This is a genomic window from Cupriavidus sp. C3SS-1, from assembly GCF_057073755.1.
The window spans coordinates 1643871-1700787 of the sequence record NZ_CP172699.1 but is presented as its reverse complement, the minus strand read 5'-3'; the positions used below and the strand labels follow the sequence as shown (position 1 = coordinate 1700787).

Sequence of the window (56917 nt, the reverse complement as noted above, 5' to 3'; positions counted from 1 at the left end):
TGCCCGATGCCTCCCACTGGCCGCGCGGGATGGCTTCCACACAGCCGCGCCAGATTTCAGCCAGGAAGGCCGATGTCCACAGCGTTAACGCCAGCCCCGCGGCCAGCCACGCGGGCACCTCGATGCCGAACAGCGCAAGACCAAAGAACGCGAGGAACAGCTGCATCAGCAGCGGCGTGCCCTGGAACAGCTCGATATAGCCCCGTGTCAGCCGCCTTGCCCATGGACGCTTGCCGGTACGCAGCAACAGCACGAGCAGGCCAACGACGCCACCGCCTACGAACGCGACCAACGACAGCAACACAGTCCAGCGCGCCGCCAGCAGCAGGTTGCGGACGATATCCCACAACGAAAACTCGATCATCCCGCCCTCCGGGCAAATAACTGCCGGCCAATGCCGCGCAGCAACTGCCGCAGGGCAATCGCCAGCAGCAGATAGATCCCGGTGCTGACCAGATACACCTCGAACGCGCGGAAGTTGCGTCCCTGGATGAAATTGGCCGCGTATGTCAGGTCTTGCGCCGCAATCTGCGAGCAGACCGCGGATCCCAGCATCACAATCACCACCTGGCTCGACAGCGCGGGCCAGATCTTCTGCAATGCCGGGCGCAGCACCACGTGCCGGAACACCTGGAACGGTGACATCGCGAGGCTTGCGCCCGCCTCGAACTGTCCACGCGGTGTGGCAGCCAGACCGGCGCGCACGATCTCGGTACCATAGGCGCCCAGGTTGATGACCATGGCCAGCGATGCCGCCACCATTTCTGGCAGATGCACGCCAAGGCTAGGCAGCCCAAAGAAGATAAAGAACAACTGGATCAGGAACGGTGTGTTCCGGATCAGCTCCACATAGGTGCCGACCACGGCGCGCAGCCAGGCAGGGCCCTGGGTTTTGGCCCAGGCGCCCGCCACGGCGACTGCCACGCCGAGCACACCGCCCGTCAGCGTCAGCTGCGCCGTGACGGCAATGCCTTTTAGCAGCACGTCGGTGTAATCCAGCACCGATACGAAATCGAACGCGTATGCCATGCTTTTTCCTGGGCGGCGCGTGTCAGAGCTGGGCCGGCAGCGGACGCAGCAGCCACTTGATCGACAGCGTATTCAGCGAGCCGTCCTTCTTGGCTTCGGCCAGAATGGCATTGACCTTGTCCTGCAGCGGTTTTTCGCCCTTGTTCAGGCCGATGAAGCACGGCGAATTCTTGATCAGGAACTTGGTCTCCGGCGCCTTGGGCGGGTGCTTGGCAATCAGCGTGGAGGCCACCACGTTGCCGGTGGCAATCAACTGCACCTGTCCCGAAAGGAAGGCCGAGATCGTGGCGTTGTTGTCTTCGTAGCGCTTGATGTTCGCGCTGGCCGGGGCAATCTTGCTCAACTCCAGGTCTTCGACTGCGCCACGCGTGACACCTACGGTCTTGCCCGCCAGATCGACCGCGCTTTTCACGGCAATGTCCGCCGGCCCGAACACACCATTGAAGAAGGGAGCGTAGGCGTCCGAGAAATCAAGCACCTTCTCGCGCTCGGGGTTCTTGCCCATGCTCGAGATCACCAGATCCACCTTGCGCGTCTGCAGATACGGCACGCGGTTGGTACTGGTCACCGGCACCAGTTGCAGCTTTACGCCCATCTTCTTGGCCATCAGCGCGGCCACATCGATATCGAGACCCTGAGGCGTCATGTCGGCCCCCACCGAGCCGAACGGCGGGAAATCCTGCGGCACGGCCACGCGCAGCACGCCGGCCTTGGTGATGTCGGCTAGCGTATCGGCCTGCGCTGGCAACGAGGCCGCGCAAAGACCGGCCAGCAATGCGCACATCAGGCCGCGACGGGAAAACTTCGATTGGGACAGGGCTTGGAACATCGCGTGTTTCCTCAGGTTCGGGATGGGGAAGGGGAGAGAATTTGCGGCGCCTCGGAAACTTCCGCGGCGGGCGTCGTGGCATGTGGCGTGCGCGCCGGATCAACCGGTGCCAGCGCGTGGCGCAGATGTGCGAGTGGATCGGCAGGGCCCACGGCATCGAGACTCGTATGCACTTCGCCCAGATGCTCGGTCATCAGCCGCGCGGCCAGCGCACCATTGCCGTCGGCCAACGCATTGACGATGTCTTCGTGCTGGCTGCATGAGCGGCCGGCATCGGCGGCGGATTGATTGCGGCTGGCTACCAGTGTCGTGCGCGCAGTCAGGTCGCGCAGCGTGTCGACGAGCAGGCCATACCCCAAAGAGGCGCACAGACAAACATGAAAATCGCCCAGCAGGAAGCTGCGCATGCTGGCGTCGTCGCCTAGGAGAGCAGCCTTCTCGCGTGCGATATGGACCTTGAGCGTGTGAATGGCCTGTGCACCGGGCGGACGCTCGGGGCCGATTTCGCGCAACAAGCCGGTTTCGATAATGCGCCGGGCATCAAACGCCGCGCGAATATCCTCGGCGCCCGGTTCCACCAGGAACCAGCCGCGCCGGGAGCTGACGGTCACCATGCCTCGCGCGGCCAGTCGCGACAGCGCCTCTCGCACCAGCGTGCGGCTTACGCCAAACAGCGTGGCGAGTTCCTGCTCGCCCAGGCGAGAGCCGGGCAGCAACTTCTGGCCAAGCATCGCCTCGGTGATGCGATTGGCAATTTCGGCGGGAGAGTTCTCAGTCGTTGCGTTCACGGCTACCAGTTGAGCAAGTGGTATGCCATGCTTGTATGCAAGATATGTCGCCAAAAAGAGGCGTGAATGTCAGTCGGAAGCTAGCATCAACGCCGCTCGACTCCCCAAGGCAGGGAATCGCGCGCCGCGATGGTGCGCGACGCTGGCTCTTTCCCTTTTCGACGACTGATGCCTCATTGGGCAGCGACGAGAGCTGGCTTTTCCAATTGCAAGGCGGGGGCCAGGTGCCAGTACTTGTGCCAAGAAGGCTTGCGACGCGGTTCGCCGTATCGTTCAGCGCTTTCTCAGCGCCGTGCGGTGGCCGCGAGCGCCACCAGCGAGACCAGCGCCAGCCCGCTGCCGGCAACCACGATGCCGGTCCAGCCGAACTGCGTGTAAAGCGTGCTGGCCAGTGCGGAGCCGACCGCGCCGCCGGCAAAGATGGCGGTCATGTACAGCGCATTCAGCCGTCCACGGCTGGCGGGGTCGAGCGCATAGATGGCACGCTGACCCAGCACCATGTTCATTTGCACGGCGAAGTCGAGCACGATGCCGGTCACTGCCAGCCAGTACACGCCGCCCGCGCCGCCGGCCATCCCTGGAATAAAGCCGAGCGCTGCCGCAATCATCGCCGCGTACGACGCAATGCGGGTGTGGCCTGCGTCGGCCAGGCGCCCGGCCACCGGTGCTGCGATGGCACCCAGTGCGCCGACCAGGGCGAAGATGCCGATCTGCGATTGCGACAGCCCGTAGCGGCCCGCCAGCTCCAGCGGCGCGGCGGTCCAGAACAGGCTGAATGCCGCAAACAGCAGGCCCTGGTACAGCGAACGCTGGCGCAACACGGGGTAGCGCGCCAGCAGGTGCCACAGCGACGAGATCAGGCTTGCGTACCTGGCGCGATGCTGGGGCGTACGGCGCGGCAGTGTCGTGGCGATGATTGCGACCGTTGCCAGTGTCATCGCGGCAGCGACATAGAAGACGGCACGCCAGCCGAGGTACTGTGCCAGCAGGCTCGACAACGGACGCGACAGCAGGATGCCGGAAAGCAGACCGCCCATGATCGTGCCGACGGTGCGCCCGCGCAGCGCTTCGGGCGCCAGGTGCGCAGCCAGCGGAATCAGGATCTGCACGCTCACCGAACTCAGGCCCAGCAGCAGTGATACCAGCAGGAACACGCCCGGCTGCGAAGCCGTGGCAGCCCCCACCAGGCTCGCCGTCGCCGCCACGCCGCTGATGGTCAGCAGGCGCCGGTTTTCATGCAGGTCGGCCAGCGGTACCAGGAAGAACAGGCCGATGGCGTAGCCGATCTGGGTCAGCGACACGATCACGCTGGCGCCTTGGGCGGTCAGGCCCACCGTCGGGGCAATCATCTCGATGATGGGCTGGGCGTAATACAGGTTGGCGACCAGCACGCCGGCGCACAGCGAAAACAGCGCGACCAGCGCGCCGGACATCGGGGCGGCCGCATGGGGGAGGGCGTTCATGCCCGGGGAATTTGCGGAGTTCATGGCTTCGGGTATCGGTTCAGTTACGACGCTCGAAGCTTAGGGGGCTATGGGCGTGAGTTGAATCACATCGGGATGCAAGTCTGCGTTGCGCGGCGCGCAACGCCAGCCACGCAGGCATGGCGCCAAATGAGGTCCGATCGATGTAAGGCTCGCGGCATGGGGACCGCACGAGGGCATTCCCCCTATTAACGCAATTAACCGACAGAACAGGATGTCCAAAACGAAAACGCGCCGGATTCTCCGGCGCGCTATCTGCTGCCAGCCCTGAGGCGCTGGCAACCGCTACCACCCGGGGGCTGGTGCCCCCGGGTCTCAGTACTTCCACATGATCTGCTGCAGAACCTTGCTGTCGTTGGTCTTGGTCAGCGCCAGGGCGGTCAGGATGCGCGCCTTCTGCGGCAGCTGGTCATCCGTGACGACCCAGTCGTACTTGTCGTCCGGCTGCTCGGCATTGCGGACCACGACGCCGCTACCGGTGCGCGACGCGCGCACGATCTGCACGCCCTTGGCGCGCGCGGCCTTAAGCGGCTCGACCATGTAGTCGCCGACGCTGCCGTTGCCGGTGGCGGCATAGACGATGGCTTTGGCGCCATTCTTCACCGCGGCATCGATGCTGGCCGGGTTCACGTTGCCATAGGCATAGACCACGGCCACTTCAGGCAGCTTGTCGATCTTGTCGATGTCGAACTCGGTCTGCGTGGTGTGCGGACGGGCAGGCAGGCGGTAGAACAGCGTGCGGCCTTCCACCACATAGCCGAGCGGACCAAACGGCGAGCGGAAGGTCTCGGCCTTGAAGGTGTTGGACTTGGTCACATCGCGGCCGGTGTGGATCTCGTCGTTCAGGACCGCCAGCGTGCCTTTGCCCCGGGATGCCGGGTTGGAAGCCACCACCACGGCGTCGTACAGGTTCAGCGCGCCGTCGGCGCCCAGCGCCGTACCGGGGCGCATCGAGCCGACCACCACCACGGGCTTGTCGCTCTTGAGCGTCAGGTTCAGGAAGTAGGCCGTTTCCTCGATGGTGTCGGTGCCGTGGGTGATGACGATGCCGTCCACGTCAGGCTGCTTGAGCAGTTCCGAAACACGCTTGCCGAGCTTCAGCAGGCGCTCGTTGTTGAAGCTCTCCGAACCGATCTGGAAAATCTGCTCGCCCTTGACGTTGGCGACCTTCGAGATCTCCGGCACCGAGGCGATGATCTTGTCGACCGGCACCACCGCGGATTGATAGGCCGCCGTGTTGGTAGCCGATGCACCGGCGCCAGCGATGGTGCCCCCCGTGCCGATGATGACGATATTGGCCTTGCGGGCCTCTGCCTGGGTCCCGGGCGTGGCCGATGGCTGTGCGGCCGGAGCAAGCTGGGCATGGGCGGTACCGGTGATCAGGCTGGCGGCAAGCAGGGCGGCGGCAAGCGTCGTAGTGCGGGCAAAGCGTTTCATGATTCTCCTCGTGTCGGAGCGGCATGGCGTGCCTTTTGGGCAGGACGCCGCCGTCCATATCTGGTCAGTGACTGCCGGGCAGGGCCTGGGTTTCAGGACCACTGTCGACAGCGGCTGCCACTATAAGGGAGGAGAAATTCTGGCGGGAAGGGGCGATACCCGGGTTATGCCGATTCGGCATGAACCCGGTATCTTGATAACTCAACTCACATAAAAGGCGAGCGGGTCATGCGGCACCGTCCAGGGTGGACGTGCCTGGTATCAGGCACCGCGTGGCGGCCCGCGCCGGAAACGGGTCCCGGCGCACGTCAGAACGCGTCGCCCGGTACGCGTACCCAGCCTTCCATCAGTACACGGGCGCTGCGGCTCATGATGGCCTTGGTGACGGTCCAGTCGCCGTTGGACTGGCTGGCTTCGGCGCCCACGCGCAGCGTGCCCGACGGATGGCCGAAGCGGACCGCATTGCGTTCGCCACCGCCAGCGGCAAGGTTCACCAGTGTGCCCGGAATCGCCGCCGCGGTACCGATGGCCACGGCTGCCGTGCCCATCATGGCATGGTGCAGCTTGCCCATCGACAGCGCCCGCACCAGCAGGTCCACGTCGCCGGCGCCGACCGGCTTGCCGCTGGACGCAACATAGTCCTTCGGCTTGGCGACGAAGGCGACCTTGGGCGTGTGCTGGCGCTTGGCCGCTTCGTCGACGTTCTTGATCAGGCCCATGCGCACGGCGCCGTAGGCGCGGATGGTCTCGAACATCGCCAGCGCCTTCGGGTCGCCGTTGATGGCGTCCTGCAGTTCGGTGCCGGTGTAGCCGATGGCTTCCGCATTGACGAAGATCGTCGGGATGCCGGCATTGATCATGGTCGCCTTGAACGTGCCGACGCCCGGCACTTCGAGGTCGTCCACCAGGTTGCCGGTCGGGAACATTGCGCCGCCGCCATCGCCGTCCTCGTCGGCGGCCGGGTCCATGAATTCGAGCTGGACTTCGGCGGCAGGGAAGGTCACACCATCCAGTTCGAAGTCGCCGGTTTCCTGTACTTCACCGTTGGTGATGGGCACGTGGGCGATGATGGTCTTGCCGATGTTCGCCTGCCAGATGCGTACGACAGCCGTGCCGTTCTGCGGCACGCGCGATGCATCGACAAGGCCGCCGCTGATCGCGAACGGGCCGACGGCGGCCGACAGGTTGCCGCAGTTGCCGCTCCAGTCGACAAAGGGCTGGTCGATCGAGACCTGGCCGAACAGGTAGTCGACGTCGTGGTCCGGGCGGCTGCTCTTCGACACGATCACGGTCTTGCTGGTGCTCGACGTGGCGGCACCCATGCCGTCGATCTGCTTGCCGTACGGATCCGGGCTGCCGATCACGCGCATCAGCAGCGCATCGCGCGCCTTGCCGGGGACCTGGGCGGTCGCGGGCAGGTCTTGCAGGCGGAAGAACACGCCCTTGCTGGTGCCACCGCGAATGTAGGTGGCGGGAATCTTGATCTGGGGTACGTGGGCCATGGAAGTCTTTGTCCTGGTCAAAACTGCAGCGGGCGGTACGTTGCCGCACCGCCCGCTCATCTCGCTACCTTAAGCAGCCGCTTTCGCGGATTCAAGGAAGTCCTGCGCGAAGCGCTGCAGCACGCCGCCGGCTTCGTAGATCGACACTTCCTCGTCGCTGTCCAGGCGGCACGTCACCGGCACTTCGACGCGTTCGCCGTTGCGGCGGTGGATCACCAGCGTCAGGTCGGCGCGCGGCTGGCGCTCGCCGGTCACGTCGTAGGTCTCGGTGCCGTCCAGGCCCAGCGTCAGGCGGTTCACGCCCGGCTTGAACTCCAGCGGCAGCACGCCCATGCCGATCAGGTTGGTGCGGTGGATGCGCTCGAAGCCTTCGGCGACGATGACTTCCACGCCTGCCAGGCGCACGCCCTTGGCTGCCCAGTCGCGCGACGAGCCCTGGCCGTAGTCCGCACCCGCGACGATGATCAGCGGCTGCTTGCGGTCCATGTAGGTCTCGATGGCTTCCCACATGCGCACGACCTTGCCTTCCGGCTCGACGCGTGCCAGCGATCCCTTCTTGACCTGGCCGTCGACCACAGCCATTTCGTTGATCAGCGTCGGGTTGGCAAACGTTGCGCGCTGCGCCGTCAGGTGGTCGCCGCGGTGGGTCGCGTAGGAGTTGAAGTCTTCCTCCGGCAGGCCCATCTTGGCGAGGTATTCACCCGCTGCGCTGTTGGCCAGGATCGCGTTCGACGGCGACAGGTGGTCGGTGGTGATGTTATCGCCGAGCACCGCCAGCGGACGCAGGCCCTTGAGCGTGCGTTCGCCGGCCAGCGCGCCTTCCCAGTACGGCGGACGGCGGATGTACGTGCTCTGTGCGCGCCAGTCGTACAGCGGGCTGATTTGCTCGCCGCTTTGCGCGGTGATCGCGAACATCGGCTCGTAGACCTTGCGGAACTGCTCGGGCTTCACGCTTTGCGCGACGATGGCGTCGATCTCTTCGTCGCTCGGCCAGATGTCCTTCAGGTACACCGGCTTGCCTTCCTTGTCGGTGCCCAGCACATCGCGTTCGATGTCGAAGCGCATGGTGCCTGCGATGGCGTAGGCCACCACCAGCGGCGGCGAAGCCAGGAAGGCTTGCTTGGCGTACGGGTGAATGCGGCCGTCGAAGTTGCGGTTGCCGGACAGCACGGCCGTGGCGTACAGGTCGCGGTCGATGATTTCCTGCTGGATCTTCGGATCGAGCGCGCCCGACATGCCGTTGCAGGTCGTGCAGGCGAAGGCGACGATGCCGAAGCCGAGCGCTTCCAGGTCCGGCAGCAGCTTCGATTCTTCCAGGTACAGCTCGACCGCCTTCGATCCCGGCGCCAGCGACGACTTCACCCACGGCTTGCGGGTCAGGCCGCGCGCGTTGGCGTTGCGCGCCAGCAGCGCGGCGGCAATCACGTTGCGCGGGTTGCTGGTGTTGGTGCAGCTGGTGATGGCTGCGATGATCACGGCGCCATCAGGCATCAGGCCTTCAGCTTCCTGCGCCTGGGCCTTGTCCAGGTCGACAGCGATGCCGCGCTCGGCCAGTGCGGAAGTCGGCAGGCGCTTGTGCGGGTTCGACGGGCCGGCCATGTTGCGCACGACGCTCGACAGGTCGAACTTCAGCACGCGCTCGTACTCGGCGTGCTTCAGCGAGTCGGCCCACAGGCCGGCGGTCTTCGCATAAGTCTCGACCAGCTTGACTTGCTCGTCTTCGCGGCCGGTCAGGCGCAGGTAGTCCAGCGTCTGGTTGTCGATGAAGAACATCGCGGCCGTGGCGCCGTATTCCGGGGCCATGTTGGAGATCGTGGCACGGTCGCCCAGCGTCAGGCTGGAGGCACCTTCGCCACGGAATTCCAGGTAGGCGCCGACGACCTTTTCCTTGCGCAGGAATTCCGTCAGGGCCAGCACGATGTCAGTGGCGGTGATGCCAGGCTGGCGCTTGCCGGTCAGCTCCACGCCGACGATGTCGGGCAGGCGCATCCACGAAGCGCGGCCCAGCATGACGTTCTCGGCTTCCAGGCCGCCCACGCCGATGGCGATCACGCCCAGCGCGTCCACGTGCGGCGTGTGGCTGTCGGTGCCGACGCAGGTATCGGGGTACGCCACGCCCTTGTCAGCGTGGATCACCGGCGACATCTTCTCCAGGTTGATCTGGTGCATGATGCCGTTGCCCGGCGGGATCACGTCGACGTTCTCGAAGGCCTTCTTGGTCCAGTTGATGAAGTCGAAGCGGTCTTCGTTGCGGCGATCCTCGATGGCGCGGTTCTTGGCGAACGCGTCCGGGTCGAAGCCGCCACACTCCACGGCCAGCGAGTGGTCGACGATCAGTTGCACCGGCACCACCGGGTTGACCTTGGCGGGGTCGCCGCCCTGGTCCGCAATGGCGTCGCGCAGGCCGGCCAGGTCCACCAGCGCGGTCTGGCCAAGGATGTCATGGCAGACCACGCGCGCGGGGAACCACGGGAAATCCAGCTCGCGCTTGCGCTCGATGAGCTGTTTCAGCGAATCGGTCAGCGTGGCCGGGTCGCAGCGGCGCACAAGGTTCTCGGCCAGCACGCGCGACGTGTAGGGCAGCTTGTCATAGGCACCCGGCTGGATTGCCTCGACGGCTTCGCGCGCGTCAAAGAAATCCAGCTTGGTGCCCGGCAGTGGTTTGCGGTGTGCAGTGTTCATGGCGTGGGGAGGAATACGGGGTAATGCACAAGGACGCGTGGAGCAGGGCGCAAGCGCCCCGATCCACGTTCCCCAGTCAGCGCGATGTGATCAGCGCTTCTCGATCGGCACGAACTCCAGGTTCTCAGGACCAGTGTAGTTGGCGCTCGGGCGGATGATCTTGTTGTCGATGCGCTGCTCGATGATGTGCGCAGCCCAGCCCGACGTACGCGCGATCACGAACAGCGGCGTGAACATCGCGGTCGGCACGCCCATCATGTGATAGCTCACGGCGCTGAACCAGTCCAGGTTCGGGAACATCTTCTTGATATCCCACATCACCGTTTCCAGGCGCTCGGCGATGTCGAACATCTTCATCGAGCCGGCTTCCTTCGACAGTTCGCGCGCGGTGGCCTTGATGACCTGGTTGCGCGGGTCGGCAATGGTGTACACCGGATGGCCGAAGCCGATCACGACTTCCTTGTTCTCCACGCGGCGGCGGATATCCGCCTCGGCTTCGTCGGCGTTGTCGTAGCGTTTCTGGATCTCGAAGGCCACTTCATTGGCGCCGCCGTGCTTGGGGCCGCGCAGCGCGCCGATCGCGCCGCAGATGGCCGAATACATGTCCGAGCCCGTGCCGGCGATGACGCGGCCGGTGAAGGTCGATGCGTTGAACTCGTGCTCCGCGTACAGGATCATCGAGGTGTGCATCGCGCGTTCCCACTGGGCCGACGGCTTCTTGCCGTGCAGCAGGTGCAGGAAGTGGGCGCCGATGGAGTCATCGTCGGTTTCGACTTCGATGCGGCGGCCGTTGTGGCTGAAGTGGTACCAGTACAGCAGCATCGAGCCCAGGCTGGCCATCAGCTGGTCGGCGATGTCGCGCGCGCCCGGGGTGTTGTGGTCGTCCTTCTCCGGCAGCACGGTGCCCAGCACCGACACGCCGGTGCGCATCACGTCCATCGGGTGGGCCGAGGCCGGCACGCATTCCAGCGCGGCCTTGACGTTGGCGGGCAGGCCGCGCAGCGACTTCAGCCTGGTCTTGTACGCGGCCAGTTCGGCCTTGTTCGGCAGCTTGCCGTGGACCAGCAGGTGGGCGATTTCCTCGAACTCGCAGGCATCGGCCACGTCCAGGATGTCATAGCCGCGGTAGTGCAGGTCGTTGCCGGTACGGCCAACGGTGCACAGGGCGGTGTTACCGGCGGTCACGCCCGACAGGGCAACGGACTTCTTGGGCTTCGGGGTGGCGATCGGTTGTGCTTCGGACATCAGGGTCTCCTTGTGAGGTACGGTTCGGCTGGCCTTACTTGGCCTTGCCCTGGGCAAACAGGGCGTCGAGTTTCTGTTCGTAGGCGTGGTAGCCGATGCTCTCGTAGAGTTCCGAGCGCGTCTGCATGGTGTCGACCACGTTCTTCTGGGTGCCGTCGCGGCGGATGGCGGTGTAGACGTTCTCGGCGGCCTTGTTCATGGCGCGGAAGGCCGACAGCGGGTACAGGACCATCGACACGCCCGAGCCGGCGAGTTCATCCGTGGTGAACAGCGGCGTGGCGCCGAATTCGGTGATGTTGGCCAGCACCGGCACCTTCACTGCGTCCACGAACTTGCGGTACATGGCCAGGTCGGTCATGGCTTCCGGGAAGATCGCGTCGGCGCCTGCCTCGACGCATGCCACGGCGCGCTCGATGGCGCTTTCCAAGCCTTCCACGGCCAGCGCGTCGGTGCGCGCCATGATCACGAAATTCTCGTCGGTACGCGCATCGACGGCAGCCTTGATGCGGTCGACCATTTCGCCCTGAGTGACGATTTCCTTGTTCGGACGATGGCCGCAGCGCTTGGCGCCGACCTGGTCTTCAATGTGCATGGCCCCGGCGCCGGCCTTGATCAGCGAGCTGGTGGTGCGGGCCACATTGAAGGCCGACGAACCGAAGCCGGTGTCGACATCGACCAGCAGCGGCACATCGCATACGTCGCTGATGCGGCGCACGTCGATCAGCACGTCTTCCAGGCCCGAGATGCCCAGGTCGGGCAGGCCCAGCGAGCCCGCGGCCACGCCGCCGCCCGACAGGTAGATGGCGCGGTAGCCAGCGCGCTTGGCCAGCAGGGCGTGGTTGGCGTTGATGGTGCCCACCACTTGCAGCGGATGCTCTTCGGCCAGGGCCTGGCGGAAGCGGGCGCCGGCCGAGCGGGCCAGGTCGGATGCGGAATAGGTCATGGTGCGGTGTCTCGTTGTCAGGGGCAATGATGGAACGGGACCAATAACGCAAGCGCTATGCCAGCCCCTCGGACCAACCTTGCGCGCGTCCTTAACTAATTGATTTTATGGATAATTTTGATACAAGCGGTGAGTGTTCAACGGCGCGGAAAGGCATTTCATCGCACTATTGCATTGCATGCGTGGAATTCGAATTTCACGATTGAAATTCATATCCCGGGCGGGCACAATAGCAGCACTTTACCGTCGAAGCACCATGCCACCCTCAGCCTCTCCTTCCGGCCTGCCGCGCATCTGGGCCCTGGGCATCAGCCGCCTGCAGCGCGCCTTCGCGGAACTGATTCCAGCCTATTCTCACCTGGCCGAGTTCCGCATCGTCGGCCGTGCCTACGACTCCGCGGCCGACGCCATTCGGCGCGAGGCGCGCGAAGGCAAGCTCGACGTCGTGGTATCGGGCGGCTCCAATGGCGCCTACTTGCGCCAGCACGTGGACCTTCCGGTCGTGCTGGTCAAGGTGACCGGTTTCGACGTGATGAGCGCATTGGCGACCGCTCGGCGCATCTCGCCCCATGTGGCGCTCGTGACGCACGCGTCCACGTACGCCGAGGTCGACGAATTCACGCGTGCGTTTTCGCTGTCGATCCCCGCGTACACCTATCTGACCGAGGACGACGCCACCGCGCGGGTGCAGACGCTCAAGCAGGAAGGCGTGAAAGTGGTGGTCGGCCCTGGCCTGGTGACCGACCTGGCGGACCGGCTCGGCCTGATCGGCGTGTTCCTGTACTCGGGCAATTCCGTGCGCATGGCGCTGGAGGATGCCATCGAGGCGGCACGCCTGCGGCGCATCGAGTCGGGGCGCCGCGACTACGTCAATAACATCCTCGCGCACCTCAACGAGGGCGTGGCCGCGGTCGACGGCGAAGGCCGCATCCAGTCATTCAACCCGGCGATGGAGCGTTTCCTCGGCACACCGGCCGCGAGTGCGGTCGGACGCAAGCTGCAGGCGCTGTCGCCGGGTCTGTCGCTGGATGACGTGATCCAGAGCGGCGCGAAGGAACTCGAGGCGATCCAGAAAGTGGGCGACCGCATGGTCGTGGTCAATCGCATCCCGCTCGTCAACGAGTCGGGTACCACGGGTGCGCTGCTGACCCTGCAGGACGCGACCGCCATCCAGCGCGTGGACCGCAACCTGCGCTCGCGCAGCCGGACGCGGCTGCCCGGGGTGCGCTACAGCCTGGAAGACCTGGCTGGCACTTCGGACGCCATGGCGCACTTGCGCGATCTGGCGCGGCGTTATGCGGCCGTCGATTCCACCGTGCTGATCGGCGGCGAGAGCGGCACCGGCAAGGAGGTGCTGGCGCAGGGCATGCACGACGCCAGCCCGCGCCGCGCCTTCCCGTTCGTGGCCGTCAACTGCGCGGCGTTCCCCGAGGCGCTGCTCGAAAGCGAACTGTTCGGCTATGAAGAGGGCGCGTTTACCGGCGCACGGCGCGGCGGCAAGGCGGGCCTGTTCGAGTCGGCCCACAACGGCACGCTGTTCCTTGACGAGGTTGGCGACATGCCGCTGGCGCTGCAGACGCGACTGCTGCGTGTGCTGCAGGAAAAGCAGGTGCTGCCGATCGGCGGGCTTGAGGCCGTGCCGGTCAACGTGCGCGTGATCGCCGCCACGCACCGCGATCTCCCGCAGCGCGTGCGCGAAGGCAGCTTCCGCCAGGACCTTTACTACCGGCTCAACATCCTGCGCATCGAGGTGCCGCCGCTGCGCGAGCGCGCCGGGGACTTGCCGGAACTCGCGGACCTGCTCTACCGGCGCGCGCTGGAACGTCTGGGGCTGGAGCATCAGGAGGGCCTGCCGGAGGTCGCTCGCCTGCGCCTGGCTGGCTATCACTGGCCGGGCAATATCCGTGAACTGGAAAACGTCACCGAGCGCATTGCGGTGCTCGTGGCGGGCCGCCCGCTGGAGCCCGCCGAACTGCAGCGCGAACTGCATGCCGCGGTGCCGGAATTGTTCGGCGATGATGTGGGGACAGCACCCGAGGCGCGGATTTTCGTCGACATCCCCGCGCAGGAAAGCACGCGCAGCAGCCCTGGGCGCCGTGTCGGCCGTTCGCTGGCGGGTGTCGCGCAGGCGAGCGAGACCGAGCATATCCGCCGGGTGCTGGCCGAATGCGGCGGCGATCGCAATGCGGCCTGCCATATCCTGGGGATCAGCCCCACCACGCTGTGGCGGCGACTCAAGGCGGATTGAAGGAGGACTGAGGGCGGATCGAGGGCGCTAGCCCGCATGCGGCGACGCGTGCGTGAATGGCGTCGGAACCAGCCCCTTGCCGGCCAGCCAATCGTGATTGAACAGCCGTCCGAAGTAAAGATCGCCGCGGTCGCAGAGCAGGGTGACGATGCGATGGCCCGGGCCCATTTCGCGCGCCAGCGCGACGGCGGCCGCGACGTTGATGCCCGTGGAGCCGCCCAGGAACAGCCCTTCCTCGCGCAGCAGGCGATAGACCATGTCGACGCAGGCCTGATCGTCGACCCGCACGGCGTCGTCGATCACGGTGTCCTGCAGGTTCGCGGTGACGCGGCTGGAACCGATGCCCTCGGTGATCGAGCTGCCTTCGGACTTCAGTTCGCGGTGCTTGACGAAGTTGTAGAGGCTGCTGCCGCAGGGATCGGCGAGCACGATGCGCACGCGCGGATTGTGTTCCTTCAGGCAGCGCGAGATCCCTGCCAGCGAGCCGCCGGTACCGGTGGCGCAGACGAAAGCGTCGAGGTGTCCGGCGGTGTCATGCCAGATTTCCGGGCCGGTGGTTTCGTAGTGGGCCTGGCGATTGGCCACGTTGTCGAACTGGTTGGCCCAGATGGCGTTATCGGTCTGCGCCGCCAGCCGGCCGGCAATCTTCTGGTAGTTGTCCGGGTCGGCGTACGGCTTGGCCGGGACCGCGCGCACCTCGGCGCCGAGCATGCTCAGGCGCGCCATCTTCTCGGGGGACTGCGTATCGGGAATGACCACGATGCAGTGGTAGCCGCGCGCCGCGCAGATATGCGCCAGGCCGATGCCGGTATTGCCCGCGGTGCCTTCGACGACCGTGCCGCCCGGCCGCAGCGTGCCGCGGCGTTCGGCGTCGCGGATGATGTAGAGGGCGGCGCGGTCCTTGACCGAACCGCCGGGATTCAGGAATTCAGCCTTGCCATAGATGTCGCAGCCGGTCTCGGCGCTCAACCCGCCGAGCCGGATCAGCGGCGTATGTCCGATCGTGCCGACAAAACCATCCCTGACATCCATGGCGCGCTCCTGCCACGCCCCGCAAGGCATGGGGCGTCATCCAGAGTGATAGACCGGGCAGCGGAGATTGACAAGACAGGCGGCGCGCGGCGCCGTTGGCACCGTTAGGCCGCGTTCAGCCAGCGGAAGTCGAAATCGCCTTCGAGCAGCTCCTGCCGCGTGGCGTGGAAGTCACGCATATATTCGCGGTTCAGGTGCGATTCCAGCGCGCCCTTGGAGTCCCAGACCATGTAGACCACGACAACCTGGGCATCCTCTGCGTCCTGTCCGACGTGGTAGTTCAGGCAGCCCGGCTCCGTCAACCCGCGCGAGCGCAGCGAATCGAGCTGGGAAACCAGAGCTTCGCGGCGATTGGTCTTGGCGCGGGCAATGCCGACTAGCGTGTACGTTCTGGACATGGGATGACCGGCGAGCGTCTGCGGGCGTCTGGTAAGCGATTGGCGGGCCATTGTAGCCGGGCCCGGCCGTGTGGCGGGAATGCCCGAGGAGCCCGTCTGGACATTGTCCGGTGGCTTGACAGCGGCGGCCGGCTCCGTTCCAGCTGCATATTTTCCTAAAGTCCTGGCCGCGGCTGCCGATATGGGGCGGAACGAGGCACCATTTCACACGGGGCAATGCATGTTGAGACGAATCAAGGCGGAGCAACTGCAGGTCGGCATGTTCGTTGCCAAGCTGGGCGGGCCCTGGCATGCGCGGGCATTCTCTCGATCGAAGTTCCTGGTGACCAGCGAGGATCAGGTCGGCCAGATCCGGTCTTCGGGCGTGCAGGAGCTGTGGATCGACATCCTCAAGGGCCGCAACGCGCCAACGCCGCCGGCGGCGCTGAACCCCTGGGAGACGCCGGAGCCGGATCCCGCGCCAGTCCCCGCCATCGGCCTGGAGGCCGAGTTCGGCCACGCGCGCGAGTTGCTGCAGTCGGGCAAGTCAGTGATCGGCTCGATGTTCACCGACGTGCGCATGGGGCGCGCGCTGGAGGTCGACGGCGCGCTGCTGCTGGTGGACTCGGCGTCGCAGTCGCTGTCGCGGCATTCGCAGGCTCTGATCGCACTGGCGCGGCTCAAGGCGCGCGATGACTATAGCTACATGCACGCATTCGCCATGTGCGCGCTGATGGTCGCGGTCGGGCGGACCATGGAACTGCCGCCCGAAGAGGTCCGCGACCTGGGCCTGGCCGGCCTGGTGCATGACATCGGCAAGCTGACGCTGCCCGAGGCCGTGCTGCACAAGCCCGCTTCGCGCAAGCCCGGCGAGGACGAGGAGATCCGCCGCCATCCGTCAACGGGCTACCGCATCCTGAACGAAGCGCGCGTGAACGCCAATGTCGTGCTGGACGTGTGCGTGCACCACCACGAGCGCGTGGACGGACGCGGCTATCCGTTCGGGCTGATGGGGCGCGAACTGAGCGTCCACGCCAAGATCGCGGCCATTTGCGACACGTACGATTCCCTGACTTCCAGCCGCCCGGGCCACCAGGAATGGTCGCCCGCGCGCGCCATGGAATACATGGCGGTACGCGTCGACACGCTGTTCGACCGCCGCGTGTTCAAGGCCTTTACGCGTACCGTGGGCATCTACCCGCTCGGCACGGTGCTGCGGCTGCGCTCGAACCGGCTGGCGGTAGTCTGCGCCCAGCATGAATCCGAGCCGCTGCGGCCGCGCGTGATGGCGTTCTACTCGGTGGCGGACTCGCGTGCGCTGCCGCCGCAGGTCATCGACCTGCGCCAAAGCGACGACAGCGTGGTGGCTTTTGAAGACCCGGCCGACTGGGGCTATACCGACGAACAGTTGCTTGCGATGTACGCGGGGCAGGGGCAGCCCGGCGCGGCGGAGGCCACGGCGATGCCCGCCGCCTAGCCGGCAGGGGGGCAAAGGAGGCCCGCCCGCGCGCTGCCGCCGCGTTTTTGTACACTGGGCGGCTGAGTGAACCGCCTATTCGTGCTTTCATGGACTTCGATGCCCTGCCGGACCTGATCCAGCACTCCATGCCCACCCGCCCGTGGGCGCAGAACCTTGTCTACATGGCGATCCTGATCCTGGTCGCCACGGTCGCCCAGTGGCTGGTGGCCAAGGTGGTATCGCGCGTGGCGCACCGGCTGCTGGTCATGGCCGGCAACGGCCGCTGGAGCAAGGGGCTCATGCGTCACCGCGTGTACCGGCGCTTCGGCTATGCCGTGTGGTTTGCGGTGATTACCGTAGGCGCCGACGAGGTCCCGAATATCGGCCGCTACGCGCAAGCCGTCGAACGGATCACGCATGCGGGCACGTGGGTCTGCATCTTCATGATGATGATCGGCGCGCTGGGCGCCTGGCAAGACGTTTATGCCGGCAGCACGCGCGCGCAGACACGCTCGATCAAGGGCTACGTGCAGGTGGGGCGGCTGGGCCTGTGGCTGGTGTGCGGCGTGCTGGTGCTGTCGATCCTGATCGACCGCTCGCCACTGTGGATGCTGTCGGGCATCGGCGCGTTGTCCGCGGTGCTGCTGCTGGTATTCAAGGATACGCTGCTGTCGCTGGTGGCCAGCACGCAGCTGACCTCGAACGACATGCTGCGCATCGGCGACTGGATCGAGATGCCGCAATGCAATGCCGACGGCTACGTCAAGGACATCGCCCTGCATACGGTGAAGGTGCAGAACTGGGACAACACCGTGACTACGGTGCCGACCTACAAGCTGTTTTCGGAAAGCTACCGCAACTACCGCCAGATGTTCGAATCTGGCGCGCGCCGCATCAAGCGCACGCTGCGCCTCGACGCCGGCAGCGTGCGGTTCCTGAGCGACGACGAAGTCCATGCGCTGATGCGCTTCCGCCTGCTGCACGACTACCTGGAACAAAAGCAGGCCGAAGTCGACGAGGCCAACCGGCTGCTGGTCGAGGCCGGCAGCGATGCGGTCAACCGCCGCCGTCTGACCAATATCGGCACCTTCCGCGCGTATGGCATTGCCTACCTGAAGGCGCATCCGGAGATCCACCAGGACCTGCTTCTCAACGTGCGCATGATGGAGCCCGATTCGCACGGCATCCCGGTCGAGGTCTACTGCTTCACGCGGCTGACCGGGTGGATGGACTACGAACGCATCCAGGGCGATCTGTTCGACCACCTGCTGGCGATCCTGCCCGAACTGAGCCTGCGCCTGTACCAGGCGCCCTCAGGCGCGGACCTGACCGGGGCACGCACCAATTCCCTGCTGGCCGCGGCGCAGGTTGCGGCGGCGCAAGTGGCGCAAGTGGCGACACCCGAGAAGAAGGCATCGCCGATGCGGTAAGCATCAGCCCGCCACGCGCGGCTTGACGCGGCTGGCCGCCTCCTTGGCGCGCGCGCGCGCGGTGTCGACATCGTCGGCATAGGCCAGCGCCACGCCCATGCGGCGCGTGGTGAAGCTTTCCGGCTTGCCGAACAGACGGACCTCGGTCTGCGGCACGCGCAGCGCCTCGGCCACACCGTCGAATACGACGCCCCGGGCCTCCACGCCGCCGTAGATCACGGCGCTGGCACCGGGGCTCTTCAGCGCCGTGCTGACCGGCAGGCCCAGGATGGCGCGCGCGTGCAGCTCGAACTCGTTCTGCCATTGCGTGGCCATGGTGACCATGCCGGTATCGTGGGGGCGCGGGCTGACTTCGCTGAACCAGACCTGCTCGCCCTTGACGAACAGTTCCACGCCGAACAGGCCCTGGCCGCCGAGGTCCGACGTGACCGCGCGTGCAATGTGCTCCGCCTTTTCCAGCGCCGCCGGGTGCATCGGGTGCGGCTGCCAGCTTTCGACGTAATCGCCGCTGACCTGGACGTGGCCGATCGGCGCGCAGAAGTGGGTTTCGACCTGGCCATCGGCGCCGAGCGCGCGCACCGTCAGCAGGGTGATCTCGTAGTCGAAGTCGATAAAGCCTTCCACGATGATGCGGCCGTGGCTGACGCGTCCGCCTGCCATGGCGTACTCCCACGCAGCCTTGACGCCTTCGGGGCCGTCGATTTTGCTCTGGCCTTTACCGGAGCTGCTCATGACCGGCTTGACCACGCACGGGTAGCCGATGCCGCCGTCGATCGCGGCTTGCAGTTCTTCGAGCGAATCGCAGAACTTGTACGGGCTGGTCGGCAGGCCCAGGGTTTCGGCGGCGAGCCGGCGGATGCCTTCGCGGTCCATGGTCAGGCGCGCGGCGCGCGCGGTGGGAATCACGCGCACCACGCCGGCGGCTTCGAGCTGCTCAAGCATCGGCGTGGCGATGGCCTCGATCTCGGGCACCACAAGCTGCGGCTTTTCCGCCTCGATCAGCGCCTTGAGCTGTGCCGGGTCGCTCATGGCGATGGTGCGCGCGTGGTGGGCGACCTGCTGGCCGGGTGCGTTCTCGTAGCGGTCCACGGCAATCGTTTCCACACCAAGCCGCTGCAGCGCAATCAGCACTTCCTTGCCGAGCTCGCCGGAGCCGAGCAGCATGACCTTGGTGGCCGAAGGGGAAAGGGGGGTTCCGAGGGTCGTCATGGGGCGTGGTGGCGCGGAGCTGGGAAACCCCGCATTGTAGTGCAGGCGGGCGGCGGATCCGGCCGCATGCCGCCCAGCAACGGTGCCACGAGCGCACGCGCGGACCATGCCGTTGAATTCGTGCTTCGAAAAGTTTCATGACGGCAGGCCAAGTCTGGCCGCCATGCCGGGATACATTCGGCCTTGACCTTAAACCACGGCGTGCGGCAAGCCGGACGCACACGTAGATCAGCATGAGAACCCTGCCACCATCTGCCCGGAACACGATGGCCGCGCTACTGGCCGCGCTGGGACTGGCGACCTGGGGTCCGGCGCTGGCGCAGGACGCCGCACCACCAATGGCACCGGCGTCGCCAGAAGCGAAGCCCGCGCGCAGCCTGTCCTTCTTCGATCCCGAGGACGGCATGTTCGACGCGAGCGACTACCTGCTCAACCACAAAGGTGCGCTGCCGGTCCCGACCATCATCACCGAGCCTGCGGTGGGCTATGGCTTCGGACTCGGGCTGGTGTTCTTCTCGGAGTCCATGGCCGAAGCCGCCGCCAATGCGAGGGCATCCGGCAAGGGCCCTGCGCCGCCGAATATCACGGTGGTTGGCGGCGCCTACACGGAAAATGGCACCTGGGCGGCTGGCCTGGGCCATTTCCACACCTGGGACGGCGACCGCTACCGGTATCTCGGCGCGATTGCAAAAGTGGATGCCCAGCTCGATTACTTTGGTCAGCTGAACCAGGCGCGCGCCTACGAATTGCAGGGCAACTTCCTGGTACAGCAGTTCCTGGTCCGCATCGGTGACTCGCCCTGGTACGTGGGGCCACGCTACGTCATGTTCGATTCATCGGCCACGTTCAAGTTTGGCAGCGCCACCGAGTTGGGGAATATCGAAAAGGACCAGCGCATCGGCAAGGGCGGCATCGTGGTCGACTACGACTCGCGCGACAACATCTTCTATCCGAACCGCGGCAGCTATGCCGAACTGGAAGCACAGTTTGCACGCGTCGGTTTCGGCAGCACGCAGACCTTCAATATGTACAACGCGCGCGGCTTCACCTGGCTGCCGCTGGCACGCACGCTGATCCTGGGGCTGCGCGCCGACACGCGCTTTTCCACCGGCGATGTCCCGTTCTACGCGCAGCCTTACGTCGACCTGCGTGGCGTGCAGAAGGGCCGCTACCAGGACCGCAATGCCGTCATGGCGGAAATGGAGCTGCGCTGGGATGTCACGCCGCGCTGGTCGGTGCTGGGCTTCACCGGGACCGGCAAGGCCTATGGGCGCTGGAATGACTTCTCCGATGCCAGCAATGTCTACAGCGTGGGGGCGGGCTTTCGCTACATGATCGCGCGCAAGCTCGGGGTATCGATGGGTATCGACGTCGCCCACAGCAAGGGGCAGAACGCCTTCTACATCCAGGTCGGCAGCGCGTGGCACTGAGCCGTCGCGGCGCGACGGCTCATGGTGACAGGCCTGATACCGGGACTAAGTGGCGGCGAGTGCGGGCGGTCGGCGCTGCGTCGCTACGGCAAAGGCGATCTGCGCCAGCCCCGCGCTCAGGCCGAGCCCCACGCCGACCTGCCACGCCAGCGTGTACGATCCCAGCGCGTCATACACCAGGCCACCACCGAACGCGCCGACAAAGCTGCCGATCTGGTGGCTGAAGAAGGCCATGCCAGCGATCATGGCCTGCCAGCGCAGCCCGAAGGTCTCGCCGATCCAGCCCGCCACCAGGGGGGCCACGCCAAGCCAGAGGAAACCCATCACGGCCGCGAACACCAGCGTGCTCGCCGGCGTGGGTGCCGACGAGAAATACCAGGTCAGCGCCAGCGAGCGGATGGTGTAGATGCTGCCCAGCAGCAAGAGCTTGTTGACGCGCCCGCCGGCCCAGCCGAAGAAGATGCTGCCCAGCACGTTGAAGCCGCCGATGACGCCTAGCGCCTTCGCGCTGAGCATCGGGTCCATGCCGCAGATATCGAGGTATGAGGGCAGGTGCGTGGTAAGGAAGACCAGCTGCATGCCACAAACGAAATAGGCCATCGCCATGACCAGGAACGGTACGTGGCGCAGGGCCGATCCCAGCGCCTGGCGCGCGTTGCCCTGGTCCGCCCCTTGCGGCGTAGCGACAGGCAGGCGGTCCACGCGGCCGGCGAACCAGGCAGCGGGCAGCATCACCAATGCCAGGACGACGAACGCCGCCACGCCGGTGCGCCAGCCGAACGACTGCGAGACCACCTGGCCAATCGGCGCCGCGATCAGCGCACCCAGCGAGCCGGCGCCCGATACCAGGCCCAGCACCGTGCTGCGCATGGCCGCCGGCACCGGCCGCGCCGCTACCGCCATGGAGATGGCGCTTCCCGTGCACGCCATCGACGCGCCGATGGCCACGCCCGCGCCGAGTGTCACGCCTACCATTCCGTGCGAGGTGCACAGCAGCACCAGCCCGATCACATAGAGCAGCGAGCCAGTCATCATCAACGGCCGGAAGCCAACGCGCGCGGCCCACGCGCCCGCGAGCGGCTGCAGCAGTCCCCAGGCCAGGTTTTGCACGGCAATGGCGACGGTGAAGTCGGACACCGAAATGCCAAGGTCCTTCGTCAGCGGCGGCATGAAGATGCCCAGGCTCTGGCGCAGGCCCATAGCCAGGCTCAGCATGACGGAGGCGCCGACGAGAATGGGGAGCGCCGGGCGGAGCGCGTGGAAGCGGGAGGGCACGGGGGACGTCTCGGGTCGTTATTGTTGTCCCGATGACTCGCGCCATTTCACATGAGGATTAAGCAGGCGCTGAATTCACCGAGTGAAGCCAGCGTAGGGGCTGGCCGGACGGGTGTCAATGTGGCTGGCACCCGCCCGGTGGCTCGCGGCAAATGTCCTGTGCGGCTATCGGTCAGGCCCGCGCAGACTTCGCTCGCAGGCGTCGCGAAGGTACCTCAGTCGAGGCTGACTTTGGATGCCTTGATGGTCTCGCCCCAGCGCTTCACCTCGCTGTCGACGAGCGCCGCGAACTTCGTTTGTGGTTCGCCACCAGCGATGCCGCCCATCTCGCGGAACTTGGCCACGATCTCGGGATCGCGCATGGCCTTGACCAGCGCCTCCTGCAGCGCGGCAAGGACCGCGGGCGGGGTCTTCGCCGGCGCGAAAACGCCAAGCCAGCCCATTACCACGAAATCCCTGATCCCGGCCTGTTCCATGGTCGGCACATCGGGCAGGCCGGGCAGGCGCTCGGCGCTGGTGACGGCCAGCGCGCGCAGCTTGCCGGCGCGGATATGCGGCAACGCCTGCGTCATGTTGTCGAACATGAACGTCGTTTCGCCTGCGAGCAGCGAGGTGGTGGCCGGCGTGGACCCTTTGTACGGCACATGGATGACTTCGGTGCCGGTGCGCAACCGGAACAGCTCCGAGGTCAGGTGCGTGGTCTGGCCGATGCCCGCCGAGGCATACGAGTACTTCCCGGGCGACTTCTTCAACTGCGCGACCAGATCGGCCACGGTCTTGTACCGCGACTGCGCGTTGACGACCAGCACGTTCGGGAAGGAGATCATGTCCGTAAGCGGCACGAAATCCTGAGGCTTGTAGGTCAGTTTGCTGTAGGCGCTGTAATTGATGGCGTGCGAGCCGGTGTTGCCGACCAGCAGCGTGTAGCCGTCGGCGGCCGCACGCATGAACGTCTGCGTGCCGATGATGCCGCCGCTGCCGGGGCGGTTGTCTACCACGACGGGCTGGCCGAGCAGGACCGACAGCTTCTGCGCGACGAGGCGCGTCGGGATATCGGTGGTGCCGCCGGGCGCGCCGGGCACGATGATGGTGATGGGCTTGTCGGGCCACGCGGATGCGGCCTGCGCGGCGTAGGGCAGGGCGGCCGCGCCCAGGATGCCCGGAAGCATCAGCGCGGCGGAAGTCTTGAACAGCGATTGTGGCAGCCGGGTGATCATGGTGGTCTCCTCCATGGTTTTGTCTGTGGTGCTGCAGTGCTGCAAGGCGTGGATGGCAGTGCGGCCGGCGCAAAAGGCCGGCCGCACGGGCAAGGGTTACCGCTTCATGCCGCTTATTTGCCGCTTATTTGCCGCTTACTTGCCGCTTACTTGCCAGTCCACACCGGCTTGCGCTTCTCCGCGAACGCGGCCGCGCCTTCGCGCGCATCGGCCGAAGAGAACACCGGCGCAACGATCGGGCGCTGGCGCTCGAACATCTCGGCCGCCGACCAGTCAGCCGATTCGCTGACGATCTGCTTGCTGACCGCCACGGCCATCGGGCCATTGGCGCCGACTTCCCCGGCCAGCGCCAGCGCGGCTTCGAGCGCCTGGCCCGGCTCGGTCAGGCGATTGACCAGGCCGTAGGCATGAGCCTGCTCGGCGCCGAGCAGATTGCCGGTCAGGGCGTACTCCATGGCGATGTGGTACGGCATGCGGCGCGGCAGGCGCATCAGGCCGCCAGCGGCGGCCGCCAGGCCGCGCTTGACTTCGGGCAGGCCGAACTTGGCGGCCTTCGAAGCCACGATCAGGTCGCAGGCGAGGGCCATTTCAAAGCCGCCGGCCAGGGCATAGCCTTCGACGGCGGCGATCAGGACCTTGCGCGGCGGCGCCTCGGTCAGGCCGCCGAAGCCGCGGCCCGGCAGGCTCGGGCGCTTGCCCGCCAGGAAGCCCTTGAGGTCCATGCCGGAGCAGAAGGTGCCGCCCGCGCCGGTCAGGATGGCCACGCTCAGGTCGTCGCGCGACTCGAGCTGGTCGAGCGCGGCGGCCAACGCCGTCGCGGTCTCGAAGTCCATGGCGTTGCGCGCCTCGGGCCGGTTCATGGTGATCAGCAGGATGTTGCCGCGTGTTTCGAGTTGCAGCGTTTCGCTCATGCTTGTCCTTGGTTCCTTGGGATCGGTCGTGAAGAAATCAGCGGCTCAGCGCGGGGCCATCCGGATGGCGCCATCCAGGCGGATGGTTTCGCCGTTGAGCATGATGTTCTCGAGGATGTGCAGGGCGGTCGAGGCGTACTCGTCCGGCGCGCCCAGGCGCGCGGGGTGCGGCACCATGGCGCCCAGCGAGGTGCGCACGTTTTCCGGCAGCTTGGCCAGCAGCGGCGTGTCGAACAGGCCGGGGGCAATCGTGCAGACGCGGATGGCGCGTTGCGCCAGGTCACGCGCGGCCACCAGCGTCATGCCGACGATGCCGGCCTTGGCCGACGAATACGGAATCTGGCCGATCTGGCCCTCATAGGCGGCCACCGAAGCGGTCAGCACGCAGGCGCCGCGCTCGCCGTCCACAATTTCATTCCTGGCCATGCGGGCGGCGCCCAGGCGCAGCGCATTGAACGTGCCGATCAGGTTGATGCGCACCACCGATTCGTACTTCTCCAGCGAGCCCGGCGAGCCGTCCTTCTCGACCACGCGCACTGGGGCGCCCAGGCCGGCGCAGTGAACCAGCGCGCGCAGCGGGCCGAGCGCTTCGGCGGCGTCATAGACAGCGTTCATCTGGTCGGTGTCGCAGACATCGGCCTTGACGAAGCGCGCCTTGGGGCCGAGTTCGTCGACGGCGGCATGGCCGCGTTCTTCGGACAGGTCGGCGATCACCACGCTCACGCCACGCTCGATCAGGCGGCGTGCGGTGGCCAGGCCCAGGCCGGACGCGCCGCCGGTCACGACGGCGGACATATCAGCGGTCAGTTTCATCTTGAGTCTCCGGTGCTATTCAGGAATTGGGGTGTTCGGGAAATACAGCGCAGGCCGGGAAAGATCCCGGCCTGCGCAAAAGCGTTACAGGCGTTCGATGATGGTCGCGTTGGCCATGCCGCCGGCCTCGCACATCGACTGCAGGCCGTAGCGGCCGCCGCTGTCTTCCAGCGCATGCAGCATGGTGGTCATCAGGCGCACGCCCGACGCACCGAGCGGGTGGCCCAGCGCGATCGCGCCGCCACGCGGGTTCAGGCGCGCAGCATCGGCGCCCAGCGCCTTCTGCCAGGCCAGCGGCACGCAGGCAAACGCCTCGTTGATCTCGTAGTGGTCGATCTGGTCGAGGTTCAGGCCGCTCTTCCTGATGGCGCGCTGGCTGGCGGGGATCGGTGCGGTCAGCATCATCACCGGATCGTCGCCGCACACGTCGAAGGCCACGAAGCGCGCACGCGGCTTCAGGCCCAGGCGCTGTGCCATCGATTCGCTCATCAGCAGCATGGCCGAGGCGCCGTCGCTGATCTGCGAGGCATTGCCCGCGGTCACGTTCCAGCCGATCTGCGGGAAACGCGCGCTCAGTTCGTCATTGCGGAACGAGGCCTGCAGCGTGCCGAGTTTCTCGACCGACGTGCCGGCGCGGATGGTCTCGTCATGCTCGACCACGCCGTTGGGCGTGACGATCGGCAGGATCTCGCGGCGGAACGCGCCGGCTTCGCGCGCGGCGGCGGCCAGTTCGTGCGAGCGGGCCGAGTAGCCGTCCATCTGTTCGCGCGACAGTTCGTACTTGGCGGCCACCAGTTCGGCGGCGACGCCCTGCGACACCAGGCCCGGCGCGTAGCGCGCTTCCATCGACGGGCCGTAGGGATTCTGGCCGATACGCGCCGAACCCATCGGCACGCGGCTCATCGACTCGATGCCGCACGCGATCACGATGTCATAGGCGCCGGCCATGATGCCCTGCGCGGCGAAGTGCACGGCCTGCTGGCTGGAGCCGCACTTGCGATCGATGGTGGTGGCCGGCACGTGGTCGGGCAAGCCAGCAGCCAGCCAGGCCACGCGGCCCGGGCCGGCGGATTGCTCACCGGCCTGCGTGACACAGCCCGTGATGACGTCGTCCACCAGGCCAGGGTCCAGCTTGTTGCGCTCGACCAGGCCCTTGAGCACCTGGGCCAGCAGTTCGGTGGCGTGCAGTTCGGTGAAAGCCGAACCCGGCTTGGAGCGGCCCATCGGGCTGCGGATGGCGTCGACGATGACGGCTTGTTGCATGCGGTTGTCTCCTGAAAAGCAGCTTCGGATAGCGAGTGACGAGCGACGGATCGGATATTGAGACGTTGGTATCGAAAAGTGATCGTCGGATACGATGATTTGGGATTCTCGCGTCGGAAATTTGCCACGTAAACCCAAAATACCGGATTTGACTTCGGAAAAAGCGAAGGGCAACATCCGGGTTTTGAGACACTGGTATCAAAAAACTCCAGACTCCGACGTTGATATGGCTAATGAATCACAGATTTCGATGACGTCGCCGCCTGTTGGGGGTGGTGAGGCCGAAGGCGAAGCTCGCCTGGTCAGTGCGCTGGCGCGCGGCATTTCCATCCTCAACTGCTTCTCGCCGACCGTGCAGGAGCTGAGCAGCCGGGAACTGATGGAGCGCACCGGCCTGGCCAAGCCGACCCTGTTCCGCTTGCTCGACACCTTGTGCGAACTGGGCCTGCTGCATTATTCGGAACGCCTGTCGCGCTACGTGCCGGGCGTCGGGCTGGTGAACCTGGCCGCGCCGGCGCTGGCGCGCATGACGGTGCGGCAGCTCGCGCGCCCGCTGATGCAGGAGCTGGCCGACCACATCGAAGGGCAGGTGGAACTGATGGTCGGCAACGGGCACACGCTGACCTATGTTGAAATCGCGCAGGGAGCCCGCAGCCATGTCTATCGTCCGGAGGTCGGTACGCGTGTGTCGATGTCGCGCACGGCATCCGGCCGTGCCTATCTGTCGATGATGGGCGATGCGGAGCGCAACGCATTCCTGGAGCACCTGCGCGTTACGGATCCACAGCGTGAAACCTGGCTGCGGGGAAGGCTGGCGGAGGCGGCGCACGACCTGGAAGCGCACGGCTTCTGCCGGGGCCACCGCGACCTGCATCGGGAAATCGAGTCGATCGCTGCGCCGATGCGCGCACGCCGCGACGGCGAGGCGTGGCTGTTCGCTGCGTCGGTGCCCGTGTTCGGCCAGCAGAGCAAGCAGTTGCTGGAAGACGTCGGGCCCCGGCTGGTCAGCCTGGTGCGGAATGTGGAGGGTTCGCTGGGGGCAGCGGGGTAGACGGAATCCGTAACGGTTGACGGGACACAATCGGCAGGAGGCGGTCCTGGAATTTCGAATCTCGTTTTCTTACCATCGCAGCAAGTTTTGATGGAAAGGATGCCCATGCGACCGTCGGTTGCGCTTGACATGAAGCGAAGCGCGGTGCGCGAAGCGACCAGCCGCTTCCGCGCAGCGAACCCGCGCGTCTTCGGCTCCGTGCTGATGGCACTGACGAGGATGGCAGTGACCTGGATCTGCTCGTCGATGCCTTGCCGGGTGCGACGTTGTTCGACCTCGGCGGCCTGCAGGATGAACTGGAGTCAATGCTCGGCATCCGCGTCGATCTGCTGACGCCTTCGGACCTGCCGCTGAAGTGGCGGGGCCAGGTGCTCGCGGAGGCACGGCCGGTATGAGCGGGAACCGCCTGCCTGACGCAATCTTAGGCGGCCAGGCCGCCCCGTCACACAAACTCAGTTCCCCGTGAACACCGGCTTGCGCTTCTCCAGGAACGCCTGCACCGCTTCGCGGTGATCGGCGGTCTGGTGCGACAGCGCCTGGTAGCCGGCCGAAAGTTCCAGCAGCGTGTCCAGCCGCGTATGCATACCTTCGCGCATCAGCCGCTTGGCCAGCCGCACGGCATGCGGCGGATTGGCGGCGATGCGCTCGGCCAGCGCGTGCGCCGCGGGCAGCAGTTCTTCCGCCGGCACCACGCGTGACACCAGGTTCCACTCCAGCGCCTGCTGGGCGCTGATGGGCTCGCCCGTGAAAATCATCTCGGCGGCGCGCGACAGCCCGATGACGCGCGGCAGCAGCCACGCGCCGCCATCGCCGGGGATGATGCCCAGCCGCACGAACGACTCCGCAAACTGCGCGCGCTCCGAGGCAATGCGCAGGTCGCACATGCAGGTCAGGTCCAGGCCGGCGCCCATGGCCGCACCGTTGACGGCGGCGATCACCGGCACCTCCAGGTTGAACAGCGCCAGCGGCAGGCGCTGGATGCCGCAGCGATAGTCCTGGCGGATCTCCATGCCGCTGACCTCGCCCGAGGCCTGGCGTTCCATGTCGCGGATATTGCCGCCCGACGAGAAGGCGGTGCCCGCACCCGTGATGATGACCGCGCGCACGCTGCGGTCGCCGTGGATGCGGTCGATGGCCGCCAGGAACTCGTCGACGGCGGTATTGCCGGTCAGCGGGTTGCGGCGCTCGGGCTCGTTCATGGTCAGGGTCACGATGTGGCCCTGCTGCTCGTAGCGAAGGAATTCAGCCATGTTGTGGTCTCTCCGTTTCTGAATCTGTGAATACTGCCTATAGCTTCGGGATGCCGGCCGGTTCGGCCGCGTCCGACCAGAGCGTCTTGCAGCCAAGGCTAAGGGGAGCGGCATGGCTTCGTCCAATATTCATTTGTTGCCAGGTGATATCCCTGAGATATCGGCGCCGAGCAAATGAATATTGGACACCGATGTCGGGGCACTCCTAAGCTGAGCTTCGGCTGTCCGCCTGGAGCAGCCGGGCAGCACAGACCAGGAACACGAAGGAGACACATGAAGAAAGCCCTCGGACACATCAGGGTGCTGGACCTCACGCGCGTGCTGGCCGGCCCCTGGGCCACGCAGAACCTTGCCGACATGGGCGCGGACGTGATCAAGATCGAGCGTCCCGGCGCCGGCGACGACACGCGCGCCTGGGGCCCGCCGTTCCTGCGCGACGCGCGCGGGCAGGAGACGCGCGATTCGTCCTACTTCCTCAGCGCGAACCGGGGCAAGCGCTCGGTGACCGTGGACATCGCCACGCCCGCGGGCCAGGCCATCATCCGCGACCTCGCGCGCGAGGCCGATGTGGTGGTCGAGAACTACAAGGTCGGCACGCTGGCGCGCTACGGGCTCGGCTACGAGGACCTGCGCGCCATCAACCCGCGGCTGGTGTACTGCTCGATCACCGGCTTCGGCCAGAGCGGGCCGTATGCGGCGCTGCCCGGCTATGACTTCGTGTTCCAGGGCATGGGCGGCCTGATGAGCATTACCGGCATGCCCGATGGCGAGCCCGGCGGCGGCCCGGTCAAGTCGGGCATCGCGATCACCGACCTGCTGACGGGCATGTACGCGACCACGGCCATCCTGGCCGCGCTGGAGCACCGCCATGTGAGCGGCGTGGGCCAGTACATCGACATGGCCTTGCTGGACTGCGTGGTGACCATCAACTCGTACCAGGCCATCAACTACTTCCTGTCGGGCAAGGTCCCGCAGCGCATGGGCAATGCGCACTCGAACATGGTTCCGTACCAGGTGTTTCGCTGCAAGGAAGGCGATGTCATCGTGGCCGTCGGCAATGACGGCCAGTACCGCGCGCTGTGCAAGGTGATCGGGCGGCCCGATCTGGCCGACGACGAGCGCTTCTCCACGGCCGGGAACCGCAACCGCAACCGCGAGGCACTGATCCCGCAGGTGGCCGAGGCCATGCTCGCGCGCACCATGACCGAATGGGTCGAGCTGCTGGAAGCCGCCAACGTGCCGTGCGGCCCCATCTACGACATGCAGCAGGTGTTCGAAGACCCGCAGGTGCGCCATCGGGAAATGCAGGTGTCGCTGCCGCACAGTGCCGGCATGAACGCGCCGGGGCTGGCCAATCCGATCCGGCTGTCGGATACGCCGATCCGCTACGAGCATTCCGCACCCACGCTGGGCGAGCACACCGACGAGGTCCTTGAGGGACTGGGCTACGACGCTGCGCGCATCGCAGCGTTGCGCAAGGACGGCGTGTTGTAGGACCAGCCGATGGTCGCTGCAAACCAGATACCAACCAGGAGGAGACAGCAGTGAAGACCAGATTCCCGTTGCGCCTCGCAGCTGCCGTTGCGGCAGCCGTTCTCAGCGTCATGGCTACGCCCGCAGGTTCGCAGACACGCGCGCAGCCGATTCGCTTTGTCGTGCCTTATCCGCCCGGCGGCGCGGCGGACCAGATCACGCGGCTGGTGGCACAGCAGGCCAGCTTCACGCTAGGCACGCCCATCGTGATCGACAACAAGGGTGGGGCGGGCGGCATCATCGCCGCCGAGACCGTGGCTCGGGCCGAGCCCGACGGCAAGACCTTCCTGGTGGGCTCCAATGCGCCGCTGGTCATCAACAGCGCGCTCTACACCACGCTGCCGTACGACCCGGTCAAGGACTTCAAGCCGGTGGCGGGCATGGGCAAGTCGCCGCTGCTGCTGGTCACGCGGCAGGACCTGCAGGTGAAGTCCGTGAAGGAGCTGGTGGCGCTGGGCAAGCAGTCGCCCGGCAAGCTCACCATGGGTTCGGCCAGCAGCGGCAATATCACGCACCTGGCCGGCGAATACGCGGCATCGCAGCTTGGCTTCAAGGTCACGCACGTGCCGTTCGCGGGCAGCGCGCCGGCCATCATCAGCCTGATGGGCAAGAACATCGACATCATGTTCGACGCCTTGCCTTCGTCGATGCAGCAGGCCAGGAGCGGCAAGCTGCATGCGCTGGCGATCCTGGACCGCAGCCGCTTTCCGCTGCTGCCGGACGTGCCCACCATGCAGGAGCTGGGCTATCCTGGGCTGGAGGCCAGCGCATGGTTCGGCGTCGTGGCGCCGTCGCGCACGCCTGATACGGTGGTGGCGGGGCTGAACCGTGCCATCAACGACGCGCTGAAGCAGCAGGACCTGCAGGACAAGCTGCACGCGATCGGCGCGCAGCCGATGCCGGGTTCGGCGGAGGCGTTTGGCCAGTTCGTGCGCGATGAGCGTGCGCGGTGGATTCCGCTGGCGAAGACGCTGGGGGTGAAGGCGGATTAGCGGTGCTCCCTCTCCCGCTTGCGGGAGAGGGGAGAAACCCCGTCGCTCACGGCGACGCGATCCGGCGCCTTGCACTCCTTCATCAGTCCTCCGCCACGAAGCCAGTCGCCTCCACGATCGGCCGCCACGCGGCGCGTTCGACCTGAATGCGATGCCGCGCTTCCTGCCCCGGCCTGGCCACCACCTCGAGCCCCAGCGCTTCCAGCTTGGCTGCCGTGGACGGGTTCGCCGACGCGGCCAGGAACATCTTCTCCACTTTGGCCAGTACATCGGGCTGCGTGCCGGCGGGCACGAACACGCCGTACCAGCTGGTCGCGTAGTCATACTGGCTGAAGCCCTGTTCCTTCATGGTGGGCACGTCGGGCAGCGCCTTGGCGCGCCGCGTGCCGCTCACGCCCAGGAACTGCAGCTTGCCGCCCTTGTAGAGCGGCATCATGCTGGCCACCGCATCCCAGCCGATCGACACATTGCCGCTGATCACGTCGACGAGCATCGGCGATGCGCCGCGATAGGCGGCCGGCGTAATGGCCACGCCTGCCGCCTTGCCCAGCGCGATCGTACCGAGATGGCCCGCGCTGCCGATCGTGGCCAGGCCCAGGCTGGCCTTGTCCGGATTGCGGCGCGCCCAGTCCAAGTATTCCTTCATGTTCTTGTAGGGCTGCTGCACGCCCGCGGCGACGACCGTTGGCACGTCGGTCAGCACGGCGGCCGGGACCAGGTCCTTGTCGGCGTCATACGACAGCTTCTTGTAGGTCAGCGGGAAAATGGTGAAGAGCGGCGACGGGCCGATGAACACGGTCTTGCCATCGGGCTTCGAGCGCTTGACGTAGTCCAGCGCCAGCCGCGCGGAGGCGCCGGGGCGGTTTTCCACGATGACCGTGCCGTGGCCATCCTGGCGCAACTGCTCGGCATAGATGCGCGCCAGGCTGTCGGCTGCACCGCCCGGCGCGTAGCCGACGATGATGTGCATGGGCTCGGCATTGTCCGCGGCGAATGCGGTAGCGGCGGGAACGGCCATGGCGACGGCGGATATCGCCAGAACGGAGAGCGAGAACTTGCGGCGTGAGGCTTGATACATGGCAGTGGGGCTGGCTGGCGAAGCGTTGAGAGCAGGAGGCACGGCGGAAAGGCGGACAGTCATGGCAGCGCCGGCCACCGGCCGGTCAGGCCGTGCGCGGCTTCGAACAGGGCAGCCACGCGCAGCAGTTCCGCATCGCCGCGAAACCGGCCCACGAGCTGGAAGCCGATCGGCAACCCGTCGCGGCCGAACCCGCAGGGCAGGCTGATGGCGGGGTGGCCCGTCATGTTGAAGGGCATGGTCCACGGGAACCAGTGGGCGCGGACGTCTTCATAAGCCGTGCCATCGATGTCGATGGTGCCGAACAGGTCCTGCCCAATCGGCAGCGCCGTGCGCGTCAGCGTGGGCATGGCGAGCAGGTCGCCGCGCTGCAGCAGCGCCTGCACGCGCTGGAACAGCCTGGAGCGCTCGAACATGGCCTGCTGGTATTCCACGCCGCTGAAGTGCGCGGCCGATTCGACCTGCCGCACGAAGGTGGGGCTGAGGTCGCTGCCATGCCGGGCGACGATATCGACGAAGCGCGTGCGCCAGACGGTGTGATTGATCGCGCGCCAGATCGGCTCCACGTCGAAGCCCTCGCCAGAGAAGGGCTCCAGCTCCGCGCCCAGCTCTGCCAGCTTCTGCAGGCTCGCCTCGAACGCGCTGGCGACATCGGCGGATACCAGCCGTCCCGGCGGCGCCGCGCAATACAGGACGCGCCGGCCGCGCAGGTCGCCGCGAGGCTGCGCGGCGTCGACATAATCCGGCGTGGGGATGCCGATCGACCACGGATCGCACGGATGCTCGCCAGCCATGGCCTGCATCATCAGGCCGGTGTCCGCGACCGTGCGCGTGGTCGGGGTGACATAGGTCTGGTTGCCGAACAGGTCCTGTGCCTGGCTGTGCGGGATCACGCCCTGGCTCTGCTTGATGCCCACCACGCCATTGCAGGCCGCCGGAATGCGCGTGGAACCGCCGCCGTCGGTCGCCACGGCCAACGGGGCGATGCCGGCGGCCACGGCCACCGCGGCGCCGCCGCTGGAGCCGCCGCTGGTCCGTTCCGCGCTCCACGCATTGCGGGTGCGCCCGAACAGCGGGGAATCGGTCAGGCACTTGGAGCCGAATTCGGGCGAGGTGGTCTTGGCCACCAGGATGGCCCCCTGCTCACGCAAGCGGCTGACCGCCACCGCATCCTCGGTCGGCACGTTGTCGCGCATGGGCACGGCGCCGAAGGTGGTGCGCACGCCGCGCGTATTGACGATGTCCTTGACGGTGAAGGGAATGCCGTGCAGCGGTCCCATGGGCTGGCCGGCCATCACCGCGTGCTCGGCCTCGCGGGCCGCCGCCAGCGCCTCGTCTGCGCATACGGTGATCAGGCAGTTCAGCTCGGGCTGGAGGCGCGCGGCGCGTTCCAGCACGGCCCGGACCACTTCCACCGGCGATACCTCCTTGCGCCGGATCCGGCCCTGCAGTTCGACGGCGGACAGAAAGCAAAGCGCGTCGCTCATCGTGATGGGTCTCCTGTGTTCCTAATGACAGGCGGGCCGGCGCGGATGCCCCGCGCCGGCCCGCCAGGCATCAAGGATACACAGGAGCGGCCTGCCGGGGCCGCCTTGCGCCTGTATTAGAAGACCAGCGTCGCGGTCCCCATGAATGTCCTGGTGCTGTCGATGCGGTTCTTGCTCGCCACGGTCGGGACCCAGCGCAGGCCGAGCGACAGCTTGCTTTTGGCGCCCACCTTGGTGTCGTACGTCACGATCGGGCCGAGCGCCCAGTCGTATCCGCGGAAGCCGTTGAGCCGGTCGGCGGTCGGGCCGCTGTCGCTGCCGAGCTGCTGCGTGGTGCCCGCCACCAGGCCAGCGCCGAAGCCATTGGCAAAGCGCTTGAGCACCATGGCATCGAGCGTGAACAGCGGGGCGTTCTGGTAGTCGGTGGCATTGTTGCGCGTGTAGAACTGGAGGCCGGCCACCGCGTCGAATTCCAGGCCGTGCTCGGGCAGCAGCCTGGTGAAGGCCACCTGCGGAATGAAGGTCCAGTTGTTCAGGCTCGGGTTGGCCAGCGCGTTCTTGTCATATTGCCCGGTCGGTGCCCAGATGTTCAGGCTGAGCGCCATGTGCGCCGTCTGGGAGAAGTGGTAGCCCGCGATCAGCGGCGTGAACGTGATATCGAACAGGTTCGATGACCGGTCTTCCGTGCGTCCCTGCAGGCGGCCGGCATTGAACGTCGCACCGACCTGTGTCCAGACATAGGGCAGGGTGAAGCTGGAGGCGAAGTTCCACGCGCCCGGACCGGTGTCCCAGACCTTCATGATGGTGGCCAGCGTGAACGCGATCTCCGCGTCGATGCCGGCCGAGGTCTGGCCGATGACCGGCACCTGCCGTCCACCACCGACCGACCCGTTCAGGTAGATCTCGCCAAGGTTGACCACGGTAACGGGCTCGGGCGCGACAATGCCGGCATTGGACAGCACGCTGGTACCCGTGACCGGCCGCCCCAGCGCGCCTTCGGTGGCCCGGGCGGGCACCCAGGCGGCGCCCAGGCAGGTGGCCAATGCCGCCGCGAGCAGGCGGAGCGAAAGGAGGCGGCGCGTGGGCCGGGCTGGCACGTCAGGCATGTTCTGTCCTCGGTGTCTGGCTGAGCGGGGGCGGGGCATGGCGAATCTGGACTTCTGGAATGTACTAAATTTAGTTTTCCAGCTACGCGCATTGTGGCCGTCGCGCGACGTGTCATGAAGTCAATGTTTTTATATCTGCATTAACAATGTCCCGAGGATGGGGCAGAGGACGTGCGCCCTCGGGTAGCGGCCATGCTCCTCATGTTCGACGCCGTCGGCCACGACCTCGAAGCCGGGTTCGTGCGCCAGCGTTGCGCATTCAGAATCTTTTTGCGGGGCAGTGAATTTTTTCGTGTGCCGTGCGGAGATGGGCCGTTCGGCCAGCCGGGCGGGCACAATTCAATGATCCCGAGGGCAGTATTGCTCACGCCTTGTGGCGGGACGGGTCGTTTGTGACGCGATTCATGACCCGATCGGGATGACCGGTGAAGCCGGTGCCGGAGTCCTCGCCATGACCGCAACCGGGCCGGCAATCGCGACAGGCCGGCACAGTCGCCATGGCACCGGCGCCCGCCAGGCCGCGAACTGACGGAGGATGCCGATGGTGCTGGTCCTGCTGATCGCGCTGCCGCTGGTTGCCGCCGTGCTGACATGGCTGGCCGGCAAGCATGCCGTGCGGCTGGTGGCGCCGATCATCATCGGTTTTCCGCTGGCGGCGCTGATCCTGCTGCTGCGCGCCCGCGAAGCCGTGTTCGAGCAGCCCGGGCACGCGCTGGCGTGGCGCGTGAACTGGTTGCCGGACCTCGGCCTGAACCTCAGCCTGCGGCTCGACGGGTTGTCCTTCCTGTTCGCGCTGCTCGTCATCGGCGTGGGGCTGCTCGTGGTCCTGTACGCGCGCTACTACCTGCCGCGCAATGCCTCGTCGGTGCGTTTTTTTTGCCTGCTGCTGATGTTCATGGCCGCCATGCTCGGCGTGGTGCTGGCCGGCAACCTGCTGCTGCTGGTGATCTGCTGGGAACTGACCAGCATCCTGTCGTTCCTGCTGATCGGCTTCTGGTCGTGGCGCGAGGACGCGCGCCAGGGCGCGCGCATGGCGCTCACCGTTACCGGCGGGGGCGGGCTGGCGCTGCTGGCCGGCGTGCTGCTGCTCGGGCGTATCTGCGGCAGCCTGGAGCTGTCCGACGTGCTGGCCCAGGCAGGCAGCGTGCAGCACCATCCGCTGTACCTGCCGATGCTGGTGCTGGTGCTGCTGGCCGTGTTCACCAAGTCCGCGCAGTTTCCGTTCAGCTTCTGGCTGCCGCATGCCATGGCCGCGCCCACGCCGGTATCGGCGTACCTGCATTCGGCCACCATGGTGAAGGCGGGCGTGTTCCTGCTGGCGCGGCTGTATCCGGTGCTCGATGGCACCAATGCGTGGTTCTACCTGGTCAGCATGACCGGCCTGGTCACGCTGATCATGGGCGCGGCGCTGGCGTTGCTGCAGCGCGACCTGAAGGGGCTGCTGGCCTATTCGACCATCAGCCACCTCGGGCTGATCACGCTGCTGTTCGGGCTCGACACGCAGTTGAGCACGGTGGCCGCGCTGTTCCACATCATCAACCACGCCGTGTTCAAGGCGTCGCTGTTCATGGCCGCCGGCATCATCGACCACGAAACCGGCACGCGCGACCTGGACCGCCTGCGCGGCCTGGCGCGCTACATGCCGCACACGGCGGTACTGGCCAGCGTGGCGTCGCTGTCGATGGCCGGCGTGCCGCTGTTCAACGGCTTCCTGAGCAAGGAGATGTTCTTCGGCGAAACGCTGGCGCAGGGCTTGCTCGGCGATTTCAACTGGGTGATCCCCGCGGCGGCGACCGTGGCCGGCGCCATGACCATGGCGTATTCGCTGCGCTTCAGCTACGGCGTGTTCCTTGGCGGCGACAAGCCCGACGTGCCCAACTATCCGCCGCATGAACCGCCGCGTTTCATGAAGTTGCCGGTGGAGTTGCTGGTCGTGATCTGCCTGGTGGTCGGCCTGGCGCCGGCCTATACGGTGGGCAACCTGCTCGCGGCCACGGCACTTGCCACGCTGCGCGCGCCGCTGCCCGATTACAGCCTGCACCTGTGGCACGGCTTCAACCTGCCGCTGGTCATGAGCCTGCTCTCCATGGCGGGCGGGGCGGCGCTGTTCTTCCTGCGGCGCGATGCGCTGCGGCGCTGGCAGCGTGTCATCGAGCCGCTCAGCGCGCGCCGTTCGTTCGAAGCCGCCATCGCCACGCTGGAGCGACTGGCCCGCACGCTGACGCGCCGCATGGAGAACGGTTCGCTGCAGCGCTACATGGCCTGGATGCTGGCTGCGCTGCTGGCCGTGCCGGCTGCGTTCCTGGGGGATCTCGACGCGCTGGCCGGTCCCGTCCCGGATGGCGCGATCGATCCGATGGGCGCGGCCTGCCTGGTCTTGCTGGCGCTGTGCGCGGTAGCCGTGGTGGGCGCGCGGCGGCAGCGTGTTGTAGCACTGGTGTTCCTGAGCACCTGCGGCCTGCTGGTGTCGCTGATCTTCACGCGTTTTTCCGCGCCCGACCTGGCGCTCACGCAGATCTCGGTCGAGGTGGTCACCGTGCTGCTGCTGGTGCTGGCGCTGTTCTACCTGCCGCCGGAGCCGGTGACGCCGCAGGCGTCCGGACGGCAGTTGCGCGACCTGGTGGTGGCGCTCGGCGGCGGTGGCCTGCTGGCCGCCTGCGCGTATGCGGTGATGACGCGGACCTATGATCCGGTGTCCGGCTTCTACGTGGACAACGCGGTGCCCGGTGGCGGCGGCCACAACGTGGTCAACGTGCTGCTGGTCGATTTCCGCGGCTTCGACACCCTGGGCGAAGTCTGCGTGCTGCTGGTCGCGGGGCTGGCCGTGCAGGCGCTGCTGCGCGGCATGCGCCTGCCGATGCCCGATGCCGGGCCGGACGGCAAGGCCTGGTCCGCGCAGCGGCATCCGCTGCTGCTGGCCATGCTTGCGCGGCTGATGCTGCCGCTGACGCTGCTGGTCTCCGTGTTCCTGCTGCTGCGCGGGCATAACCTGCCTGGCGGTGGCTTCATTGCCGCGCTGATCACCTCGGTCGCGTTGCTGCTGCAGTATGTCGCCAACGGCGTGCGCTGGACCGAGGCGCGCATCGCCCCCGACTACCGCGCGCTGGCCGGTGGCGGAATCCTGGTGGCGGGGCTGACAGGGCTGTGCAGTCTTGCCTTCGGCTTTCCGTTCCTGACCACGGCCTTCGGCCATTTTCACGTGCCCGGACTCGGCGAAATCGAACTCGCGTCCGCCATGGTGTTCGACCTTGGCGTCTATGCCACGGTGACCGGCACCACCTTGCTGATCGTCTCGCATCTCGGCGTGCGCAACACGCCGGCGGCGCTTGGCCGCCCACAGCGCGGCAAGGAGGTTGCCTGATGTCCGCGCTTTATGCCGGCGCCATTGGCGTGCTCGCAGCGTGCGGCATCTACCTGCTGCTCAGGGCGCGCACCTTTACCGTGGTGCTCGGGCTGACGCTGCTGTCGTATGCGATCAGCCTGTTCCTGCTGGGCATGGGCCGGCTCTTGATCGGCAAGCCGCCCGTCATTGCGGACGGCGCGCTCTACGCCGATCCGCTGCCGCAAGCGCTGGTGCTGACGGCCATCGTCATCGCGTTCGGCATGACGGCGTTTGCCGTGGTGCTGTCGCTGCGCTCGCTCGGCCTGACGGGCAGCGATCATGTCGATGCGGCGAGCCAGCCCGGCCGCGACACCGCGGAGGGCGCGCAAGCCACGGAGCCTCACTCGTGAACCACGTGCTGCTGCTCCCCATCCTGCTGCCGATGTTCGCCGGTGGACTGCTGACCGCCATGCCGATGCACCGGTTGCGCGCGCAGCGCGTGGTGTGCATGACGGCCACGCTGCTGCTGGTGCCGGTGGCGGCGCTGCTGGTCGCGCGTGCGGCGGGCGGCGGCATTGACGTCTACCAGCTCGGCAACTGGGAGGCGCCGTTCGGCATCGTGCTGCAGGGCGATCGCCTTGGCGCGCTGATGCTCGCACTGACCGCGTTACTGGCGCCCGCGGCACTGGCCGCGGCCGGACCGGAGCTGGTGCGCGCGGGGCGCCATTTCCATGCCTTGTTCCAGTTCCAGCTGATGGGCCTGAACGGTGCCTTCCTGGCCGGCGACCTGTTCAATCTCTTCGTGTTCTTCGAGATCCTGCTGATGGCATCGTATGCGCTGCTGATCCACGGCGCGGGACGCGAGCGGATCGGCGCGGGGCTGCACTACGTGCTGCTCAACCTCGTAGCCTCGTCGTTTTTCCTGGTGGCCATCGGCATGCTCTATGGGCTGACTGGGACGCTCAATCTCGCGCACATGGGCCTTCGCCTGCAGGGCCTGCCCGACGCCGACGCGCCGTTGGCCGCGGCGGCGGGCGTCATGCTGATGCTGGTCTTCGGCCTGAAGGCCGCGATCTTTCCGCTGTACTTCTGGCTGCCGCGCGCCTATGCGGGCACGGCGGGCCCCGTGGCCGCGCTGTTCGCGGTCATGACCAAGGTCGGCCTGTATGCCATGCTGCGCTGCGACGCATTGGTGTTCGGCGCCGCGCAGGGGTTGCTCGCGGCATTCATGCAGGCGTGGCTGCCGGTGCTGGCGCTGGCCACGCTGGTAGCGGGCGCCATCGGCGCCCTGGCTGCCACCAGCCTGCGGTCGCTCACCAGCTACCTCGTGCTGGCATCGGTCGGTCTGCTGGGCATTGCCGTCGGCATGCAGACCCCGGCCGCCTGGGCCGCCGCGTTGTACTACCTGCTGAGCACCACGCTGTGCACGGGCGGATTGTTCCTGCTGGCGGATGCGCTGGAGCCCGCCGACGCGAAGGGGCAGGGCACGGTGGTAGCCGGCACAAGGCTCGCCGGTTTGCTCTACCTGACCGGGGCGGTCGTGGCAGTGGGGCTGCCGCCGTTGTCGGGATTCATCGGCAAGGTCATGATCCTGCGCGCCGTGCCGCCGGACAACGCGATGGTCTACTGGTCCGCCATCCTGGTGTCCGGACTGGCGCTGCTGGTGGCGGCGTCGCGCACGGGCACGCGCCTGCTGTGGCGCCTGCCGCATGACAGCGCCAACGCGGTGCAGGAAGCGGGGGCGCCGGTGCCACCGCGCGTACGGTCGCGCCCTGAAGGGCGCAAGCTCGCCTGCAGCGCGTTCCTGCTCGCCAGCAACGTCATGCTGACCGCGTTTGCGGCGCCGGTCAGTGCCTATGTTTCCCAGGCGGCTGCGCAGTTGCAGGACCGCACGGCCTACGTCCGTGCCGTGCTGCCGGCCGGCGTGCCGCCGCCGGCGCAGAGGTAAAGCCATGCTCGCACGCCAGTTCCCGCATCCATGGCTGAGCCTGATCCTGCTGTTCATGTGGCTGCTGCTGTCCAACAGCCTGGCGCCCGCACACTGGCTGCTGGGCGCTGTGCTGGGCTGGGGGCTGGGGCGGCTGGCCGACCTTTGGCTGGTGCTCAGCCCGTTCCGGCTGTCGCGGCCGGGCCTGATGCTGCGGCTGGGCTTCCATGTGCTGATCGACATCGTGGTGGCCAATATCGACGTCGCCATGCTGGTGCTGGGGCGCGCCGCGCGGCTGCGGCCCGCCTTTATCGTGGTGCCGCTCGATACCGAACACGAACTTGCCACCACCGCGCTCATCAGCATCGTCTCGCTGAGCCCGGGCACGCTGTGCGCGGAACTCAGCGACGACCGCCGCAGCCTGCTGGTACACGTGCTGGACCTGGACGATGAAGCGGCGCTCGTCGCGCGCATCAAGTCCCGCTATGAAACGCCACTGAAGGAGATCTTCCTGTGCTTGCCATCGTGATTCCCGTTTGCCTGGCGATCCTGGGCCTCGCTTTCCTGCTGACCTTCGCGCGGCTGGTGCGCGGGCCCGCGCTGGTGGACCGCATCGTGGCGCTGGATACGCTCAATATCAACGCCATCGCGGTGATCGTGGTGCTCGGCATCGGCCTGCGCTCGTCGATGTTCTTCGAAGCGGCGCTGCTGATTGCCGTGACGGGCTTTGTCGGCACGGTCGCGCTGACCAAGACCCTGCAGCGCGGCGACATCATCGAGTACTAGCCATGCAGCCGAACCTCGATGCTGCGCTGGGCACCATCGCCGAACTCGCGGTCTGCGTGCTGTTGCTGGTGGGCAGCCTCTTCACGCTGGTCGGCGCCATCGGCCTGTTCCGCTTGCCCGACGTCTTCATGCGATTGCACGGACCTACCAAATCGACCACGCTGGGCGTGGGCGGCGTGGTGGTGGCCTCGGTGGTGTACTTCAGTTGCCAGGGGGACAGCACCAGTTTGCATGAACTGCTGGTAACGGCCTTCCTGTTCCTGACGGCGCCGATCAGCGCGCACATGCTGGCCAAGGCTGCCATCCAGCGGCAACTTCCGGTCGATCCGCGCACGCGCGGAGGCCCTTGGGCAGCCATGGGAAACGAGCAATCCGAAGCGGACACCCCGGCCGATGCCGCGCAAACCAGCGGGCAGGCGGGCGGTTAGAATGGCCGGCTGACTTCCACCGTTGCTGTCCATGGTTCCATCGAAATCGCGTCGTACCTTGCTCCTGGCCGCCGCCGCGGCCCCGTTTGCATCCGCATGCGCTGGCCCTGCGCGCGCTCCCGCGCCTGACGCAAGCGCAGAGCTGGCCGCGCTGGAACGCCGCGCCGGAGGCCGCCTTGGCGTGCTCGCGCGCCACACCGGCAGCGGCCGGCAGGTACGGTACCGTGCCGAGGAGCGGTTCCCCGTCTGCAGTACGTTCAAGGCGATCCTGGCCGGCGCCATCCTGCAACGCAGCGCCGCCACGCCAGGCCAGCTGGAACAGCATGTCCGCTATACACGCCAGGATCTCGTGGCCTATTCCCCGATCACGGAGAAGCATGTCGCGGAGGGCATGACAGTGGCGCAACTGTGCGCCGCCGCGATCCAGTACAGCGACAACGGCGCGGCGAACCTGCTGATGCGCCGCATCGGCGGACCCGCGGGTGTCACGGCGTTTGCCCGTTCCATCGGGAACCAGTCTTTCCGGCTCGACCGCTGGGAAACCGAGCTGAACACCGCCATTCCTGGCGATCCGCGCGATACCTCGACGCCTGCGGACATGGCCGCCAGCCTGCAGGCGCTGGCATTGGACAACGCCTTGCCGGCCGCACAGCGCAGCCAGCTTCAGGCTTGGCTGCGCGGCAACACCACCGGCGCAGCGCGCATCCAGGCGGCCATGCCGGCGGGCTGGCAGATCGGCGACAAGACCGGCAGCGGCGACTATGGCACCACCAACGATATCGCCGTGCTGTGGCCGCCCGCTGGCGCACCCATAGTCATCGCGATCTACTTCACGCAAGCCTCACCCGATGCGAAGTGGAGCAACGAGACGATTGCCAGCGCGGCGCGCATCGCGCTGTCGGGGCTGGATTGACCCAACGCTCGAAGACGCTGGGCTGGCGGCGTTACCATGCGGACAGGCAACTGGCCGCGTAGATGGGCGAGTGAGCGCGAAGATGCTTCGTCCAGATGAGCTGCCTGGCGCCAGGGTTTCGCGCAGGGAGTGGCAGATGAGTGCAATCCGTTTGTTCCTGTGCGGCGATGTGATGACCGGACGCGGCATCGACCAGATCCTGCCGATACCGGGCAATCCACGGCTGCACGAATCGTTTGTCCGTTCCGCCGTCGAGTACGTCGAGCTTGCCGAGCGCAGGAACGGCACGATCGCGCGGCCGGTATCGCCGGCCTATATCTGGGGAGACGCACTGTCCGAGCTGGAGCGTCGCCACCCGGACGTGCGCATTGTCAATCTGGAAACCGCCATTACTACCTGTGACGACGCCTGGCCCGGCAAGGGGATCCACTACCGGATGCATCCAGCGAACGTCAGCTGCCTTGGCGCCGCCGGCGTGGATTGCGCGGTGCTGGCCAATAACCACGTGCTGGACTGGGGGCGCGCTGGTATGGAGGAAACCGTGGCAACGCTGCAGGCGGCGGGGATCGCCGTGGCCGGTGCAGGGCGCAACGAGCGGGAGGCGGCGCTACCTGCCGCGCTCGCCGGTCCGGATGGCAGCCGTGTCCTGGTGTTCGCGCTGGCGATGGCCAGCGCGGGGACGCTGTCCAGCTGGGAAGCCACCAGCAGCCGCCCCGGTGTTGCCCTGCTGCACGACTGCTCCGCCGCGAGCCTCCGGCGCATTCGCGACCGGATCAGCGCGCAGCGCCGTGGTGGCGACGTGGTCGTGGTATCGATCCACTGGGGGCCGAACTGGGGGTACGAAGTGGAGCCCGAGCGGCGCCAGTTCGCGCGGGCGCTGATCGACCAGGCCGGCGTGGACGTCGTGCACGGCCATTCGTCGCACCACCCGATTGCCATTGAACTGCATGCGGGCAGGCCAATCCTCTATGGCTGCGGCGATTTCATCAACGACTATGAGGGGATCGGCGGCCACGAAGCCTATCGCCCCGATCTCGCGCTGATGGTTTTCGTCGCGCTGGATTCCGCGGGCGCGGCCGCCGACCTGAGGCTGGTGCCGCTGATGCGGAAGCACTTCCGGCTGGGCTACGCGCCGCAAGCGGACCTGGATTGGTTGCTGGAAGTGCTGAGCCGGGAAGGCCGGGCGTCCGGCACCCATGCGGAGCGTTCCGACGTGCGTGAATTGCGGGTCTGGGGCGAGTGAGGCCGGACGCAGGTTTGCGCTACGCTCTGGCATTGTCCAGGCCGCTCCCGGGAGTCACTAGCGCCATGGAATGCCGGCCGCTGTGACATCGATGACCTCGGTCGGATGACGTCGTTTCGACCGCAAGGCGATGGTGGCTGGCATTCCTTTCGCCACAAAATTCTCGTTCACGTTTTCGCAAAGCCTCTGCTAGAATCCCCTGCATGTCTCGCAAGCGCCTCTCCTCCCTATCCCTGCGCCGCCTAGCCCTAGTGCTCGGCCGGGGTCCGCTTGCTTGAGTCCTCTGGCGCCTGAATCGACCGATTCGCTGCGCGCCACCTGATTTCCCCCTGATCCCGGCCCACGAAACAGCCTTCGCCATGCGAAGGGCTGCAGGGGAAGTCACATCGTCTTTTGCCTGATTGACCCCGGCACGGCCCGCAATGGACCGTCCGGCACCCGGATTCGTGGACCATGATGATTGCCCAGCCCTCCGCCAAGTACCAACCGTTCCCGCCTGTCGACCTCGCCGACCGCACCTGGCCGAACCGCACGATTACCACCGCGCCCGTGTGGCTTTCGACCGATCTGCGCGACGGCAACCAGGCGCTGTTCGAGCCGATGAACGGCGAGCGCAAGATGCGCCTGTTCCAGGAACTCGTGCGGATCGGATTCAAGGAAATCGAAGTCGGCTTTCCTTCCGCGTCGCAAACCGATTTCGACTTTATCCGCCGGCTCATCGACGAAGACCTTATCCCCGACGACGTGACCATCATGGTCATCACCCAGTCGCGCGAAGAGCTGATCGAGCGCACGGTGGAGGCGCTGAAGGGGGCGCCCAAGGCGATCGTGCACGTGTACAACGCCATTGCCCCGACCTGGCGCCGCATCGTGTTCGACATGAGCGTGCCGGCAGTGATGGGGCTCGTGCGTCATCACATCGGCTACCTTAAGCAGTTGACCGACCAGCATCCCGAAACGAAGTGGACGCTGCAGTATTCGCCCGAGACCTTCAGCGCGGCCGAACTCGAAGTTTCGCTGGAGGCATGCCACACCGCCATCGAGGCATGGGGCACCAGCGCGGACCGGCGCGTGATCATCAACCTGCCGACCACCGTCGAGAACGCCACGGCCAATGTCTTCGCCGACCAGATCGAGTGGATGCACCGGCGTCTGGTGCCGCGCGAGCATATCGTGCTGTCGGTACATCCGCATAATGATCGCGGCACCGGCGTCGCCGCGGCCGAGTTCGCCATGATGGCGGGCGCCGACCGCGTGGAAGGCTGCCTGTTCGGCAACGGCGAGCGCTGCGGCAACGTGGACATCGTCACGCTCGCCCTGAACCTGTACACGCAAGGCGTACATCCCGGGCTCGATTTCTCCGATATCAACGCCGTGGCGCGCATTGCCGAGGAATGCACGTCGATCGCCGTGCATCCGCGTCATCCGTATGCGGGCGATCTCGTCTTTACCGCATTCTCTGGTTCGCACCAGGACGCCATCAAGAAGGGCTTTGCCGCGCAGGACGCGGACGGAGTGTGGGAAGTCCCTTATCTGCCGATCGATCCGGCCGACCTCGGCCGCACCTATGACAGCGTAATCCGCGTCAACAGCCAGTCAGGCAAGGGCGGCATTGCCTTCATGCTCGAACGCGAGCACGGCGTTGTCATGCCGCGGCGCATGCAAGTGGAATTCAGCGCAGTCGTGCAACGGGCCACCGATGCGAGCGAGACCGAGATCAGCGGTGCGGAACTCTGGAAGCTGTTCCGTCAGACCTACCTCTCGTCCGACGCATCGAACCCCGGCATCGTTTATCACGCCTACAAGCTCGACGAGAGCGGGGAGGGCATTGCGCTGGACGTGACGGTCGACGGCGTGCGCAAGACGCTGCACGGCAAGGGCAATGGCCCGATCGCGGCCGCGGTGCATGCGCTGGACCTGCGCCTGCGCATCGATGCCTACGAAGAGCGGGCCACCGGCGCCGGCGCGGATGCGCAGGCAATGGCGATTGTCGAAGCCGCGCTGGACGGCGTGCCCGGTGCCGGCTTTGGCGTCGGCATGAGCCACAACATCGTCGAAGCGTCGGTGCAGGCGGTGGTCAGCGTGGCCAGCAGGCTGGTTCGGCAGCGCCGCGCTCAGGGCTGATGCATTGCCCAGCGCTGCAGCTGCGGTGCCTTATTGCCCTTGCCGCATGACCCAGGCTACCGCCTGGGCCAGGAACGGCGAGCTGTCGCCAACGCGATAGCTCATGATGACCGGGGACACGAACCCTGGCGCATCGATCGGGCAATAGCGGACATCGTCGCGATGCAGGCGCTGGATCGATGACGGCACCAGCGTGATGCCGACACCAGCCGCCACCAGCCCTAGCGCGGTCTGCAGTTCGTTGGCTTCCTGCGCCACACGCAGCTGCAGCCCTTGCGCGCGGAACAGCGATAGCAGGTGATCGGCATAGCTCGGCCGCGGTCTAGCCGGGTACAGGATGAACGGGCGCGTGGCCAGGCCTTGCGCCGTCAGCGTGGCCTGGGCCGGCGCCGGCTGGCCGGCCGGCACCGCCGCCACCAGCGGCTCGGCCATTACCACTTCCTGTCGGATCGCCGGGTCATTGATGACAAGGCGGCCAAAGCCCAGGTCGATGCGGCCGGACTTCAATGCCTCGACCTGTTCGACGGTAATCATCTCGGCCAGCCCGACTTCCACCTGCTGCGGCGATCCGCGCAGTTCGCGGATCAACTCCGGCAGCACCCCATACAAGACCGACGGCACAAAGCCGATGCCGAACCAGCGCTTGTCCTGCGTGCCGATGCGGCGCGTGCTCTCGATCGTTTCTTCCAGCCGCTGGGTCAGCTGCGTGGTCTGCTCCAGCAGGAACCGGCCCGCTTCGGTCAGCCGCAGCCCGCGTCCGACACGGTCGAACAGCGCTACGCCGACCTCGTCTTCCAGCTGACGGATCTGGCGCGAAAGCGGCGGCTGCGCCATATGCAGGCGCTCGGCGGCGCGCGTGACATTGAGTTCCTGGGCCACGACCTGAAAGTAACGCAGGTGCCGGAGTTCCATTGGCATACCTATAGGGTATTGATTGATACATCATCGGTCTTGGACGCCGCCTGCGTCAAGCTGCATACTTCATCGACATCTCTCCTTAGCCGCATATAGGTATGACAACCACGATTACCTCGGTCGAAGCCATCCTGGTCGACCTGCCCACCATCCGGGCCCATCAACTGGCCATGGCCACCATGCAGCAGCAGACGCTGGTGATCGTGCGGCTGCGCTGCAGCGACGGCATCGAGGGCATCGGCGAGGCCACCACCATCGGCGGCCTGTCGTATGGCGACGAGAGCCCCGAAGGCATCAAGCTGGCCATCGACACCTACCTGGCGCCCGCGCTGGCCGGCGAGGACGCCACCAACGTCCACGCCGCGATGGCACGACTGAACAAGATCGCGCGCGGCAACCGCTTCGCCAAGTCGGCGCTGGAAACCGCGCTGCTCGATGCGCAGGGCAAGCGCCTGGGCGTGCCGCTGGCCACGCTGCTGGGCGGCGCGGTGCGCGCCACGCTGCCGGTGCTGTGGACGCTGGCCAGCGGCGATACCGCGAAGGACATCGACGAAGCCGAGCGCCTGCTGGCCGAGCGCCGCCACAACACCTTCAAGCTCAAGATCGGCCGGCGCAGCGTGCGCGACGACGTGGCGCACGTGTCGGCGATCAAGCGCGCGCTCGGCGACCGCGCCCGCGTGACCGTGGACATCAACCAGGCCTGGAACGAAGCCGATGCCGCCGGCGGCATCGCCATGCTCGAAGCCGCGGGCATCGACCTGATCGAGCAGCCCACGCCGCGCGAGCAGCGCACGGCGCTGGCGCGGCTGGCGGCACGCTTCGTGGTGCCGATCATGGCGGACGAGGCCGTGTGCGGTCCGGAGGATGCGATGGAACTCGCGCGCATCGGCGGCGCCGACGTGTTCGCGCTGAAGATCGCCAAGTCGGGCGGCATCTTCGGCATGCTGCGCACGGCTGCCGTGGGCGATGCCGCTGGCATCGCGCTATATGGCGGCACGATGCTGGAGGGCAGCGTGGGCACCATCGCCGCCGCGCATGGCTTCTGCACGCTGCCGCAGCTGGCGTGGGGCACGGAGCTGTTTGGCCCGCTGCTGCTAAAGGATGACATCGTGGTCGAGCGGCCCGCTTACCGCGACTTCAGCCTGCACTTGCCCGAAGGCCCGGGGCTGGGGCTTGCGCTCGATGAAGACAAGCTCGCGCACTACCGGCGCGATCACGCCTGAACAACCTGACTCACAAAGAGGAACGCCATGCTTTACCTGGTCCGGATGGATGTAAACCTGCCGAACGATATGCCCGCCGCGCAGGCCGATGACATCAAGGCGCGCGAAAAGGCGTATGCCCAGCAACTGCAGCACGAAGGCAAATGGCAGCAGCTGTACCGCGTGGTCGGCGAGTACGCCAACTACAGCATCTTCGACGTGGCCTCGCACGACGAGCTGCATACGCTGCTGTCGGGGTTGCCGCTGTTCCCTTACATGAAGATCCACGTCACGCCGCTGGCCAAGCACCCGTCGTCGATCCGCTGAAACGCGGTCCGGGACAAGAACAACCCGCATCGCGCGGGCTCGAAGAGAGGAGACCATGAAGACGTTGTTCCAGCGGCTGGCCTGCACCGGCCGCGCAGGCGCGCTTGCCCTGGCGGCAAGCCTTTCGTTCGCCGCACCGGCCGCGCACGCGGCCTATCCCGACCACCCGATCCGCTGGATCGTGCCGTTCCCCTCGGGCGGCGCCATGGACAACATCGCCCGCACGCTGGGCGAAGACATGTCGCGCACGCTCGGCCAGTCGATCGTGGTCGAGAACCGGCCCGGCGCCGGTGGCAATATCGGCGCCGAACTGGTGGCGCGGTCGCCGGCCGACGGCTATACGCTGATCATCGTGGCCAACGGCATGGCCGTTAACCAGGCGCTGTACGGCAAGCTGTCGTACGACCCGGTCAAGGACTTCGCCCCGGTCTCGCTGCTGGCCGTTGTGCCGAACGTGCTGGTCGCCAACAAGGCGCGCCGGCAGGAAACCACGGTCAAGGAAGTCATCGCCCACGCGAAGGCGTCGCCGGGCAAGTACACCTATGCCTCCGCGGGTAACGGGACATCGATTCACCTTGCGGCGGAACTGTTCACGTCGATGGCAGGCGTGGACATGCTGCACATCCCGTACAAGGGCAGCGGTCCGGCCATGACCGACCTGCTGGGCGGACAGGTCGACTACATGTTCGACAGCATCACCTCGGCCAAGCCGCAGATCGATTCGGGCAAGCTGACGCCGATCGCCGTCACCACGGCCAAGCGCTCCAGCGCATTGCCCAACGTCCCGACCGTCGCCGAGGCGGGACTGCCCGGCTACGAGCTGTCGCCGTGGTTCGCGGCCTTCGTGCCGGCAAAGACGCCGCAGCCGGTGATCGACACGCTGAACCGCGCAATGCTCGAAGCGCTGCGCAAGCCGGCCGTGCAGAAGCGCCTGGCGCTGATCGGCGCGGAGCCGATCGGCAGTTCGCCCGCCGTGCTGCGTGACCACCTGGCCAGGGAAACCGAGAAGTGGGGTGCGCTGATTCGCCAGCGCGGCATCCGCGCTGACTGAACCCAAACCGTGCCCGCCGTGGCGGGCTGCCTGACATGACCCATTCCGATCTTCAAGCCCGCACCGGTACGGCCACCCGCGCCGGGGTGTCCATCCATTACACCATCGAGGGCGCCGCCGGCGCGCCGGTGCTGGTCATGTCCAATTCGCTGGGCACGACGCTGCAGATGTGGGACCCGCAGATGCCGGCCCTGCTCAGGCATTTCCGCGTACTGCGCTATGACACGCGTGGTCATGGGCGCTCGTCGGTGCCGGCCGAGCCGTTTGGCATGGCCGAGCTGGGTGCCGACGTGCTCGCCGTGATGGAGCATGCCGGCGTCGGGCGCGCGCATTTCTGCGGCCTGTCGATGGGCGGGATGACCGGCATGTGGCTGGCGCGGCATCACGCCGATCGCTTCGGCCGTTTTGTGCTGGCCAATACGGCCGCGTTGATCGGGCCGGCGTCAGTCTGGGACAACCGCATTGCCACCGTGCAGCGCGAGGGGATGGCAGCCATCGTGCCGGGAGTGCTGGAGCGCTGGTTCACGCCGTCCTATCGGGCGTCGCACGCACAGGCCATGGCGCCAGTACGCGACATGCTGCTCGCGTGCGATCCGGCTGGCTATGCGGCCAATTGCGCGGCTGTGCGGGATGCGGATCTGCGGGATGCTTTGCCCCGGATCGCGGCAAAGATGCTGGTGATTGTTGGCGAGCAGGATGCTGCCACCACGCCCGCGCAAGGTCGCGAGGTGTCGCAGGCTGTGCCGGGAGCGGAGTATCTTTCGCTCGATGCGGCCCATTTGTCGAACTGGGAGTTGCCGCAGGCGTTTGTTGACGGGGTGGTCAGTTTCTTGGCTTGATTTGAACCGCGCGGTGGCCGCCTGCTGCCACCGGTAGTGCCCCGTCCCTCCAGAGGCATCAGCGTCGCCAGTGCCGACGCTCTCTCTTCCCCGTACGCGGCCAAAGATGCCGCGTCTCCCCTTTCCGCAATCCCCTCAGTCGGCCAGATCGCCAAAAAAATGCCCGCTCCGTAAGGAGCGGGCGCCGATTTGCTGCAAGGGAAAACTCGGCTCCCTGGGGGGAAGCGGAGTGACTAAAAATGTACTGGGAAATCCCGCGTCCCAGTCGGTCCAAAAAGAATACCTTTCGGACAATCGACGCACTGTTCCTTCAGCAGTTCCCGCTCCATCGCTCGCAAAAAGCGTCTCAAGCAGCGCTTCACTGCAACCCTGTGCCCGGATTTCGGCGCAACGGGACGCGCGCTGCAATCCCGTCTGAAATTTCCGATAGGGCATTCAGCCTTTGCCCAATATCGGGCGTTCTGTAGGAAACCTACTATCCAGTCAGCAAGCTGTTCCAGCCCGGACCATGCCGCCGGGGATTGCGCGGAACTGCTGGAAGACCCCCATTTGCAAAGGAGACCTGGCCATGATCAAGGTGTTGATTGCGGACGACCACCCGATCGTGCTGGGCGGCATGTGCCAGGAACTGGCCCGGGAAATCGGGATGCAGATGGTCGGGATGGCCAGGAACTCTACGGAACTGGTCCGCCTGCTGGAAACCGCGGCCTGCGATGTCATCGTCACCGACTATTCGATGCCGGGCGGCGAGATCGGCGACGGGCTGCCGATGCTGCAGATCCTGCGACGGCGCTATCCGGCCACGCGAATCGTGGTGATCACCATGTTCGACAACCCCGCGCTGCTCCAGAGCATTCGCAAGACCGGCGTTTCGGTCATCCTCAGCAAGGCGGATCCGCTGCATCACCTGGTGCCCGCGATCCGCGCGGCGTTCAGTGGCCGTAGCTACTTTCCGCCGTCGCAGCAACCCATGGTGGAAGCCGAGATGGAAGCTGTTGAGCCTGGGCCGAGGCTGTCGCAGCGCGAACTCGAGGTGCTGCGCAAATGCGCCGCGGGTTTTTCGCTGGTGGAGATCGCGCGGCAGGCGAATCGCAGCAGCAAGACCATCAGCGCGCAGAAGAGCATGGCAATGAAGAAGCTCGGGCTGACCAGCGGCTTCGAGTTGTACCAGTACGCCGTCGAACACGGCCTGCTTCCGGGCGGGTAATCGCGACAGCTTGCCAGGCTGCAACCATGCGGATTTCCCGGGCACTTAGAAATCGCCACCAGATTAAGGGATCCCTTATTCAGGCCGCAGAGCGGCGTGAATACGATTCCACTCGTTCTGTGGCCGTGCACCGTCATGTTGGCGCATGGCCACGAGACCAGGAGCCAGTGGGCCGCGTCAGACCGACCTGGCCCCGGTTTCGCAACTTTCCAACCTAAAGACAGATCCAGAATGAATACCAAGCTCTTCACCGCACTGCTGATCGCTGGTGCGTGTATCGGCACGCCGTTTGCGCATGCATCGGATGGCACGATAACCTTCAAGGGTCAGATTACCGACACCACCTGCACCATCACGACCGGCAATGCAGGCAGTTTTACCGTAACGCTGCCCAACGTCTCGAAGACCCACCTGACCGCCGCCGGCAGCACCGCCGGCACGACCGGATTCCAGATTGCGCTGAGCAACTGCAATCCGGCCAGCGGCAACGTCCACGCATTCTTCGAAGCCGGCGCCAATGTTGACCCGGCCACGGGCCGCCTGGTCAACACCGACATCGTCGGCAGCGGCGGTGCGGCCAACGTGCAGATCGGGCTGCTCAACCCGTCCAATGGCAGTCCCATCTCGATTGGCGCTTCCGACGGGGCCCCACAGAATTCGCTGGCCCAGCCGATCAACCCGGACGGCACGGCGCTGCTGCCGTACGCGGCCCAGTACGTGGCAACCGGTGGCGCCGCGACGGCCGGCTCCGTTGGGTCGAGCGTGACCTACATCCTGTCCTACCAGTAAAGCCGCGTGTCCGGAACGAACGCAGCCAGCGGCCGCGCTCGTTCCGGACACGACCAAGTTGCGATGCCTAGTTACATACTCTTCAAAAGGTGGCCCCGTTGCGCGATGCTGCTGGCCGTGCTGATTGGTATGAGCCTTGCGGCCGCCACTGCCGCACAGGCTTCGGTTGTCATTGCAGGAACCCGCGTCATCTACAGTGCCCGGGACCGGGAAGTCACCGTCAAGCTGACCAACGAAAGCAAGACACCCGCACTGGTGCAGTCCTGGCTGGATAACGGCGACCCCTCTGCGCCTCCGGCAAGCATCAGCGTTCCATTCGTGCTGGCACCGCCCGTCGCGCGCATCGATGCCGGCAAGGGCCAGAGCCTGCGCATCGTCTACACCGGCGAGCCCCTGCCCACGGATCGCGAATCGGTTTTCTGGCTCAACGTGCTTGAAATCCCGCCCAAGCCGAACGCCGACGAGGCCGGCCCGAACAAGCTCCAGCTGGCATTCCGTTCGCGCATCAAGTTCTTCTACCGCCCTGCGGGACTGAAAGGCGAGGCGGGCGAAGCTCCGGCAAAGCTTGTATGGCGTCTCGCCGGGGCCGATGGCCAGTCCGTGCTGGAGTGCCAGAACCCGACCCCATTCCACGTTTCGGTCGTCAGCGTCGAACTGGCGGGCGGCGGCAAGCGCGCCGTCAACGACCGCGGGGCCATGGTGGGCCCCGGCGAAACCCTCCGGTTCCCGCTTAGGGGCGACGTCCCCGGCCCGGACAGCAAGGTCCGCTACCACACCCTGAACGACTGGGGCGGGTCAAACGACGGCGAAGCGCAGCTGGCAGCGGCCAATTAGCCATCACACCCCAAAAGGCCGCGCGCCGCGCCGCCTGCCGGTTCCCTCAGTTCTCTCCAGTCCGACAGATGCCGCTCACTGGCAGGGCGGTGGCTGCCACAGTTGTTGAGCAATCGTGATGCGAGTCAGTAGAAATACCCGCCTGTTCCCGCCGCGCCTGTGCCCGCTCTGCGTGGTGGCGCTGTCGCTGTTCGCTGCGGCGTCAAGCCGTGCCGCCACGACGGGGCCAGCGGCAATCGAATTCAATGACGAATTTCTGCGGCAGCCAGGCGGCACCAGGCTGGACATTTCGCGCTTCAACCAGGGCAACGTGCCGCTGCCCGGGACCTATCGGGCCGACTTGCAGGTCAACGGCGCGTGGCTGGGCATGGTCGAAGTCGAATTGCGCCAGACCCACGCCGATACCGGCAATGTCCAGCCTTGCTTTGACCGTGCGCTGCTTGAGCGCGCCGGCGTGGACATCACGCGCCTTGCGCCGGAAGCGGCCGACCGCCTGGCCCGCACGACGCCCGCGGACTGCCTGACCTTGCCCGAACTGGTGCCGGGCGCGAGCGCCGGATTCGATAACGGTGAACAACGGCTGGAACTGACCATTCCGCAGTCCTTCCTGAACCGTAGCGCGCGCGGATACGTCGATCCGCGCTACTGGGACGAAGGCATCAATGCCGCGCGCCTGCAGTACAACGCCAGCGTCTATCACACGGACAGCGCCGGGATGTCCTCGACGCAAGGCTATCTTGGCCTGAATGCCGGCCTCAACGTGGGGCCCTGGCGCTTCCGGCACTATGGCAGCCTGTCGCACGATTCGGTCAGCGGCAACCGCTACCAGTCAATCCAGACCAGCCTGCAGCGCTCGATCGTGCCGTTGCGCAGCCAACTCGTGATCGGCGATGCCTTTACCGACGGCGCCATGTTCGACAGCTTCGGCTTTCGCGGCGTGCAACTCGCCACCGACGACCGCATGCTGCCCGAATCCCAGCGCGGCTATGCGCCGACCATCCGCGGTATTGCCGCCAGCAATGCGCGGGTGCAGGTGCGCCAGAACGGCAACATCATCTACGAGACCACGGTCGCGCCCGGCGCCTTCGAGATCGACGATCTCTACGCGACCGGCTACGGCGGCGACCTGGAGGTGCTCGTGGCCGAGGCCGACGGCAGCGTGCGTGCCTCGGCGGTGCCCTACGCGCCCGTGGTCAACGCGCTGCGCCCGGGTGTGTGGCGCTATGGCGTGACATCGGGCCAGTACCGGAACACCAGTGTCCATGACACGCCACTCTTCATGCAAGCGACGGTACAGCGCGGCATCTCCAACCTGTTCACGGGCTATGGGGGGGTACTGGCGGCCGAGAACTACCTGTCGTTTGTGCTGGGGATGGCGCTGAGCACGCGCTATGGCGCCTTCGGCGCCGACATCACGCAAGCCAGCACGCGGCTCGCCAACCAGCCGGACCGCAGCGGCCAAAGCGTGCGCCTGTCCTACAGCAAACTGGTGGCCCCGACGCGAACCAATGTGACACTGGCCGCCTACCGGTATTCCACCCGCGGCTTCCTGAACTTTGCCGATGCCGTGGCAACGCGCAGCCAGGAGACGGCCACCACCGACGCACCGCTGCAGGGCATCCGCCGCGGACGCCTGCAAGTGACCGTGAGCCAGAGCCTGCCGCCCGGGTATGGCAACTTCTACCTGTCCGGCTCCACCCAGGACTACTGGGACCGCGGCGGGCGCGACACCCAGTTCCAGGCCGGCTACAACAGCAGCTACAAGCGCGTGAGCTACGGTGTTTCGGCCACCCGGCAGATCAACCTGGGCAGCGGCAAGTGGGAAAACCGCATCATGCTCACACTGGGCGTGCCGCTCGGCAAGGCGCCGCAGGCACCGTACTCCATGACGAGCCTGCAAAGGGACTCGTCCGGCGTCACGGGCGTGCAGGAATCGCTGACCGGCACGCTCGGGACCGACAATACCCTGACCTATGGCCTGAACGCCAGTCACAGCAGTGGCGGCGACAGCGCGGTCGCCAACAGTGTTGCAGCCAATGTCGGCTATGTCTCGCCCGTGGCGACGCTGACCGCCAATGCGGGCCGCAGCAACAGCTACAGCCAGCTCGGCGCCGGCATCTCGGGCGGTATCGTGGCCTATGCCGGTGGCGTGACCTTCATGCCGACGCTGGGCGACACGGTTGCCATCATCGAGGCCGACAACGCCGCCGGCGCACGCGTCGCGAATGCCACTGGCGTGCGGGTCGGCCCATGGGGCCGTGCCGCGGTGCCGAACCTGATGCCGTTCTCGCGCAACCAGATCGAGATCGATCCGAAGGACCTGCCGCTCAACGTGGAGCTGCGGTCCACCATGCAGCAGGTGGCGCCGACCTCCGGCGCCGTGGTGCGCGTGCGTTTCGATACCGGCAGCGGTGGCGAGGTTGTGATCCTGCGCGTGCGCACTGCCGACGGCAAGCCGCTGCCATTTGGTGCCGAGGTGTTCGATATCGACGGGCACCTTGCGGGAACCGTCGGCCAGGACGGACGACTGGTCGCGCGGGGCCTCCGGCGCGGTGCGGGGGTGCTTACAGCGAAGTGGGGGGCGCAGAACGCCGATACCTGTTCGTTCGCCTATTCGCTGCCGGCGCAGGACCCGTCCCCGCGCGCGGGGTTGCCATTTGCCCAGAGCATGTGCGGCGATGGCACGTCCACGATCGAGAGCGCGGATGCATCGCGACGCATAAGCAAGGAGCACCAAAATGAACTGGTCCGATAACCGGGCACGCCCGAAGGCGGCACTGCATGGCATGCTGTTTTCGCTCTTGCTGCTTGGCGCGCAGATGGCCCGTGCCGACTGCACGGCGACGCCCGCGATGCCATATCTGCAGGCCGTGGGCGATATGGCGGTAGTGACCACGCTTCCGGTCGGCAGCACCATTCCGGGCACGGTGCGCAACTACACCTTCACAGGGACCTGTACCAACGTCGCGCCATACGTCATTCCAGGCGCGCAAATCGTGGCCTGCTACTACGGGTCCGGCACCGAGGGCCCGAGCGGCGTCTACTCGACCGGGGTTGCCGGGATTGGCATTCGCCTGCGCAACGCGGCAGGGCAGGCCATCAGCAATGCCGCGGGGGTCCGCTGCGACACCCGGGGCGAGGGGCTCGGCAACCTGAATGCCGACATGACGTACGCCATCTCGGTCTCGATCGAGTTCGTCAAGACAGGACCGGTCAGTGGTGGCACGCTGGACGCCACGCAGACCCGCTTCGGCTTTGGCGTCTACGGAGGATCGACCGCCGGTGCCCTGGGCGGCCGCGACGTCAACTACATCGGCTTCAGCGGCAACGTCGTCTCGCGCCCGATCACCTGCAGCGTGACCTATCCTTCGACTGTCACGCTGCCAGCGGTGCGGGCTTCCGATTTGCGTCCCTCCGGTGCAACGGCAGGCACTACACCGTTCACCATCGGCGTCACCTGTGACGCGGTAGCCAATGTCGGCGTCACATTCGACGGTGCGGCCGGCACGCCTGTGCAGGCTGCCGCCTCCGGGGTCCTTGGCCCATCGAATGCCGGAGCGCCGGGAGCGGCTACAGGCGCCGGCTTCCAGATCGTAAGCGGCGGCAGCTATCAGCCCGTGCCGCTGCAGGTGCGCAATCCGCTGGGTAGTATCCAGGCGAATATTCCTGCTTCGTACAACTATGCCGTGCGGTACATCGGCCTGAACAACGGCCTCCCGATAACCGCAGGGACGTTGGCCAGCGCGGCGACCTTCACGTTCGATTACCAGTAGGCCGGCCGTTCACTTCTTCAGCCGATACGCGAGCTGCGGCCGCGTGATCCCCAGCATGCGCGCCGCCGATGACAGGTTGCCGCGCGTCGTGTCGATGGCGAGCTGCATCAGCCGCCCCTCGATCTGCGGCAGCGACA

49 protein-coding genes and 1 pseudogene (2 of these 50 only partly in view) are annotated in these 56917 nt (G+C 66.5%); 26 read left to right on the top strand and 24 right to left on the bottom strand.

The window, feature by feature from the left end; genetic code table 11:
* The 10 genes from ACIGJC_RS07835 to prpB form a co-directional block, all read right to left on the bottom strand.
* On the bottom strand, positions 1-364 hold the 5' portion of the coding sequence (locus tag ACIGJC_RS07835; protein WP_483711429.1) for an amino acid ABC transporter permease. The gene continues 293 nt to the left of window position 1, outside the view; 364 of the gene's 657 nt are visible here — the first part of the coding sequence; its start codon is at positions 362-364; its stop codon lies beyond the left edge, outside the window.
* Complete coding sequence (locus tag ACIGJC_RS07830; protein WP_483711428.1) at positions 361-1029, bottom strand: amino acid ABC transporter permease; 669 nt, start codon at positions 1027-1029, stop codon at positions 361-363. The genes ACIGJC_RS07835 and ACIGJC_RS07830 overlap by 4 nt, the downstream gene beginning before the upstream one ends.
* A 22-nt stretch (positions 1030-1051) precedes the next feature.
* Positions 1052-1858 (bottom strand): transporter substrate-binding domain-containing protein, encoded by an 807-nt coding sequence (locus ACIGJC_RS07825; protein ID WP_483711427.1) that lies wholly within the window; start codon positions 1856-1858, stop codon positions 1052-1054.
* Between the two features lie 11 nt (positions 1859-1869).
* On the bottom strand, positions 1870-2646 hold the full coding sequence (locus ACIGJC_RS07820; protein ID WP_483711426.1) for a GntR family transcriptional regulator: 777 nt from the start codon (positions 2644-2646) through the stop codon (positions 1870-1872).
* Positions 2647-2930: 284 nt separating this feature from the next.
* On the bottom strand, positions 2931-4109 hold the full coding sequence (locus ACIGJC_RS07815; RefSeq protein WP_483711425.1) for an MFS transporter: 1179 nt from the start codon (positions 4107-4109) through the stop codon (positions 2931-2933).
* A 336-nt stretch (positions 4110-4445) separates the two neighbouring features.
* Positions 4446-5567, bottom strand: coding sequence for an asparaginase (locus ACIGJC_RS07810; protein WP_483711424.1), 1122 nt, complete (start codon positions 5565-5567; stop codon positions 4446-4448).
* A 308-nt stretch (positions 5568-5875) separates the two neighbouring features.
* Positions 5876-7069, bottom strand: a complete 1194-nt coding sequence (prpF, locus tag ACIGJC_RS07805; protein WP_483711423.1) for a 2-methylaconitate cis-trans isomerase PrpF — start codon at positions 7067-7069, stop codon at positions 5876-5878.
* A gap of 69 nt (positions 7070-7138) precedes the next feature.
* The gene (gene acnD, locus ACIGJC_RS07800) at positions 7139-9751 is read right to left on the bottom strand and encodes a Fe/S-dependent 2-methylisocitrate dehydratase AcnD (protein WP_483711422.1); all 2613 of its coding nucleotides are present in this window, start codon (positions 9749-9751) and stop codon (positions 7139-7141) included.
* Positions 9752-9841: 90 nt separating this feature from the next.
* Positions 9842-10996, bottom strand: coding sequence for a bifunctional 2-methylcitrate synthase/citrate synthase (prpC, locus tag ACIGJC_RS07795; protein ID WP_483711421.1), 1155 nt, complete (start codon positions 10994-10996; stop codon positions 9842-9844).
* 34 nt (positions 10997-11030) lie between these two features.
* Positions 11031-11939: a methylisocitrate lyase gene (gene prpB / locus ACIGJC_RS07790; protein ID WP_483711420.1), complete on the bottom strand. Its 909-nt coding sequence runs from the start codon at positions 11937-11939 to the stop codon at positions 11031-11033.
* Positions 11940-12195: 256 nt separating this feature from the next.
* Between prpB and prpR the strand changes: the two genes are divergently transcribed.
* Positions 12196-14187, top strand: a complete 1992-nt coding sequence (gene prpR / locus ACIGJC_RS07785; RefSeq protein ID WP_483711419.1) for a propionate catabolism operon regulatory protein PrpR — start codon at positions 12196-12198, stop codon at positions 14185-14187.
* A gap of 27 nt (positions 14188-14214) precedes the next feature.
* On the opposite strand, the gene ACIGJC_RS07780 is transcribed toward prpR, so the two are convergent.
* Positions 14215-15219 (bottom strand): cysteine synthase A, encoded by a 1005-nt coding sequence (locus tag ACIGJC_RS07780; protein WP_483711418.1) that lies wholly within the window; start codon positions 15217-15219, stop codon positions 14215-14217.
* A 104-nt stretch (positions 15220-15323) separates the two neighbouring features.
* The gene (locus ACIGJC_RS07775; protein ID WP_483711417.1) at positions 15324-15617 is read right to left on the bottom strand and encodes a putative quinol monooxygenase; all 294 of its coding nucleotides are present in this window, start codon (positions 15615-15617) and stop codon (positions 15324-15326) included.
* A gap of 220 nt (positions 15618-15837) precedes the next feature.
* On the opposite strand from ACIGJC_RS07775, the gene ACIGJC_RS07770 reads away from it, so the two are divergent.
* Entirely contained in the window at positions 15838-17073 is a 1236-nt protein-coding gene (locus tag ACIGJC_RS07770; protein ID WP_483711416.1) for a cyclic di-GMP phosphodiesterase, read from the top strand.
* Positions 17074-17162: 89 nt separating this feature from the next.
* Complete coding sequence (locus ACIGJC_RS07765; protein ID WP_483711415.1) at positions 17163-18485, top strand: mechanosensitive ion channel family protein; 1323 nt, start codon at positions 17163-17165, stop codon at positions 18483-18485.
* A gap of 3 nt (positions 18486-18488) precedes the next feature.
* On the opposite strand, the gene purT is transcribed toward ACIGJC_RS07765, so the two are convergent.
* Positions 18489-19694 (bottom strand): formate-dependent phosphoribosylglycinamide formyltransferase, encoded by a 1206-nt coding sequence (gene purT / locus ACIGJC_RS07760; protein ID WP_483711414.1) that lies wholly within the window; start codon positions 19692-19694, stop codon positions 18489-18491.
* Positions 19695-19927: 233 nt separating this feature from the next.
* Between purT and ACIGJC_RS07755 the strand changes: the two genes are divergently transcribed.
* Positions 19928-21124 (top strand): BamA/TamA family outer membrane protein, encoded by a 1197-nt coding sequence (locus tag ACIGJC_RS07755; RefSeq protein ID WP_483711413.1) that lies wholly within the window; start codon positions 19928-19930, stop codon positions 21122-21124.
* 45 nt (positions 21125-21169) lie between these two features.
* On the opposite strand, the gene ACIGJC_RS07750 is transcribed toward ACIGJC_RS07755, so the two are convergent.
* The 5 genes from ACIGJC_RS07750 to ACIGJC_RS07730 all read right to left on the bottom strand — a co-directional run bounded on the left by ACIGJC_RS07750 (position 21170) and on the right by ACIGJC_RS07730 (position 26603).
* A complete protein-coding gene (locus ACIGJC_RS07750; RefSeq protein ID WP_483711412.1) occupies positions 21170-22339 on the bottom strand; it encodes an MFS transporter in 1170 nt (389 codons plus the stop codon).
* A gap of 275 nt (positions 22340-22614) precedes the next feature.
* Positions 22615-23616 carry a Bug family tripartite tricarboxylate transporter substrate binding protein gene (locus tag ACIGJC_RS07745; protein ID WP_483711411.1) on the bottom strand — a complete coding sequence of 334 codons (1002 nt, stop codon included), beginning with the start codon at positions 23614-23616 and terminating at the stop codon, positions 22615-22617.
* A gap of 146 nt (positions 23617-23762) precedes the next feature.
* Positions 23763-24527 carry a crotonase/enoyl-CoA hydratase family protein gene (locus ACIGJC_RS07740; RefSeq protein ID WP_483711410.1) on the bottom strand — a complete coding sequence of 255 codons (765 nt, stop codon included), beginning with the start codon at positions 24525-24527 and terminating at the stop codon, positions 23763-23765.
* Positions 24528-24572: 45 nt separating this feature from the next.
* Positions 24573-25340 (bottom strand): SDR family NAD(P)-dependent oxidoreductase, encoded by a 768-nt coding sequence (locus tag ACIGJC_RS07735; protein ID WP_483711409.1) that lies wholly within the window; start codon positions 25338-25340, stop codon positions 24573-24575.
* 84 nt (positions 25341-25424) lie between these two features.
* Complete coding sequence (locus tag ACIGJC_RS07730; RefSeq protein WP_483711408.1) at positions 25425-26603, bottom strand: thiolase family protein; 1179 nt, start codon at positions 26601-26603, stop codon at positions 25425-25427.
* Positions 26604-26853: 250 nt separating this feature from the next.
* On the opposite strand from ACIGJC_RS07730, the gene ACIGJC_RS07725 reads away from it, so the two are divergent.
* Positions 26854-27654 carry an IclR family transcriptional regulator gene (locus ACIGJC_RS07725; protein WP_483711407.1) on the top strand — a complete coding sequence of 267 codons (801 nt, stop codon included), beginning with the start codon at positions 26854-26856 and terminating at the stop codon, positions 27652-27654.
* A 105-nt stretch (positions 27655-27759) separates the two neighbouring features.
* Positions 27760-28049 (top strand): annotated as a pseudogene (locus ACIGJC_RS07720) (nucleotidyltransferase family protein).
* 57 nt (positions 28050-28106) lie between these two features.
* Here the strand turns inward: ACIGJC_RS07720 and ACIGJC_RS07715 are convergent.
* On the bottom strand, positions 28107-28904 hold the full coding sequence (locus ACIGJC_RS07715) for a crotonase/enoyl-CoA hydratase family protein (RefSeq protein ID WP_483711406.1): 798 nt from the start codon (positions 28902-28904) through the stop codon (positions 28107-28109).
* A gap of 273 nt (positions 28905-29177) precedes the next feature.
* Between ACIGJC_RS07715 and ACIGJC_RS07710 the strand changes: the two genes are divergently transcribed.
* Both ACIGJC_RS07710 and ACIGJC_RS07705 read left to right on the top strand, forming a co-directional pair.
* A complete protein-coding gene (locus tag ACIGJC_RS07710; protein WP_483711405.1) occupies positions 29178-30398 on the top strand; it encodes a CaiB/BaiF CoA transferase family protein in 1221 nt (406 codons plus the stop codon).
* A 110-nt stretch (positions 30399-30508) separates the two neighbouring features.
* On the top strand, positions 30509-31429 hold the full coding sequence (locus ACIGJC_RS07705) for a Bug family tripartite tricarboxylate transporter substrate binding protein (RefSeq protein WP_483711491.1): 921 nt from the start codon (positions 30509-30511) through the stop codon (positions 31427-31429).
* 82 nt (positions 31430-31511) lie between these two features.
* Here ACIGJC_RS07705 and ACIGJC_RS07700 read toward each other — a convergent pair whose 3' ends face one another.
* The 3 genes from ACIGJC_RS07700 to ACIGJC_RS07690 form a co-directional block, all read right to left on the bottom strand.
* Entirely contained in the window at positions 31512-32507 is a 996-nt protein-coding gene (locus ACIGJC_RS07700; RefSeq protein WP_483711404.1) for a Bug family tripartite tricarboxylate transporter substrate binding protein, read from the bottom strand.
* A gap of 59 nt (positions 32508-32566) precedes the next feature.
* Positions 32567-33994, bottom strand: a complete 1428-nt coding sequence (locus tag ACIGJC_RS07695) for an amidase (RefSeq protein ID WP_483711403.1) — start codon at positions 33992-33994, stop codon at positions 32567-32569.
* Positions 33995-34110: 116 nt separating this feature from the next.
* Complete coding sequence (locus tag ACIGJC_RS07690; RefSeq protein ID WP_483711402.1) at positions 34111-35100, bottom strand: SphA family protein; 990 nt, start codon at positions 35098-35100, stop codon at positions 34111-34113.
* Positions 35101-35641: 541 nt separating this feature from the next.
* Here ACIGJC_RS07690 and ACIGJC_RS07685 point away from each other — a divergent pair.
* The 9 genes from ACIGJC_RS07685 (at position 35642) to leuA (ending at position 45843) form a co-directional block, all read left to right on the top strand.
* Positions 35642-38461, top strand: coding sequence for a monovalent cation/H+ antiporter subunit A (locus ACIGJC_RS07685; RefSeq protein WP_483711401.1), 2820 nt, complete (start codon positions 35642-35644; stop codon positions 38459-38461).
* The gene (locus ACIGJC_RS07680) at positions 38461-38832 is read left to right on the top strand and encodes a Na+/H+ antiporter subunit C (RefSeq protein ID WP_483711400.1); all 372 of its coding nucleotides are present in this window, start codon (positions 38461-38463) and stop codon (positions 38830-38832) included. Before ACIGJC_RS07685 ends, ACIGJC_RS07680 begins: the two co-directional genes overlap by 1 nt.
* A complete protein-coding gene (locus ACIGJC_RS07675; RefSeq protein WP_483711399.1) occupies positions 38829-40370 on the top strand; it encodes a monovalent cation/H+ antiporter subunit D in 1542 nt (513 codons plus the stop codon). The genes ACIGJC_RS07680 and ACIGJC_RS07675 overlap by 4 nt, the downstream gene beginning before the upstream one ends.
* 4 nt (positions 40371-40374) lie before the next feature.
* Positions 40375-40878, top strand: a complete 504-nt coding sequence (locus ACIGJC_RS07670) for a Na+/H+ antiporter subunit E (protein ID WP_483711398.1) — start codon at positions 40375-40377, stop codon at positions 40876-40878.
* The gene (locus ACIGJC_RS07665) at positions 40863-41135 is read left to right on the top strand and encodes a K+/H+ antiporter subunit F (RefSeq protein ID WP_483711397.1); all 273 of its coding nucleotides are present in this window, start codon (positions 40863-40865) and stop codon (positions 41133-41135) included. Before ACIGJC_RS07670 ends, ACIGJC_RS07665 begins: the two co-directional genes overlap by 16 nt.
* A 2-nt stretch (positions 41136-41137) precedes the next feature.
* Positions 41138-41563: a Na+/H+ antiporter subunit G gene (locus ACIGJC_RS07660; RefSeq protein WP_483711396.1), complete on the top strand. Its 426-nt coding sequence runs from the start codon at positions 41138-41140 to the stop codon at positions 41561-41563.
* A 31-nt stretch (positions 41564-41594) separates the two neighbouring features.
* Positions 41595-42476: a class A beta-lactamase gene (gene bla, locus ACIGJC_RS07655; RefSeq protein WP_483711395.1), complete on the top strand. Its 882-nt coding sequence runs from the start codon at positions 41595-41597 to the stop codon at positions 42474-42476.
* A gap of 136 nt (positions 42477-42612) precedes the next feature.
* The gene (locus ACIGJC_RS07650; RefSeq protein ID WP_483711394.1) at positions 42613-43719 is read left to right on the top strand and encodes a CapA family protein; all 1107 of its coding nucleotides are present in this window, start codon (positions 42613-42615) and stop codon (positions 43717-43719) included.
* A 456-nt stretch (positions 43720-44175) separates the two neighbouring features.
* The gene (leuA, locus tag ACIGJC_RS07645; protein ID WP_483711490.1) at positions 44176-45843 is read left to right on the top strand and encodes a 2-isopropylmalate synthase; all 1668 of its coding nucleotides are present in this window, start codon (positions 44176-44178) and stop codon (positions 45841-45843) included.
* Positions 45844-45873: 30 nt separating this feature from the next.
* On the opposite strand, the gene ACIGJC_RS07640 is transcribed toward leuA, so the two are convergent.
* Positions 45874-46755 (bottom strand): LysR family transcriptional regulator, encoded by an 882-nt coding sequence (locus tag ACIGJC_RS07640; RefSeq protein WP_483711393.1) that lies wholly within the window; start codon positions 46753-46755, stop codon positions 45874-45876.
* A gap of 101 nt (positions 46756-46856) precedes the next feature.
* On the opposite strand from ACIGJC_RS07640, the gene ACIGJC_RS07635 reads away from it, so the two are divergent.
* The 9 genes from ACIGJC_RS07635 (at position 46857) to ACIGJC_RS07595 (ending at position 56780) form a co-directional block, all read left to right on the top strand.
* Positions 46857-47981, top strand: a complete 1125-nt coding sequence (locus ACIGJC_RS07635; RefSeq protein ID WP_483711392.1) for a muconate/chloromuconate family cycloisomerase — start codon at positions 46857-46859, stop codon at positions 47979-47981.
* 27 nt (positions 47982-48008) lie between these two features.
* The gene (gene catC, locus ACIGJC_RS07630; RefSeq protein ID WP_276100453.1) at positions 48009-48287 is read left to right on the top strand and encodes a muconolactone Delta-isomerase; all 279 of its coding nucleotides are present in this window, start codon (positions 48009-48011) and stop codon (positions 48285-48287) included.
* A gap of 55 nt (positions 48288-48342) precedes the next feature.
* The gene (locus ACIGJC_RS07625) at positions 48343-49338 is read left to right on the top strand and encodes a tripartite tricarboxylate transporter substrate binding protein (protein ID WP_483711391.1); all 996 of its coding nucleotides are present in this window, start codon (positions 48343-48345) and stop codon (positions 49336-49338) included.
* A 35-nt stretch (positions 49339-49373) separates the two neighbouring features.
* Positions 49374-50177 carry a 3-oxoadipate enol-lactonase gene (gene pcaD, locus ACIGJC_RS07620; protein WP_483711390.1) on the top strand — a complete coding sequence of 268 codons (804 nt, stop codon included), beginning with the start codon at positions 49374-49376 and terminating at the stop codon, positions 50175-50177.
* 568 nt (positions 50178-50745) lie between these two features.
* Entirely contained in the window at positions 50746-51384 is a 639-nt protein-coding gene (locus ACIGJC_RS07615; protein WP_483711389.1) for a response regulator, read from the top strand.
* A 231-nt stretch (positions 51385-51615) separates the two neighbouring features.
* Positions 51616-52173 (top strand): fimbrial protein, encoded by a 558-nt coding sequence (locus ACIGJC_RS07610; RefSeq protein WP_483711388.1) that lies wholly within the window; start codon positions 51616-51618, stop codon positions 52171-52173.
* Positions 52174-52278: 105 nt separating this feature from the next.
* On the top strand, positions 52279-53007 hold the full coding sequence (locus ACIGJC_RS07605; RefSeq protein ID WP_483711387.1) for a fimbria/pilus periplasmic chaperone: 729 nt from the start codon (positions 52279-52281) through the stop codon (positions 53005-53007).
* Between the two features lie 118 nt (positions 53008-53125).
* Complete coding sequence (locus tag ACIGJC_RS07600; RefSeq protein ID WP_483711386.1) at positions 53126-55762, top strand: fimbria/pilus outer membrane usher protein; 2637 nt, start codon at positions 53126-53128, stop codon at positions 55760-55762.
* Complete coding sequence (locus ACIGJC_RS07595; RefSeq protein ID WP_483711385.1) at positions 55746-56780, top strand: fimbrial protein; 1035 nt, start codon at positions 55746-55748, stop codon at positions 56778-56780. Before ACIGJC_RS07600 ends, ACIGJC_RS07595 begins: the two co-directional genes overlap by 17 nt.
* A gap of 9 nt (positions 56781-56789) precedes the next feature.
* Here ACIGJC_RS07595 and ACIGJC_RS07590 read toward each other — a convergent pair whose 3' ends face one another.
* A protein-coding gene (locus ACIGJC_RS07590) for a sigma 54-interacting transcriptional regulator (protein WP_483711384.1) crosses the window boundary here: on the bottom strand, positions 56790-56917 show its final stretch. It continues 1495 nt past the right edge of the window; 128 of the gene's 1623 nt are visible here — the last part of the coding sequence; its start codon lies beyond the right edge, outside the window; its stop codon occupies positions 56790-56792.

What these genes read in the sequence shown, in the direction of transcription:
- ACIGJC_RS07725 (WP_483711407.1), top strand. Translation starts at nt 26,854, where the DNA reads ATGACGTCGCCGCCTGTTGGGGGTGGTGAGGCCGAAGGCGAAGCTCGC.
- ACIGJC_RS07600 (WP_483711386.1), top strand. Translation starts at nt 53,126, where the DNA reads ATGCGAGTCAGTAGAAATACCCGCCTGTTCCCGCCGCGCCTGTGCCCG.
- catC (WP_276100453.1), top strand. Translation starts at nt 48,009, where the DNA reads ATGCTTTACCTGGTCCGGATGGATGTAAACCTGCCGAACGATATGCCC.
- ACIGJC_RS07825 (WP_483711427.1), bottom strand. Translation starts at nt 1,858, where the DNA reads ATGTTCCAAGCCCTGTCCCAATCGAAGTTTTCCCGTCGCGGCCTGATG.
- ACIGJC_RS07670 (WP_483711398.1), top strand. Translation starts at nt 40,375, where the DNA reads ATGCTCGCACGCCAGTTCCCGCATCCATGGCTGAGCCTGATCCTGCTG.
- ACIGJC_RS07660 (WP_483711396.1), top strand. Translation starts at nt 41,138, where the DNA reads ATGCAGCCGAACCTCGATGCTGCGCTGGGCACCATCGCCGAACTCGCG.
- ACIGJC_RS07740 (WP_483711410.1), bottom strand. Translation starts at nt 24,527, where the DNA reads ATGAGCGAAACGCTGCAACTCGAAACACGCGGCAACATCCTGCTGATC.
- ACIGJC_RS07605 (WP_483711387.1), top strand. Translation starts at nt 52,279, where the DNA reads ATGCTGCTGGCCGTGCTGATTGGTATGAGCCTTGCGGCCGCCACTGCC.
- ACIGJC_RS07810 (WP_483711424.1), bottom strand. Translation starts at nt 5,567, where the DNA reads ATGAAACGCTTTGCCCGCACTACGACGCTTGCCGCCGCCCTGCTTGCC.
- acnD (WP_483711422.1), bottom strand. Translation starts at nt 9,751, where the DNA reads ATGAACACTGCACACCGCAAACCACTGCCGGGCACCAAGCTGGATTTC.
- ACIGJC_RS07775 (WP_483711417.1), bottom strand. Translation starts at nt 15,617, where the DNA reads ATGTCCAGAACGTACACGCTAGTCGGCATTGCCCGCGCCAAGACCAAT.
- prpF (WP_483711423.1), bottom strand. Translation starts at nt 7,069, where the DNA reads ATGGCCCACGTACCCCAGATCAAGATTCCCGCCACCTACATTCGCGGT.
- ACIGJC_RS07705 (WP_483711491.1), top strand. Translation starts at nt 30,509, where the DNA reads ATGGCTACGCCCGCAGGTTCGCAGACACGCGCGCAGCCGATTCGCTTT.
- ACIGJC_RS07750 (WP_483711412.1), bottom strand. Translation starts at nt 22,339, where the DNA reads ATGCTGAGCCTGGCTATGGGCCTGCGCCAGAGCCTGGGCATCTTCATG.
- ACIGJC_RS07710 (WP_483711405.1), top strand. Translation starts at nt 29,178, where the DNA reads ATGAAGAAAGCCCTCGGACACATCAGGGTGCTGGACCTCACGCGCGTG.
- ACIGJC_RS07735 (WP_483711409.1), bottom strand. Translation starts at nt 25,340, where the DNA reads ATGAAACTGACCGCTGATATGTCCGCCGTCGTGACCGGCGGCGCGTCC.
- ACIGJC_RS07745 (WP_483711411.1), bottom strand. Translation starts at nt 23,616, where the DNA reads ATGATCACCCGGCTGCCACAATCGCTGTTCAAGACTTCCGCCGCGCTG.
- ACIGJC_RS07770 (WP_483711416.1), top strand. Translation starts at nt 15,838, where the DNA reads ATGTTGAGACGAATCAAGGCGGAGCAACTGCAGGTCGGCATGTTCGTT.
- pcaD (WP_483711390.1), top strand. Translation starts at nt 49,374, where the DNA reads ATGACCCATTCCGATCTTCAAGCCCGCACCGGTACGGCCACCCGCGCC.
- ACIGJC_RS07680 (WP_483711400.1), top strand. Translation starts at nt 38,461, where the DNA reads ATGTCCGCGCTTTATGCCGGCGCCATTGGCGTGCTCGCAGCGTGCGGC.
- prpB (WP_483711420.1), bottom strand. Translation starts at nt 11,939, where the DNA reads ATGACCTATTCCGCATCCGACCTGGCCCGCTCGGCCGGCGCCCGCTTC.
- ACIGJC_RS07700 (WP_483711404.1), bottom strand. Translation starts at nt 32,507, where the DNA reads ATGTATCAAGCCTCACGCCGCAAGTTCTCGCTCTCCGTTCTGGCGATA.
- prpR (WP_483711419.1), top strand. Translation starts at nt 12,196, where the DNA reads ATGCCACCCTCAGCCTCTCCTTCCGGCCTGCCGCGCATCTGGGCCCTG.
- ACIGJC_RS07625 (WP_483711391.1), top strand. Translation starts at nt 48,343, where the DNA reads ATGAAGACGTTGTTCCAGCGGCTGGCCTGCACCGGCCGCGCAGGCGCG.
- ACIGJC_RS07780 (WP_483711418.1), bottom strand. Translation starts at nt 15,219, where the DNA reads ATGGATGTCAGGGATGGTTTTGTCGGCACGATCGGACATACGCCGCTG.
- ACIGJC_RS07640 (WP_483711393.1), bottom strand. Translation starts at nt 46,755, where the DNA reads ATGGAACTCCGGCACCTGCGTTACTTTCAGGTCGTGGCCCAGGAACTC.
- leuA (WP_483711490.1), top strand. Translation starts at nt 44,176, where the DNA reads ATGATTGCCCAGCCCTCCGCCAAGTACCAACCGTTCCCGCCTGTCGAC.
- ACIGJC_RS07685 (WP_483711401.1), top strand. Translation starts at nt 35,642, where the DNA reads ATGGTGCTGGTCCTGCTGATCGCGCTGCCGCTGGTTGCCGCCGTGCTG.
- ACIGJC_RS07830 (WP_483711428.1), bottom strand. Translation starts at nt 1,029, where the DNA reads ATGGCATACGCGTTCGATTTCGTATCGGTGCTGGATTACACCGACGTG.
- ACIGJC_RS07635 (WP_483711392.1), top strand. Translation starts at nt 46,857, where the DNA reads ATGACAACCACGATTACCTCGGTCGAAGCCATCCTGGTCGACCTGCCC.
- purT (WP_483711414.1), bottom strand. Translation starts at nt 19,694, where the DNA reads ATGACGACCCTCGGAACCCCCCTTTCCCCTTCGGCCACCAAGGTCATG.
- ACIGJC_RS07610 (WP_483711388.1), top strand. Translation starts at nt 51,616, where the DNA reads ATGAATACCAAGCTCTTCACCGCACTGCTGATCGCTGGTGCGTGTATC.
- ACIGJC_RS07650 (WP_483711394.1), top strand. Translation starts at nt 42,613, where the DNA reads ATGAGTGCAATCCGTTTGTTCCTGTGCGGCGATGTGATGACCGGACGC.
- bla (WP_483711395.1), top strand. Translation starts at nt 41,595, where the DNA reads ATGGTTCCATCGAAATCGCGTCGTACCTTGCTCCTGGCCGCCGCCGCG.
- ACIGJC_RS07690 (WP_483711402.1), bottom strand. Translation starts at nt 35,100, where the DNA reads ATGCCTGACGTGCCAGCCCGGCCCACGCGCCGCCTCCTTTCGCTCCGC.
- ACIGJC_RS07695 (WP_483711403.1), bottom strand. Translation starts at nt 33,994, where the DNA reads ATGAGCGACGCGCTTTGCTTTCTGTCCGCCGTCGAACTGCAGGGCCGG.
- ACIGJC_RS07755 (WP_483711413.1), top strand. Translation starts at nt 19,928, where the DNA reads ATGAGAACCCTGCCACCATCTGCCCGGAACACGATGGCCGCGCTACTG.
- ACIGJC_RS07765 (WP_483711415.1), top strand. Translation starts at nt 17,163, where the DNA reads ATGGACTTCGATGCCCTGCCGGACCTGATCCAGCACTCCATGCCCACC.
- ACIGJC_RS07730 (WP_483711408.1), bottom strand. Translation starts at nt 26,603, where the DNA reads ATGCAACAAGCCGTCATCGTCGACGCCATCCGCAGCCCGATGGGCCGC.
- ACIGJC_RS07615 (WP_483711389.1), top strand. Translation starts at nt 50,746, where the DNA reads ATGATCAAGGTGTTGATTGCGGACGACCACCCGATCGTGCTGGGCGGC.
- ACIGJC_RS07715 (WP_483711406.1), bottom strand. Translation starts at nt 28,904, where the DNA reads ATGGCTGAATTCCTTCGCTACGAGCAGCAGGGCCACATCGTGACCCTG.
- ACIGJC_RS07815 (WP_483711425.1), bottom strand. Translation starts at nt 4,109, where the DNA reads ATGAACGCCCTCCCCCATGCGGCCGCCCCGATGTCCGGCGCGCTGGTC.
- ACIGJC_RS07595 (WP_483711385.1), top strand. Translation starts at nt 55,746, where the DNA reads ATGAACTGGTCCGATAACCGGGCACGCCCGAAGGCGGCACTGCATGGC.
- prpC (WP_483711421.1), bottom strand. Translation starts at nt 10,996, where the DNA reads ATGTCCGAAGCACAACCGATCGCCACCCCGAAGCCCAAGAAGTCCGTT.